This window comes from Mycolicibacter acidiphilus (assembly GCF_018455725.1).
Lineage (GTDB): Bacteria > Actinomycetota > Actinomycetes > Mycobacteriales > Mycobacteriaceae > Mycobacterium > Mycobacterium acidiphilum.
In genome coordinates this window covers 1-57,671 of sequence record NZ_JAHCLR010000039.1, presented here as the reverse complement: position 1 = coordinate 57,671, position 57,671 = coordinate 1, and the positions used below count along the sequence as shown (strand labels likewise).

General features: G+C 68.8%; 43 protein-coding genes and 2 pseudogenes (1 of these 45 running past the window's edge). 17 read left to right on the top strand and 28 right to left on the bottom strand.

The window, feature by feature from the left end; translation table 11 throughout:
* A protein-coding gene (locus KIH27_RS16965; protein ID WP_214094133.1) for a vWA domain-containing protein crosses the window boundary here: on the top strand, positions 1 to 32 show its end. Its footprint begins 622 nt before the window's first position; 32 of the gene's 654 nt are visible here — the last part of the coding sequence; the start codon falls outside the window, past its left edge; the stop codon is at positions 30 to 32.
* Positions 33 to 66: 34 nt separating this feature from the next.
* Positions 67 to 432 (top strand): RNA-binding S4 domain-containing protein, encoded by a 366-nt coding sequence (locus KIH27_RS16960; protein ID WP_214094132.1) that lies wholly within the window; start codon positions 67 to 69, stop codon positions 430 to 432.
* 1 nt (position 433) lies between these two features.
* Here the strand turns inward: KIH27_RS16960 and KIH27_RS16955 are convergent, their stop codons facing one another.
* Both KIH27_RS16955 and mug read right to left on the bottom strand, forming a co-directional pair.
* Complete coding sequence (locus tag KIH27_RS16955; protein WP_214094131.1) at positions 434 to 1,846, bottom strand: PE-PPE domain-containing protein; 1,413 nt, start codon at positions 1,844 to 1,846, stop codon at positions 434 to 436.
* Between the two features lie 111 nt (positions 1,847 to 1,957).
* The gene (gene mug, locus KIH27_RS16950) at positions 1,958 to 2,470 is read right to left on the bottom strand and encodes a G/U mismatch-specific DNA glycosylase (protein WP_214094130.1); all 513 of its coding nucleotides are present in this window, start codon (positions 2,468 to 2,470) and stop codon (positions 1,958 to 1,960) included.
* A 72-nt stretch (positions 2,471 to 2,542) separates the two neighbouring features.
* Here mug and KIH27_RS16945 point away from each other — a divergent pair, with 72 nt between their 5' ends.
* A complete protein-coding gene (locus tag KIH27_RS16945; RefSeq protein WP_372451407.1) occupies positions 2,543 to 3,157 on the top strand; it encodes an FKBP-type peptidyl-prolyl cis-trans isomerase in 615 nt (204 codons plus the stop codon).
* 84 nt (positions 3,158 to 3,241) lie between these two features.
* Here KIH27_RS16945 and tpx read toward each other — a convergent pair whose 3' ends face one another.
* Positions 3,242 to 3,739 carry a thiol peroxidase gene (gene tpx, locus KIH27_RS16940; protein WP_214094129.1) on the bottom strand — a complete coding sequence of 166 codons (498 nt, stop codon included), beginning with the start codon at positions 3,737 to 3,739 and terminating at the stop codon, positions 3,242 to 3,244.
* 122 nt (positions 3,740 to 3,861) lie between these two features.
* On the opposite strand from tpx, the gene KIH27_RS16935 reads away from it, so the two are divergent.
* Complete coding sequence (locus KIH27_RS16935; RefSeq protein WP_307856914.1) at positions 3,862 to 5,478, top strand: FAD-binding protein; 1,617 nt, start codon at positions 3,862 to 3,864, stop codon at positions 5,476 to 5,478.
* Positions 5,479 to 5,481: 3 nt separating this feature from the next.
* Here the strand turns inward: KIH27_RS16935 and KIH27_RS16930 are convergent, their stop codons facing one another.
* Together KIH27_RS16930 and KIH27_RS16925 are read right to left on the bottom strand one after the other, a co-directional pair.
* A complete protein-coding gene (locus KIH27_RS16930; RefSeq protein WP_307856913.1) occupies positions 5,482 to 6,771 on the bottom strand; it encodes a lipase family protein in 1,290 nt (429 codons plus the stop codon).
* Positions 6,768 to 7,157, bottom strand: coding sequence for an NYN domain-containing protein (locus KIH27_RS16925; RefSeq protein WP_214094128.1), 390 nt, complete (start codon positions 7,155 to 7,157; stop codon positions 6,768 to 6,770). Before KIH27_RS16925 ends, KIH27_RS16930 begins: the two co-directional genes overlap by 4 nt.
* A gap of 73 nt (positions 7,158 to 7,230) precedes the next feature.
* On the opposite strand from KIH27_RS16925, the gene KIH27_RS16920 reads away from it, so the two are divergent.
* On the top strand, positions 7,231 to 7,644 hold the full coding sequence (locus KIH27_RS16920) for a VOC family protein (protein WP_214094127.1): 414 nt from the start codon (positions 7,231 to 7,233) through the stop codon (positions 7,642 to 7,644).
* A gap of 15 nt (positions 7,645 to 7,659) precedes the next feature.
* On the opposite strand, the gene KIH27_RS16915 is transcribed toward KIH27_RS16920, so the two are convergent.
* Both KIH27_RS16915 and KIH27_RS16910 read right to left on the bottom strand, forming a co-directional pair.
* Complete coding sequence (locus KIH27_RS16915) at positions 7,660 to 8,817, bottom strand: hypothetical protein (RefSeq protein WP_214094126.1); 1,158 nt, start codon at positions 8,815 to 8,817, stop codon at positions 7,660 to 7,662.
* On the bottom strand, positions 8,810 to 9,748 hold the full coding sequence (locus tag KIH27_RS16910; protein ID WP_214094125.1) for a metal-dependent hydrolase: 939 nt from the start codon (positions 9,746 to 9,748) through the stop codon (positions 8,810 to 8,812). Before KIH27_RS16910 ends, KIH27_RS16915 begins: the two co-directional genes overlap by 8 nt.
* A gap of 83 nt (positions 9,749 to 9,831) precedes the next feature.
* On the opposite strand from KIH27_RS16910, the gene KIH27_RS16905 reads away from it, so the two are divergent.
* From KIH27_RS16905 to KIH27_RS16895, 3 genes are all read left to right on the top strand, one after another.
* On the top strand, positions 9,832 to 10,446 hold the full coding sequence (locus tag KIH27_RS16905) for a TetR/AcrR family transcriptional regulator (RefSeq protein WP_214094124.1): 615 nt from the start codon (positions 9,832 to 9,834) through the stop codon (positions 10,444 to 10,446).
* A gap of 107 nt (positions 10,447 to 10,553) precedes the next feature.
* Complete coding sequence (locus tag KIH27_RS16900; RefSeq protein WP_214094143.1) at positions 10,554 to 10,985, top strand: MmpS family transport accessory protein; 432 nt, start codon at positions 10,554 to 10,556, stop codon at positions 10,983 to 10,985.
* Entirely contained in the window at positions 10,982 to 13,858 is a 2,877-nt protein-coding gene (locus KIH27_RS16895; RefSeq protein WP_214094123.1) for an MMPL/RND family transporter, read from the top strand. The genes KIH27_RS16900 and KIH27_RS16895 overlap by 4 nt, the downstream gene beginning before the upstream one ends.
* On the opposite strand, the gene KIH27_RS16890 is transcribed toward KIH27_RS16895, so the two are convergent.
* Positions 13,799 to 14,983: a PPE family protein gene (locus KIH27_RS16890; RefSeq protein ID WP_307856912.1), complete on the bottom strand. Its 1,185-nt coding sequence runs from the start codon at positions 14,981 to 14,983 to the stop codon at positions 13,799 to 13,801. The genes KIH27_RS16895 and KIH27_RS16890 overlap by 60 nt on opposite strands.
* Before the next feature lie 79 nt (positions 14,984 to 15,062).
* On the bottom strand, positions 15,063 to 16,880 hold the full coding sequence (locus KIH27_RS16885; protein ID WP_214094122.1) for a fatty acyl-AMP ligase: 1,818 nt from the start codon (positions 16,878 to 16,880) through the stop codon (positions 15,063 to 15,065).
* A gap of 110 nt (positions 16,881 to 16,990) precedes the next feature.
* On the opposite strand from KIH27_RS16885, the gene KIH27_RS16880 reads away from it, so the two are divergent.
* Positions 16,991 to 17,869 carry an LLM class F420-dependent oxidoreductase gene (locus KIH27_RS16880; protein WP_214094121.1) on the top strand — a complete coding sequence of 293 codons (879 nt, stop codon included), beginning with the start codon at positions 16,991 to 16,993 and terminating at the stop codon, positions 17,867 to 17,869.
* A gap of 7 nt (positions 17,870 to 17,876) precedes the next feature.
* Here the strand turns inward: KIH27_RS16880 and KIH27_RS16875 are convergent, their stop codons facing one another.
* Entirely contained in the window at positions 17,877 to 18,197 is a 321-nt protein-coding gene (locus KIH27_RS16875) for a hypothetical protein (protein WP_214094120.1), read from the bottom strand.
* Between the two features lie 231 nt (positions 18,198 to 18,428).
* Here KIH27_RS16875 and aceA point away from each other — a divergent pair, with 231 nt between their 5' ends.
* Both aceA and KIH27_RS16865 read left to right on the top strand, forming a co-directional pair.
* Positions 18,429 to 20,705: an isocitrate lyase ICL2 gene (aceA, locus tag KIH27_RS16870; RefSeq protein WP_214094119.1), complete on the top strand. Its 2,277-nt coding sequence runs from the start codon at positions 18,429 to 18,431 to the stop codon at positions 20,703 to 20,705.
* Between the two features lie 6 nt (positions 20,706 to 20,711).
* On the top strand, positions 20,712 to 21,470 hold the full coding sequence (locus KIH27_RS16865) for a lipase family protein (protein WP_307856911.1): 759 nt from the start codon (positions 20,712 to 20,714) through the stop codon (positions 21,468 to 21,470).
* A gap of 6 nt (positions 21,471 to 21,476) precedes the next feature.
* On the opposite strand, the gene KIH27_RS16860 is transcribed toward KIH27_RS16865, so the two are convergent.
* The 6 genes from KIH27_RS16860 to KIH27_RS16835 form a co-directional block, all read right to left on the bottom strand.
* Positions 21,477 to 21,986, bottom strand: a complete 510-nt coding sequence (locus KIH27_RS16860; RefSeq protein WP_250150278.1) for a hemerythrin domain-containing protein — start codon at positions 21,984 to 21,986, stop codon at positions 21,477 to 21,479.
* Positions 21,959 to 22,420 carry a hemerythrin domain-containing protein gene (locus KIH27_RS16855; RefSeq protein ID WP_214094118.1) on the bottom strand — a complete coding sequence of 154 codons (462 nt, stop codon included), beginning with the start codon at positions 22,418 to 22,420 and terminating at the stop codon, positions 21,959 to 21,961. The genes KIH27_RS16860 and KIH27_RS16855 overlap by 28 nt, the downstream gene beginning before the upstream one ends.
* Positions 22,421 to 22,487: 67 nt before the next feature.
* Positions 22,488 to 22,961 (bottom strand): hemerythrin domain-containing protein, encoded by a 474-nt coding sequence (locus KIH27_RS16850; protein WP_214094117.1) that lies wholly within the window; start codon positions 22,959 to 22,961, stop codon positions 22,488 to 22,490.
* Between the two features lie 18 nt (positions 22,962 to 22,979).
* Positions 22,980 to 23,420 (bottom strand): OsmC family peroxiredoxin, encoded by a 441-nt coding sequence (locus tag KIH27_RS16845; protein WP_214094116.1) that lies wholly within the window; start codon positions 23,418 to 23,420, stop codon positions 22,980 to 22,982.
* A 136-nt stretch (positions 23,421 to 23,556) separates the two neighbouring features.
* Positions 23,557 to 26,625 carry an MMPL/RND family transporter gene (locus KIH27_RS16840; protein WP_214094115.1) on the bottom strand — a complete coding sequence of 1,023 codons (3,069 nt, stop codon included), beginning with the start codon at positions 26,623 to 26,625 and terminating at the stop codon, positions 23,557 to 23,559.
* 67 nt (positions 26,626 to 26,692) lie between these two features.
* On the bottom strand, positions 26,693 to 28,180 hold the full coding sequence (locus tag KIH27_RS16835; protein WP_214094114.1) for a flavin-containing monooxygenase: 1,488 nt from the start codon (positions 28,178 to 28,180) through the stop codon (positions 26,693 to 26,695).
* 95 nt (positions 28,181 to 28,275) lie between these two features.
* Between KIH27_RS16835 and KIH27_RS16830 the strand changes: the two genes are divergently transcribed.
* The 4 genes from KIH27_RS16830 to KIH27_RS16815 all read left to right on the top strand — a co-directional run bounded on the left by KIH27_RS16830 (position 28,276) and on the right by KIH27_RS16815 (position 32,335).
* On the top strand, positions 28,276 to 29,112 hold the full coding sequence (locus KIH27_RS16830; protein ID WP_214094113.1) for a phthiotriol/phenolphthiotriol dimycocerosates methyltransferase: 837 nt from the start codon (positions 28,276 to 28,278) through the stop codon (positions 29,110 to 29,112).
* Between the two features lie 167 nt (positions 29,113 to 29,279).
* Positions 29,280 to 30,635: a cytochrome P450 gene (locus tag KIH27_RS16825; protein ID WP_214094112.1), complete on the top strand. Its 1,356-nt coding sequence runs from the start codon at positions 29,280 to 29,282 to the stop codon at positions 30,633 to 30,635.
* On the top strand, positions 30,635 to 31,471 hold the full coding sequence (locus KIH27_RS16820) for an SDR family oxidoreductase (RefSeq protein WP_214094111.1): 837 nt from the start codon (positions 30,635 to 30,637) through the stop codon (positions 31,469 to 31,471). Before KIH27_RS16825 ends, KIH27_RS16820 begins: the two co-directional genes overlap by 1 nt.
* A gap of 51 nt (positions 31,472 to 31,522) precedes the next feature.
* The gene (locus KIH27_RS16815) at positions 31,523 to 32,335 is read left to right on the top strand and encodes a phthiotriol/phenolphthiotriol dimycocerosates methyltransferase (RefSeq protein ID WP_214094110.1); all 813 of its coding nucleotides are present in this window, start codon (positions 31,523 to 31,525) and stop codon (positions 32,333 to 32,335) included.
* Between the two features lie 21 nt (positions 32,336 to 32,356).
* Here KIH27_RS16815 and KIH27_RS16810 read toward each other — a convergent pair.
* Both KIH27_RS16810 and KIH27_RS16805 read right to left on the bottom strand, forming a co-directional pair.
* A pseudogene (locus tag KIH27_RS16810) lies at positions 32,357 to 33,082 on the bottom strand (alpha/beta hydrolase); the annotation flags it as partial.
* A gap of 120 nt (positions 33,083 to 33,202) precedes the next feature.
* A pseudogene (locus tag KIH27_RS16805) lies at positions 33,203 to 34,006 on the bottom strand (SDR family NAD(P)-dependent oxidoreductase); the annotation flags it as partial.
* Between the two features lie 96 nt (positions 34,007 to 34,102).
* Between KIH27_RS16805 and KIH27_RS16800 the strand changes: the two are divergent.
* Positions 34,103 to 35,197, top strand: coding sequence for a PE-PPE domain-containing protein (locus KIH27_RS16800; RefSeq protein ID WP_250150277.1), 1,095 nt, complete (start codon positions 34,103 to 34,105; stop codon positions 35,195 to 35,197).
* A 213-nt stretch (positions 35,198 to 35,410) separates the two neighbouring features.
* Here the strand turns inward: KIH27_RS16800 and KIH27_RS16795 are convergent, their stop codons facing one another.
* From KIH27_RS16795 to KIH27_RS16770, 6 genes are all read right to left on the bottom strand, one after another.
* The gene (locus tag KIH27_RS16795) at positions 35,411 to 36,802 is read right to left on the bottom strand and encodes a hypothetical protein (RefSeq protein WP_214094109.1); all 1,392 of its coding nucleotides are present in this window, start codon (positions 36,800 to 36,802) and stop codon (positions 35,411 to 35,413) included.
* A gap of 246 nt (positions 36,803 to 37,048) precedes the next feature.
* Positions 37,049 to 38,629, bottom strand: a complete 1,581-nt coding sequence (locus KIH27_RS16790; protein WP_214094108.1) for a hypothetical protein — start codon at positions 38,627 to 38,629, stop codon at positions 37,049 to 37,051.
* Positions 38,630 to 38,854: 225 nt separating this feature from the next.
* Positions 38,855 to 40,450, bottom strand: a complete 1,596-nt coding sequence (locus tag KIH27_RS16785) for a hypothetical protein (protein WP_214094107.1) — start codon at positions 40,448 to 40,450, stop codon at positions 38,855 to 38,857.
* Between the two features lie 147 nt (positions 40,451 to 40,597).
* Entirely contained in the window at positions 40,598 to 41,320 is a 723-nt protein-coding gene (locus KIH27_RS16780; RefSeq protein WP_214094106.1) for a nitroreductase family protein, read from the bottom strand.
* On the bottom strand, positions 41,313 to 41,819 hold the full coding sequence (locus tag KIH27_RS16775; RefSeq protein ID WP_214094105.1) for a DUF2505 domain-containing protein: 507 nt from the start codon (positions 41,817 to 41,819) through the stop codon (positions 41,313 to 41,315). The genes KIH27_RS16780 and KIH27_RS16775 overlap by 8 nt, the downstream gene beginning before the upstream one ends.
* A 15-nt stretch (positions 41,820 to 41,834) precedes the next feature.
* Positions 41,835 to 42,518 (bottom strand): flavodoxin family protein, encoded by a 684-nt coding sequence (locus KIH27_RS16770; RefSeq protein ID WP_214094104.1) that lies wholly within the window; start codon positions 42,516 to 42,518, stop codon positions 41,835 to 41,837.
* A gap of 65 nt (positions 42,519 to 42,583) precedes the next feature.
* Between KIH27_RS16770 and KIH27_RS16765 the strand changes: the two genes are divergently transcribed.
* Positions 42,584 to 43,414 (top strand): class I SAM-dependent methyltransferase, encoded by an 831-nt coding sequence (locus KIH27_RS16765; protein ID WP_214094103.1) that lies wholly within the window; start codon positions 42,584 to 42,586, stop codon positions 43,412 to 43,414.
* Positions 43,415 to 43,419: 5 nt separating this feature from the next.
* Here the strand turns inward: KIH27_RS16765 and KIH27_RS16760 are convergent, their stop codons facing one another.
* From KIH27_RS16760 to KIH27_RS16745, 4 genes are all read right to left on the bottom strand, one after another.
* The gene (locus tag KIH27_RS16760) at positions 43,420 to 44,667 is read right to left on the bottom strand and encodes a phthiocerol/phthiodiolone dimycocerosyl transferase family protein (protein ID WP_214094102.1); all 1,248 of its coding nucleotides are present in this window, start codon (positions 44,665 to 44,667) and stop codon (positions 43,420 to 43,422) included.
* Between the two features lie 15 nt (positions 44,668 to 44,682).
* Entirely contained in the window at positions 44,683 to 49,107 is a 4,425-nt protein-coding gene (locus KIH27_RS16755; protein ID WP_214094101.1) for a type I polyketide synthase, read from the bottom strand.
* A gap of 13 nt (positions 49,108 to 49,120) precedes the next feature.
* Positions 49,121 to 54,589 carry a type I polyketide synthase gene (locus KIH27_RS16750; RefSeq protein WP_214094100.1) on the bottom strand — a complete coding sequence of 1,823 codons (5,469 nt, stop codon included), beginning with the start codon at positions 54,587 to 54,589 and terminating at the stop codon, positions 49,121 to 49,123.
* The coding region (locus tag KIH27_RS16745) for a type I polyketide synthase (protein WP_214094099.1) at positions 54,589 to 57,671 on the bottom strand (3,083 nt) is incomplete at its 5' end. The genes KIH27_RS16745 and KIH27_RS16750, both read right to left, overlap by 1 nt.

Genomic DNA, 57,671 nt, shown 5'->3' with positions numbered 1-57,671 from the left:
CCGACCTGGCGGACGACGACGGCGCACACTGACCCCGTCGGTAGGCTGGCGGAAAACGGAGGCGCGGTGGAGTCGACGCGGGTGGACCGGTGGTTGTGGGCGGTGCGGGTCACCAAGACCCGGCCGGACGCGGCCGCGGCGTGCCGGGGCGGTCATGTGCGGGTCAACGACCGGCCCGCCAAACCCGCCACCACCGTCTCCCCCGGTGACGTCGTCACCGCCCGGGTCGGCGACCGGACCCGGATCGTGGAGGTGGTCCGGGTCATCCAGAAGCGGGTCGGCGCCGCGGACGCGGTGACCTGCTACCTGGATCGGACGCCTGCGCCGACGACGCACCCGGCGGCTGCGGTAGCCGCCCGGGATCGCGGCGCCGGCCGGCCCACGAAACGCGACCGCCGGGTCCTCGACAAGTGGCAGGCGCGGCAGCGGTGACTCACAGGGGCAGATCCAGCGCCCCGGCCAACGGTGCTGCTACCCCGTAGAAGAACGCGAATGGAACCAGTGCCGTGGCGGCGGCGACCGCCTCGCTGATGCCGCCCATCAGGTTGCCGTCCGCGGCCTGTTCGGTGATGTAGGTGCCGAGAGTGGCTGGGAGCGTGACCAGTAGCGCGTTCGCGGTATCGGCGTCGGGCAGCAGCGTCGCGTACAGCTTCGAGAGGCTGCCGCTGAAGTCGTTGACCAGATCCAGGAACGACGGGGCGGCGGCCGTCGGATCGGTGCTGTCCGGGGTCACCTGGTAGTTGTCCGGGTCCTGCAGTTGCGCGACCGCATCGGTGATGCCCTTTTGCAGGCCGTTGCCCAGCGCGGTCGCCAGATCCGTCGCGCTGATATTCGGCGGCAACCCGCCGGCGATCGTGGTGGGCACGTCGGCGTCGCCCTGATTCCAGCCCTCGGTGATGCTGCCGTAACCGAGGTTCACCAGGATTCGCGTATCGGGTTCGAGCAGATCATAGAGCGGTTGCCCGATCACCGGAATCGCCTGAAGGGGTTGCAGCAGTGGCAGTTCCGCGTTCGGGATCATGTAGTAGTTGGCCATGGTGTCGGCCACCGACGTCGGCAGTTGAATCGCCTGACCGCCGTCGGCCTGCGTCGTGAGTTGGTCCGCCGTGAGATTCTGGTACTGGCTGTGCGCGAAGACGATGCCGAAGATCGCGTTGAGGTCGGACAGCAGGTTGGTGCTGTACTTCGGGAAGTCGGCGAAACCGTCGTATTCGATCGTGTAATTGTCGGTCGGGTAGAGATCCGACGGCATCGCGCCACTGAATGTGATGCCCAGGCTGGGAACGGTGATGTGCTGGCCGTCGACGGGAATGTTGAAACTTTCCAGTGCCCCGCCGTTGGGGCTGCTTTCGTTGCCGACCAACACGAAGTGCACGTCGTCGACGGGCACACCCTGGGCTTTCAACTCCGGCATCAGCAGCGACGAGATCACCGAACTCTGCGACCACCCCCACACCACGATCGGGTTCTCGGCGCTGACACCGCCGCCCGTGATCTGGCGCAGGATCGATTCGTCCAGAATCTGCTGTCCCTGCGCCTCGGATGTGTCGAACGGCAGCGTCTTGACCCCGGTGGTCGGCTGCAGTCCCTCGGGGGTGAAGAACGCCTGCGCATCGCCGGTGAAACCGCGCGGCGCCAAATACAGGGTGTTGGCGGCGTCCACGTAGGCCTGCGACGGTACCGGCGTTCCGCTACCGCCGATGACGAAGGCGACACCATTGCCCAGCGGCGAATCGGCGGTGACCCCGGTGAGCTGCACCGCGTGCATGTGGCTTCGCATTGCGGGCGGCGCCATCGGTGCGATGGTGACGATGCCGGTACCGATGAGAAGCGCGCCGATGGTCACGTAGCAATCAAGGGTAGTTTGCATTTGCCTACCTCGCTTTAAGTGCGATATCAGGGTGCATATAGACAATAATTGAGAACGGTCGTTGTCGACAAGGCTTTCCGACCGGATTTATGCGCCGTCCAACGCAACCCGCAGTTCGGCGTACGCGCCGATCAGCGCATCGAGGGTGAAGTTCCGGTTGAGCCCACTGGGGTTAGGTAGCACCCATGCTTCGGTGCCTGCGAACCCGCCCGGGTACCGACCCCAGTCGATGTCCGACCTGCCCAGCATGGCCGTCAGCGCACGCTTGCCGAGGAACCCGATCGCACGCGGCCGGTACTTCCGGATCTTCGCCTCGAAACCGGGTCGTGCGGAACGGAATTCGTCGGTCGAGACGTCGTCGGCTTTGCGGGTGGCCCGCTCGACCACGGTGGTGATACCGCAGCCGTACTCGAGTAGGCGCCGCTCGTCGCACGGCTGCAGGCAGACGTCGGTGAAACCGGCGCCGTGCAGCGCCCGCCAGAAACGGTTGCTGCGGCTGGAGAAGTTGTGGCCGTCGGCGACGGCGGTGGTGGCCGGGTTCAGGCCGCAGAACACCACGTCGAGACCGGGCGCCAGGATGTCCGGGTGGTAGCCGGTCACCTCGACTCCCCCGCTGCCACCCCAGGTGACGCCGCTGTGCCGATCATGGGGCAAATGTAGTGGCGCGGTAGCGTGGCGGCCGTGAAGCCCACTCGTATCCTCGCCTCCGCAACGTTCGTGGCCTGTGCCCTGACCCTGGTGGCGTGCGGCACCAGCAGCGACACCTCATCGGCGACGACGTCCTCGATCGCCGATGTGTTCCTGCCGCCCAAGGCTCCGGCCGCGACCGGGTGCCCGATGACCGCGCCGCCGAAGGGCGGTGCCCCGGAGTGGACACTGGCCGGCGCGACCGGCACCCTCTCGGTGATCGGCTCCACCGACACCACCGCGCCGGAGATCATCGTGGGCACCCCGTTCAGCGTCAAGGAGACCCAGGTGCACACGCTGCGCGCCGGGGACGGACCCGTCGTCGCCGACAACGCGTCGGTGTCGGTCTGCTACATGGGCGTCAACGGGCGCGACGGATCGGTGTTCGACAGCAGCTACGAGCGCGGCGCCCCGGTCGACTTCCCGCTCACCGGTGTGGTCCCGGGCTTCCAGAAGGCGATCGCCGGACAGAAGGTCGGGTCCACGGTCGCGGTGGCGATGACCTCCGCCGACGGCTACCCCGACGGCCAGCCGGCCGCGGGTATCCGACCCGGCGACACCCTGGTCTTCTCGATCAAGGTGCTCAGCGCGTCGCGCTGACCCCCGACCGAGCTATGAGATAGTGCCGCCCGGCACCCCGATGCGCGGGGTGCCGGGCGGGCTCAGTTCTGTTGAGGACGAGGTTCAGGCGGTCAGTGCCGCGAGCGCCGCGTCGTAGTTGGGCTCCTGGCCGATCTCCGGCACCAGTTCGGTGTAGGCGACGTTGCCGTCGGCGCCGATGACCACGATGGCCCGGCCCAGCAGGCCGGCCAGCGGACCGTCGGTGATCGTGATGCCGTAGTCCTTGCCGAAGCTGTCCCGGAAGCCCGAAGCGCTGCTGACGTTCTCGATGCCCTCGGCGCCGCAGAACCGCTTCTGCGCGAACGGCAGGTCGTTGGAGACGCACAGCACGGCACCGCCGGCCGCCGCGGCCCGCTCGTTGAAGGTCCGCACGCTGGTAGCGCAGACCGGGGTGTCGATCGACGGGAAGATGTTCAGCAGCACCGGCTTACCGGCGAACTGACCACTGTCGACCGCGCTGAGGTCGGTGCCGGTCAGGCTGAAGGCGGGTGCCTTCGAGCCGACGGCCGGCAGCTCGCCAGCGGTGTTGATCGGGTTTCCATGCAACGTTATCTGCGCCATGGCCACAGTCTGCCAAGCCGGACGTCCGTCGTCGAGAGCAGGTGGTCGGCAACGGCCGCTGCGACAAAACTAGAACGTGTTACATTCTCCCCCGCCAGCCAGCTCACCGGGAGGACAGACGCGTGATTGGGCAGACTCCGGACATCAGCACCGAGACCACCGACATCGTCATCGTGGGGTTCGGCGCCGCGGGCACCACCGCGGCCATCACCGCCCGGGAAGCCGGCGCGGAGGTGATCGCCCTGGACCGCGGCAACGGCGGCGGTGCCACCGCGATCTCCGGCGGCATCATCTACGCGGGCGGCGGCACCAGCGTGCAGCGGAGCGCCGGTGTCTCCGACACCCCTGCGCAGATGCTGGAGTACCTGCGTCTGGAGGTCGGCGCGACCACCGATCCCGAGACACTGAAGCGCTTCGTGGATGGCAGCCCGGAGATGATCGACTGGCTGACCAAGCACGGCGTGCCGTTCGACTCGTCGCTGTGCCCGTACAAGACGTCGTATCCGAACAACCGCTACTACCTGTACTTCTCCGGCAGTGAGAACGCCGGGGCGTTCCGCGCGCACACCCCGCCGGTGCAACGCGGGCACCGGGCCAAGGGCCGGGGTACCTCCGGCAAGAAGATCTACGCCCCGCTGGCTAACTCGGCGCAGCAACTCGGCACGCAGTTCCGCCCGCACACCACCGTCACCAAGCTGCTGCAGGACGACGACGGGCGGGTGACCGGCGTCGAGGCGATGACGATGGCGCAGGCGCCGCGATCGGTGCAGCGCCGTTACGCCGCGCTGACCGCGATCTCGGTGAAGCCCGGCGTGTACTACCCACCGCTGCGCAAGGTGATGGACCGGCGGATCGCGAAGCTGGAGAAGCGCTACGCCACACCGATACGGATCATGGCCCGCCGCGGCGTGATCGTCTGCGCCGGCGGTTTTTTCGCGAACCCACAGTGGCGGGAGCGGTACGCGCCGGAGTTCACCCACGGGTTGCCACTGGGCACCAGCGGCGACGACGGCAGCGGCATCGCGCTGGCCGAGAGTGTCGGTGCGGTGACCGATCACATGGACGACGTCTCGGTGTGGCGGTTCATCACCCCGCCGAGTGCGTTCATCTCCTCGCTGGTTGTCGACGATCACGGGCAACGGGTCCTCGACGAGAGCCGTTACGGCGCAGCGCTGGGGCAGGCGATGGTGAAGAACCACGGCGGCAAGGGCTGGATGCTGGTCGACGCTACGCTGATGTCGCAGGCAAGGGCGCAGTTGTTCACCCAGACGCTGTGGTTCCAGCGTGCCCAGGCCGCGGCACTGATGTTCGCCGGCGCCAAACGCGGACAGACCCTGGAGGAAGCCGCCCGTAAAGCCGGCATCGACCCGATCGGACTAGCGGCTACCGTCAAAGCGCACAACGATGCAATCGACTCCGGCACAGCCGATCCCGTCGGCAAGCCCGCGGAGTTGCGGCACCGGATCGACACGGCGCCGTTCACGCTGATGGACATCTCAGTGAAACCGAACGTGCTCTACCCGACGCCGATGCTCACCCTGGGTGGTGTCAAGGTTGCCCAGGACACCGGGGCGGTGCTCGACTCCGACGGCGCGCCGATTCCCGGCCTGTACGGCGCGGGACGCACCGCACTCGGGATCTGCTCGCGGTCCTATGTCAGTGGGCTGTCGATCTCGGACTGCGTCTTCGCCGGCCGGCGTGCCGGGGCTGCGGCAGCCGCAGTGACGCAGCCGAACTGAGCGCTACGGCTGCGGGATCGGGTCGAGCGGGTTGCCCGGCTTGATCGACGCGCAGTTGCCGGTGGCCGGCAGGCCCGCGTACCGGCGGTGGATCCAGCCGATCGCCTCGGGTAGCCAGACCGGAACGCTCCAGATGTGGCTCAGCGCGTCGTACTGCTCGTAGTGCACCGATACACCGCGGGAGCAGTATTCGCGAGCCAGGGTGCGCACGTCACCGGCGATCATCACCCCGTCGCCCGGACCGATGCCCGGCTTGTTCCCCGGCGTCAACTCCAGATCCCCGTTGGCGCCCTGGCCGATGAACAGTGGGATCGTCGGTGTGCCACCGGTTCCCATGATCAACTGGTTGGCGCTGCGGACGTAGACCGGCAGGCTCTCCGGGGTCGGATAGTCAGGGCTGACCAGATCGCTCCACTTGAGCCCGGGGTATTGGCCGAGCACGTTGATGATCGACGCCGTCTGCATCTCGCCGAAGATCTTCTTCCCCGACGGCGTCAGATACGGGCTCAGGTCGATCTCGAAGGCCCGGGCGATCCCGACCAGCGCCATCGGCAGCACCCCGGACCAGAACGGGGTGCCCTCGATGTAGTGCAGGTTGTGCGCCGGGTCGACGAGCACGCCGCCCATCGCCGCGCAGAGCAACCGCTCATCGACCTCCGGTGCGTAGGTCGGCGCCAGTTCGGCGGCCCACTCGGTGGCCAGCGCCCCACCGGAGTAGCCCAGCAGTGCGATCTTGGCATCGGCGGGGATCGCCGATGAGTTCAGTGCTGCGCGAAGCGAATCCAGGGTGTACATGCCGTACTCGGGGCCGGCGGCGAACGCCGCCTGCTGCCCCTCGGTGTCTGGGACGACGATGGTGGCGCCGGCCGCGAGGAACGCCCCGAACACCGCCACCTCCACATTGGGGATCAGCCCGCCGAGCCGCAGCCCGCCCGAGATCGCGTACGACGGCTCGTCATTGGGGTTCAGCGAGTCATAGGCGGACTGATACGAGACCACCCTGCGCTTGTCGAACCGGATCGGCGGTTCGATGATCGACGTGACGTTGACGGCTGGCCGGCTGAGCTGAGTCGTCGACCGGTACAGCAGTTGGGTGGTTTTGAGCAGCGTCGGGAACCCGAAGATGTGGTAGCGGAAGCTGCGTGTCTTCAGCACGGTGCCCGGGGTGATGTCGGCCAGCGGGGTGCTGCCGTCGTAGCGGTAGAACGGATCGTCGCGCGGGGGTGGGGCCGCGACACCGACGCCGCCGGCGCCACGTTCCGGGAACGAACTCGGTTGTGGCGGTGTGATCACGACTGCTCCCCTGTCTGCGCGTCGATGAGTCTGCGGAATCCGCCGGCTGAATAGACGGACGCACCGGCGATGCGGACCCGTTCGGCCAGTGTGGCATCCGAGGTCACCACGGTGACGTCCTGTGGGCTGGTGTCGGCGTACACAAGGCGCACGATCTCGTCGTCGGCGGAGTTCGCCGCGGCCCGGGGTGCCGCCGCGATCTCCACCGTCACCGTCGGCAGCGGCTGTGCCGGCGGCTGCTCCAGAACTACGGTCACCCGCTGCTCCCCCGCCGCCGCCCAGCGCTCCAGATCGTCGATCAGGCGCATGATCGCGCCGTGGCGGTCCTTCCACCAACCGTCCGGACGTGAGCCGATCACGTTCATCGCGTCGACGATCCACCGCACCCTTGCGACGGTACGGCACGGCCGGCCGGAAACCGCCTTCCCCAGCAACGTTCAGCGCGGTAGTTTTTCTCCTATGACCGTTGCCGCAAAATCGATTTCACATGTCCGCCTTACCGTCACCGACATCGACCGATCCCGCCGCTTCTACGACAGCGTGTTCGGCTGGCCGGTCGCCATCCAGGTCCCTGACGACGCCGACGAGGCCACCCGCCGCCAGTTCGACTTCCTCTACGGCGGCGTCATCTACGCGGTCGGCGACCAGCTGATCGGGCTGCGCCCGGTTGCGACCGACGCGTTCGACGAGAACCGGGTCGGCCTGGACCACCTTGCGCTCAACGTCGCCGGCAAGAGCGACCTGGACTCAGCGGCATCCCACCTGGACGCGCTCGGGGTACCGCACGAGCCGGTCAAGGACATCGGCGCGATGTACATCCTGGAGTTCCGCGACCCGGACAACATCGCACTGGAACTCGTCGCACCCAAGTAGCGCAGCCCCAAGCGGCTACGACGCCACGTCGGCGAGCGGCGCGTCCGCGGGCGCAGCAGCGTCCGGCAGGATCGGCGGGACGGTCGCAGCCGACGCGACGCAGAGATACCCGATCGTGAAGCACAGGATCGTGTACCAGAGGCTGCCGATCGGGTCGCCACCGGCGGTGACGCCGTCATGGGCGCCGAGGTACGCCGGAAGCGCCGTGAACCACAGCACCGTGAATACCGTCAGATACCCGGCGGCGTAGCGGACGATCAGCGGATTGTCGTAGCGCCCGGTGGCGAACAGGTTGTTGCCCAGGCGACGCCGCTGCAGGTACAGCACCGGAATGGCGACCGCGAAGATCACGAAAAGCTCCGCGAAATAGACGATTCCGGTCAGCCGGCCGTTCGACAGGGCGCCGGCGACGGTGGCCGGCAGCGGCAGGATCCCGGTGCCCAGCGATGCGAGCACACCGATGACGACGGTCCGCCAGATCAACTGCAGGCCGGAAAAGCGCCGGCCGTGGTCGGCGTGCCGGCCGACGAACAGCTGGACGAAGAACGCCAGCGACACCGGCCACAGCGCGGCGAACACCACCACGCTGCCGACCGGAACCGAAGCGAACATCGGCTGGTTCAGCGGGTTGTCCACCGACCACTCCCACCAGCGCAGCTGCGGACCGAGGTGATCGAAGATCTCGTAGAACGCATGGTGCACGAAGCCCACGCAGATCGCGCCGACGAGAACGCCGTAGCGCCGGAACACCCCGAGGATGCGGACGAGTTCGAAGGCGACCGTCGCCATCATCGGGTAGATCGCCACGATGTAGAGCGGCAGTCGTCCCCACAGGAAGTCCACGGTGAACAGGTCGTGGGCGAACATGGTGTCCACGTGCTCGGCGATCCCGAATGCGCCGGGGAAGTACAGCGGCGGTTCGATGATGAACAGGTAGGCGGTCGCACCGAACCACAGCGCCAGGTTGGTGGCGTCACCGTGGCGGCGCCACCGGATGATCGCGTACACCAGCGCCAGCACCGCGCCGGTGATCACGGTGAGCTCCAGCACCGGCAGCGTCCAGTTCGCCAGCGCGAACGGGCTGCGCACCGACACCAGGCCGCCGATGTCACTGCAGGAGAAGCCCATCGAGCCCGCGAGTTGCTCGAAAGTGGGTGCGCACAGGTCAGACATCGGCGGTCAACTTCGCGTCGCCGGCGGTGTACCACTTGGTCACGTCGTAGCCCTCGTCGTAGCGGGCGAACCATTCGTTGGCCAGCGCCGGGATCTGCTCGTGCGCCGGCTTGTGGTTGGGCAGCTGGGAGCGCACGATGCCGCGCAGCGCGGCGATCATGTCGCGTGCGGGCAGTTCGTTGAACGCGTAGTACACCGGACCTTCCTTGGCCGGCCAGCCGAACGGGATCCGGCTGCGCCAGGCCTGCTTGGCCCGGTAGGTGGTGAACAGCGACAGTGCGTCGGCCTGACGTTCGGCCAGCGGCACGTGCCGGTTGAAGCCCTCGCAGGCCACCTTGATCACGCTCATCACATGCTTGAACACCGAGGGCGCCATCCGCGCCCGATACCACGGGTTGTCCACCACGGCGTCGTAGATGATCAGCGCCGAGCTGCGGTGTTCGACCTCTTCGACGAAGTGCCACAGGAACAGTGACGCCACCCGGTCATCGCCCGGGGCGAACAGGGTGTCGTCGTGGTCGAGCATCAACTTGAACACCGGGGTGAACGTCGCCTCCAGCGCGGCGGTGTAGGCCAGCCGGTAGTTCAGCGACGTCTCGGCGACCAGCTTCTCGAACATGGCGTTGCACTCGTTCAGGGTCTCCTTGAGCCCCGGATAGGCCTTGATCAACGCCTTGACGTGCCCGCGGTGGGCCATCGAATGCTGACCCTCCTGGCGGGTGAAGGCGTCGGCCTCCTCGGCGGTCTCGGGGTCGGTGATCATCGGCATCACCTCGGCCATCGTGGAGACGATCATCCGCTCGAAACCGATCGCGAGGAACGACACCGCGTTGGCCATCGACGAGAACGCCGGGTTGGCTTCGTTCCACAGGAACGGGACGTGGTGGTCGGCGAAGGCGAACCGCAGCTTGCGCACGATCAGATCGGTCATAGATACCTCGGCTTTGTCAACATACAACTAGACGTATCAGTGTATGGTTGTTCGATGCATGTCGGTTGTCAAGCGGGGCGCTGATGGCGCGCCGGCGCGGCTGGGGCGGTGATCCGCCACAGAGCGACGAGGAGGCGACCAAGCGGATCGTCGCCGCCGCGGTCGACCTGGTCGCCGCGACCGGGTCGGCGGTGTCACTGGCCGACGTCGCCGGCAGCTTGGGCGTCATCCGGCAGACCGTCTACCGCTACTTCCCCACCGCCGACGCGCTGATGCGGGCGGTGGCCATCGCCTCCGTCGACGGCTTCCTGGACCGGCTCACCGAACATGTACGGGGTATCCACGACCCGGCCGACGCGCTCACCGAGGGCGTCCTCTACACCCTCGACGCGGTGGCGCGCAGCCCGCAGTTGGGCGTGATGCTGTCATCGTCGCCGCACAACCACAGCCGTGAGGTGACCTCGGCGGAGTCGCAGGCCTTCGGCATGCGGATGATCGAGCGCTTTGAAGTCGACTGGGCCGGCTACGGCTACGACGAGTCGAGCCTGCGCGGACTCGTCGAGTTCGCTCTGCGGATCATGCTGTCGTTCTTCCTCGCCCCCAACGACCCGGCCCGCTCTCCCGACGAGCTGCGGCGGTTCCTGCGCCGCTGGCTCGGCGAAGCGATCCTGGCCCAGCGACCACACCCCTCCGGTTAGCCACGCCACACCCCGCCTGGGCGTCCGACCAGGAATATTTTGATACCCTACGGGGTATCGTATTCATGACCGGCGAGGGGCGCCGGGTGACGCAGGAGGTGATCGGCATGTTCGCGATCTTCAAGCGGGCGTGGGTGCCACTGGTCGTGGTGCTGGCCGGGATCGCGGGCAGTGTCGCCGTCGTCAACCTGCGCGGTGCGTTCGGCTCCGACGAGATCTTCCGCTGGAGCGGCAGCGGCTCCGAGATCATCGAGTCGATCAACGAAAAGCACATCACCTACGAGGTGTTCGGCCCCGCCGACAGCGCCGGCGGCGTGAGCTTCCTGAACCGGGACACCCTCGCCGACCAGGCCCGGTTCACCGGGCTGCCGTGGACCCACGAGATCACCACCACCAGCCCGGCCGTCATCGGCAACCTGGTGGCGCAGGGCGACGGCGATGAGATCGGTTGCCGGATCACGGTCAACGGCGTCGTCAAGGACGAACACGTCGCCACCGGGCGTCACGCCCAGGTCTTCTGTCTGGTGAAGGCAGCATGAGCGCGCACGAGGGGAACCCCCGCCCGCTCTACATGCGCGTGGTCCGCAAGCTGGCCTGGCCGCTGATCATCTTCTGGCTGCTGCTCACTGCCGGGCTGAACCTGCTGGTGCCGCCGATCGAGGTCGTCGCCCGCACCCATGCCGTGACGATGTCGCCACAGGACGCACCGGCGATGATCGCCGCCAAGCACATCGGGGCGAAATTCGAGGAATTCGACTCCGATTCGATGGTGATGCTGGTGCTGGAGGGCGAGGAGAAGCTCGGCCCCGAGGCGCACCACTACTACGACGGCCTGATCGCCCGGCTGAGCGAAGACCACACCCACATCCAGCACATTCAGAACCTGTGGGGTGACCCGATCACCGCCGCCGGGGTGCAGAGCACCGACGGTAAGGCCGCCTACGCGCAGATCCACACCGCCGGCGACCAAGGCTCCACGCTGGGCAACGAATCGGTCGACGCGGTCCGCAAGATCGTCGCTGCTGACCCGCCGCCGCCGGGGCTGCAGGTCTACGTCACCGGTCAGGCCGCGCTGACCACCGACATGACCGAGGCCGCCGACCACTCCATGCTGACCATGATGGGCGTGACCGGGCTGGTCATCATCATCATGCTGGCGATCGTCTACCGGTCGGCGGCGACGGTGGCGCTGGCGCTGGTGATGGTCGGCTTCGAAATGGGCACGGCGCGTGGACTTGTCGCACTGCTGGGCAACCTGGGCCTGCTGGGATTCTCGACGTTCGTCGTCGCGATGCTGTCGTCGCTGGCGATCGCCGCCGGCACCGACTACGCGATCTTCCTGATCGGGCGCTACCACGAGGCCCGCAACAACGGTGAGGACCGGGATACCGCCTGGTACTCAATGTTCCGCGGCACCTGGCACGTCATCCTGGGGTCGGGCCTGACCATCGCCGGGGCGTCGCTGTGCCTGCACTTCGCCCGGCTGTCCTACTTCAAGGCGCTCGGCATCCCGTCGGCGCTGGGCCTGCTGGTGGTGATCGCCGGCGCACTGACCGTCGCCCCGGCCGTCGTCGCCGTCGCCGCACCCGCCCTGGACCCGAAACGGGTGGAGGGTCGCGGCTGGCGGCGGATCGGCACCGCCAACGTCCGCTGGCCCGGAGCGGTGTTCGTCGGCGCCCTGCTCGTCACGCTGGCCGGCATGCTCGCGGTGCCCGGGATGAAGATCAGCTTCAACGACCGCTACTACATCCCCAAGGACCTGCCGTCCAACGTCGGATACGACGCCGCCGAACGGCATTTCAGCGCCGCCCGGATGAACCCGGACATCCTGATGGTCGAAGCCGATCACGACATGCGCAACCCGGCCGACATGATCATCCTGGACCGGATCGCCAAGAACATGTTCCGCACCCGCGGTATCGAGCGGGTGCAGAGCATCACCCGCCCGCTGGGCAGCCCGATCGACCACACCTCGATCCCGTTCCAGATCAGCATGCAGGCCGTCCCGATCCAGGAGAACCTGCAGTTCATGGACGACCGGCTGGCCGACATGCTCTCGATGAGCGACGATTTGGGCGGCACGATCGAGTCGATGACCCGGCTGCGCGACCTGGTCGCCCGGATGGGCACCACCACCGGTGCGATGGCGACCGACATGGCCGACATCACCACCACCGTCGACGAGATCCGTGACCACATCGCTGATTTCGACGACGTGGTCCGGCCGATCCGCAACTACTTCTACTGGGAGCAGCACTGCCTGAACATCCCGGTCTGTGATGCGATCCGGTCGGTGTTCGACGCCTACGACGGCATGGACACGTTCAGCGAGAAGATGCGGCCGCTGCTCGGCGACGTCAACGACATGAACGCGCTGCTACCGCAGATGACCGCGCAGTTCGACCCGATGATCGCGATCGCCAAATCCATGCGAGACAGCCTGCTTTCGATGCATTCCAGCTTCTCCGGTCTGGTCACCCAGATGTCGCGGATGACCGACACCGCCGGGGCGATGGGGCAGGCGTTCGACGCGGCGAAGTCCGACGACTACTTCTACCTGCCGCCGGAGGCGTTCGAGAACCCCGACTTCCAGAAGGGCCTGCAACTGTTCCTGTCCCCCGACGGCACGGCTGCCCGGTTCATCGTCACCTACGACGCGGATCCGGCCACCCCGGAGGGGATCGCGTTCGTCGAGCCGCTGCTGGCGGCGGCACACGACGCGGTGAAGGGCACCCCGCTGACCGGCGCGAAGTTCTACCTGACCGGAACCGCCGCGGTGTACAACGACATTCAGGCCGGCTCGACGTACGACATCCTGATCGTGGGGACGGCGGCGGTGACGCTGATCTTCATCGTGATGCTGCTGCTGACCCGGGCGCTGGTGGCCTCGGCGGTGATCGTCGGGACCGTGCTGCTGTCGCTGAGCGCGGCGTTCGGGTTGAGTGTGCTGGTGTGGCAGCACATCATCGGGCTGCCGTTGAACTGGATCGCGCCGGTGTTCGGGGTGATCATCCTGCTCGCGGTCGGCTCGGACTACAACCTGCTGCTGGTGTCCCGCTTCCAGGAGGAGATCGGGTTGGGCACCAAGGTCGGCATCAAGACCGGCATCATCCGCTCGATCGGCGGCACCGGTTCGGTGGTGACCGCAGCCGGTCTGGTGTTCGCGTTCACGATGATGTCGATGGCCGCCAGTGACCTGTACTCGATCGGCCAGGCGGGCAGCACCATTGGACTCGGGTTGCTGTTCGACACACTGATCGTGCGGTCGTTCCTGACCCCGTCGATCGCCGCGTTGCTGGGACGGTGGTTCTGGTGGCCGCTGAAGGTCCGCAACCGGCCGGTGCCGGCTGCGTCAGCCGGCGGCCGGGGAGCGCGGGATCAGGTTGGGGCGGAAGTCATAGGAACTCGCTGACCCACCGACGCCGCGGCCGGCCGCACCGCCCATCGGCATCATCGGCGGGATGATCGGATGACCCATCCCCGCGGCGGCGGGAGCGGCAGCGACGCCCGGCAGGGCCGCCGTGCTCGGACCGGCGCCGACGCCCATGCCGGTCCAGGCCGGCGGCACCGACAGGGCGCCGATGGAGGCGGCGCGGCCCAGGCCGGCCGTCGCCGTCGACCCGCCCGCGGTGAACCCGGTCAGCGTTACCGTGCTGGCGGTGCCGGCCAGCGCCGGGGCGGCGGCCGCGACACCGCTTGTGGCACCGGCGAGTCCGGCGGTGGCGCCCTTGGCGCCGTTGGTCCCGCCCATCATCAGCATCCGCATCAGCATGCTCATCGGCATCATCGCCATCCGGGCGGGCATCGCCAGCATGCTCAGACTCGACATCGATGACAGGCCCGAGGCCGAACCGCCGGCCGAGGCATCACCTGCCGGCGCCGCCAGTGACTGCAGCGCCGCCGGGGTGGTCGAGATCAGTTGCGGCCCTGCCGACATCAGCGTCTCGGTGTCGACACCGGCGGCGCTGCCCGCGGCCTGCGCGATGGCCGGGGCCGTCGACTGGGTCGGGTCGGTGGTCTGCGGTGGCTGGGTGAACGGGGTAACCGTGCTGGCCACCGACGAGGCCGCGGCGTAGCCGTACATGGCGGCGGCGTCCTGCGCCCACATCTCCAGGTAGGCGGCTTCGGCGGCGGCGATCGCCGCGCTGTTCTGGCCCAGGATGTTGGTCGCGATCAGCATGGCCTGCAGGCTGCGGTTTGCGGCGATCACCGGCGGTGGAACCGTTGCGGCGTAGGCGGTCTCGTAGGCGCCGATCGCCGCCGTCAACTGGGCTCCGGTCTGCTCGGCCTGCGCCCCGGTCGCGCTGAGCCACGTTACGTACGGGCTGGCGGCGGCCGCCATCGCCCACGCCGACGGCCCCGCCCACGGTCCACTGGTCAGATCCGAGATCACCGAACTGTAGGCCGCCGCAGCGGAGTTCACCTCCCCCGCCGTCTGCTGCCAGGCCGTAGCGGCCGCCAGCAGCGACCCCGGTCCGGGTCCGGCGTACATCCGCGCCGAGTTGATCTCCGGCGGTAGCACCCCGTAATCCAGCACCGGTCATCCCCTTAGTTCGCTTTCTTTCGAAAGCTAACCGGGTAGTTTCGGCGCCCCGCAGGTCCTAGCTGTGCGCCAGCTATGTCCGGGTGTCGGCGTCGGCCAGGTACTGGGCGCGGCAGGCCTGCCGGCCCAGTTTGCCGCTGGTGGTGCGCGGCAGCGCCCCCGCCGGCACGAACCGGATGTCGGCCGCGGTCAACCCGTGGCGTTGCACCACCGCCGCACCGATCGCCTCGATCGCCGGCGCGGGATCGGCCCGGCCGGTGCCGGTGGCACGCTCGGCCAGGATCACCAGCTTCTCGCCGGGCACCGTGAACGCCACCGCATACCCGCTGCGCACCAGCGGCGACGCCTGGGCGACAGTGGCTTCCACGTCCTGCGGGTAGTGGCTGCGGCCGTCGATCGTCATCAGATCCACGGTCCGCCCTGTCACGAACAGTTCACCGTCCAGGTAGAACCCCAGATCGCCGGTGCGCAGCCAGGAACCGTCTTCGGCTACCCCGGCGGCGTGACTGCCCTCGGGCAGCCGCTCGGCGAGCTGGGCGCCGTATGTTCGCGCGGTCTCCTCGGGCCGGCCGAAGTAACCGCGGGTGACGTTGTCGCCGTGCAGCCAGATCTCCCCCACCCTTGCGTCGGGCAGTTCTGCACCCGTATCAGCGTCGACGATCACCGCCCACTGACTGCGGGCGACCCGACCGCACGAAACCTGCTGCAGCGCATCGGGATCGGCGGCGTCGACAAGCACTACCCGACCCGCGCCGAGCTCCCGGCGGCTGACCGGCACGGCGGCGGCCACCGCATCCGGGGTGATCGTGGAGACGAACAGGGTGGCCTCGGCGATCCCGTATGACGGCTTGATCGCGTTGCGTGGCAAGCCATGTGGTGCGAACACCTCGTTGAAGGCGGTGATCGCGGCCATCTCCACCGGTTCCGAGCCGATGATCATCACCACGTTGCTCAGGTCGATGTTCGCACCCGGCGCCGGCCGGCCGCGCTGCGCGGTGAGCTCGTAGGCGAAGTTCGGTGCGGCGGTCACCACCCGGCCCACCGCCGAGGCGTCCGACAGCGCCTGGATCCAGCGCCCCGGGCGGCGGATGAACGCCGTCGGCGACATCAGCGTGGAGTGACCGCCGTACACCGCGGGAAAACCGATCATCGACAGGCCCATGTCGTGATACAGCGGTAACCAGCTCAGCCCGTGGGTGTTTCGGTCCAGCATGTCAATCGACAGGATCATCTGCAGCAGATTGGTGCCCACCGACCGGTGGGTGACCTCCACGCCGACCGGCGGCCGTGTGGTGCCGGAGGTGTACTGCAGGTGCGACACGTCGTCCAGGCCGAACCGAACCGGGGTGAACGCCGCCCCGGCCGAGTCCGGTATCCGGTCCACAGCGACCACGTGCGGCCGGATCTCCTCGGGCAGCCGCAGCAGGAACTCATCGACGGTCCTGCGCACCGCCGAGGTCGTCAGCACCACCGCGGGCTGGGCGTCGCGCAGGGCGACGTCGAGCCGTTCGGCGTGGCCGGGCAGCTCCGGTGCGAACAGCGGCACCGCGACCGCCCCGATCTTGACGACCGCATAGAACGCGGCGACGTAGTCCAACCCCTGCGGCGCCAGGATCGCGACGCGGTCACCGCGAACGGTGAAGTGCTGCAGGCGCGCTCCGATCGCTGCCATCCGCACGCCGAGTTGGGCCCAGGTCAGCTCGGTGACCTGCCCCTCGACGGGGCCGGCGTAGTCCAGGTAGCGGAACGCCACGGTGTCACCGAGGTGGGCGATGTTGCGTTCGATCAACGAGATCAGGGTGTCGCCCGGCGGCAGGACGATACCGCCGTTCGCGTCCAGGCATTCCTCGATCTGCACCAGCCCACTGGGTGCCGTGAACCGCGGGGTCATGCCCGGCAGTCTAGGGCCGCGAAACATCGGTCTCACGCCATGGAAGCATCCGAGCCGGTGCCCGGTTGCACCTGACTGGTTCATCCGTCGATGTAAAGGACACCCGCCACATGGACTTAGGCGTACATTTCGTCGATTTTCTGCCCGGTGACCCGGCAAAGCTCGGCCCGACACTGGCCGGTGCGGCCAAGGCCGCGGAGGACGCCGGTGCCGCGATGTTCACCATGCAGGACCATTTCTTCCAGATGGAGGCGCTCGGCGACGCCCGCGATCCATTCCTGGAGTGTTACACCGCACTGGGTTTCGTCGCCGGCCAGACCCGGAGCATTCCGCTCGGGGTGCTGGTCACCGGGGTCACCTACCGTCACCCCGGCATCCTGGCCAAGACCGCCGCAACCCTGGACGTGCTGTCCGGCGGCCGGTTGATCTTCGGAATCGGGGCCGGTTGGTATGAGCGCGAGCATCGCGGTCTGGGGGTGCCACTGCCACCGCTGGCCGACCGGTTCGCGATGCTCGAGGAGGCGCTGCAGGTTTGTCTGCAGATGTGGGGCGACGACGACGGTCCGTACACCGGGCGGCACTACCAGTTGGCCGAGACCATCTGCGAGCCGCGACCGATCCACCCGCCCCGGATACTGCTCGGCGGCGGCGGCGAGAAGAAGACACTGCGATTGGCAGCCCAATACGCCGACATCTGGAACCGCAACGGCACCGTGCTGCAACCCGAGGACCTGGAGCGCAAGATCGAGGTGCTGCGTCGGCACTGCGAAGAACTGGGCCGCGACCCCGCCGAGATCCGCAAAACCGTGGGACTGTTCGCACCCGACCTGTTCGCCGACCTCGACGGGTTCCTGAAAAAGGCGGAGTACTGCGCCGGCCTCGGCTACGACCTGGTGCACACCGGGCCGCTGCCCGGGCATCCCGACCCGGTCGGCTTCGTGCACCGCCTCGGCGACGAAGTGCTGCCGAGGCTGGCGGAGATGGGCTGACCGGGCCTCACAGCGGGGAGTCGTGCAGCGCCAGCGCGATGATCACGTAGCCCAGGCAGACCAGCATGTTAAGCGCCGCGAGGATCAGCCCGGACACCACCAGCAGGTGTGTCATCCGGCGCCTTGCCCGTTTGGCCCGGGCCGCCCGCTGCTCGCGTTTGAGTTCGGTGGCGGCGAACGCGAACGTCACGTCGATCGACTCATCGGATGCCAGCGGCGCCCCGGCGATCATCTCCCGCAACCGGGCCGGTGGGATCCGCACCCCGACACTGGCGAACCGCCGGCTGGTGCGATGCGCCCACCAGCGGTGCAGCACCCGATCCGGCATGACGGCACGATGCGGCGGCCCCTGCCCAGGGGCCGGAAACTGCTCGCTCCACCGGTGTGACCGGGCCGTCATAACCGCTTACCTTAGAGCGAGCGAAGCCGCCGCGGAAGGTATCTGATGGCCTCACCTTGACGCGGGCCCCGGTTATCGGCGAAACCCCCGGCGGTGCACCGCACCCCGGAATAGACTCGCCGGATCGAGGGGAATCACGCTGGATAGGAGCGCCGGTCCATGGGCAGAGATGGCTTCACGGAAGATTTCGACAAGGCATTAGCCGCCACCCAGCAGTATTTCGACAGTCCCCGATTCAAGGGCATCACCCGGCTGTACACCGCCCGCCAGGTCGTCGAGCAGCGCGGCACCATCCCCTCGGACTACCCGGTGGCCCGCGAGGCGGCCGCCGCGTTCTACACCCGGCTGCGCGAGTTGTACGCCGCCAAGAAGAGCATCACCACGTTCGGCCCGTACTCGCCCGGCCAGGCGGTGGTGATGAAACGGGTCGGCATCGAGGGCATCTACCTCGGCGGCTGGGCGACGTCGGCGAAGGGCTCGATCAGCGAAGATCCCGGCCCCGACCTGGCCAGCTACCCGCTCAGCCAGGTTCCCGACGAGGCGGCCGGCCTGGTGCGCGCGCTGCTCACCGCGGACCGCAACCAGCAGTACCTGCGGCTGAAGATGACCGAGGAGCAGCGGGCCGCGACCCCTGCGGTGGACTACCGGCCGTTCATCATCGCCGACGCCGACACCGGCCACGGCGGTGATCCGCACGTACGCAACCTGATTCGCCGATTCGTTGAGGCCGGCGTCCCCGGCTACCACATCGAGGACCAGCGGCCCGGCACCAAGAAGTGCGGCCATCAGGGTGGCAAGGTGCTGGTGCCCTCCGACGAGCAGATCAAACGGCTGAACACCGCCCGATTCCAGCTGGACATGATGGGGGTGCCGGGCATCGTCGTCGCCCGCACCGACGCCGAGGCGGCCAACCTGATCGATGGGCGGAGCGACGAGCGCGACCAGCCGTTCGTCCTGGGCACGACCAACCTGACGATCCCGTCATACAAATCCTGCTTCCTGGCGATGACCCGGCGCTTCCACACCGCGGGCATCAAAGAAATCAACGGGCATCTGCTCTACGCGCTGCCCGAAGGCGAGTACGACGCCGCCGATGCCTGGCTGGAGCAGCACGGCATCACCGCGCTGATCACCGAGGCGGCCGCCGGCTGGAAGGGCGGCGGGCAGCAGTCGGTGGACGCGGTCTTCGACGGCGTGGAGTCGAAGTTCGTCGAGGCCTGGCAGGACGACGCGGGGCTGATGACGTTCGGTGAGGCCGTCGCCGAACTGCTCGAGTTCGCCGAGCGCGAGGGCGAGGCACGGGAGATGTCGGCGGCGCAGTGGCGGGAGTTCGCGGCGCGGGCGCCGCTGTACACCGCGGCGGCCAAGGCGCACGAACTCAACGCCGACCCCGGCTGGGACTGCGAGCGGGCGAAAACCCCGGAGGGCTACTTCCAGGTGCGCGGCGGCATCCCGTACGCGATCGCGAAATCACTGGCTGCCGCACCGTTCGCCGACATCCTGTGGATGGAGACCAAGACCGCCGACCTGGCCGACGCCCGCGAGTTCGCCGAGGCGATCCACGCGGTGTACCCGGATCAGATGCTCGCCTACAACCTGTCCCCGTCGTTCAACTGGGATTCGACCGGCATGTCCGAGGACGAGATGCGGGACTTCCCCGCCGAGATCGGCAAGCTGGGCTTCGTCTTCAACTTCATCACCTACGGCGGTCACCAGGTCGACGGCGTGGCCTCCGAGGAGTTCGCCACCGCCCTGCTGCAGGACGGCGCGCTGGCGCTGGCCCGGCTGCAGCGCAAGATGCGGCTGGTCGAATCGCCGTACCGCACCCCGCAGACCCTGGTCGGCGGCCCGCGCAGTGACGCCGCGCTCGCCGCCTCGTCGGGCCGCACCGCCACCACCAAGGCGATGGGCAAGGGCTCCACCCAGGTGCAGCACCTGATGCAGATCGAGGTTCCCAAGAAGCTGCTGGAGGAGTGGCTGGCGCTCTGGGCCGACTACTACAAGATTCCTGAGAAGCTCACCGTCCAGCTGCGGCCGCGGCGGGCCGGCTCCGACATCCTCGAACTGGGGATCTATGGCAGCGGCGCGGACCCGCTGGCCAACGTCGTCGTCGACCCGATCAAGGACCGGCACGGCCGCAGCATCCTGACCGTGCGGGACCAGAACACCTTCGCCGAGAACCTCCGGCAGAAGCGGCTGATGGATCTGACGCATCTGTGGCTGATCCATCGGTTCAAGGCCCAGGCGGTGCACTACGTCACGCCCACCCAGGACAACCTGTATCAGACCGAGAAGATGAAGGAGCACGGCATCTTCCGCAACGTGCACCAGGAGGTCGGCGAGATCATCGTCGCCGATGTCAACAAGGATCGGATCATCGAGTTGCTGTCGTCCGACCGGGTCGCGCTGGGCAAGCTGATCCGCAAGGAGGACTAGCGGCCGGTGGCGTTCGACGCACAGACCACGCTCGATACCGTCCTTCCGCTCGCGGAGGCGGCGTACGCCGTGATGAACGGCGGCGTCCCGAAACTCCCGCCCGGGTTCGAGCAGACCGCACTGATCGAAGCCGACCCGGCCGAGTTGTCCTCGCCGCCCACCGCCCAGCCGGCCGCGGCGATGATGAAGGACACCAACATCTTCGGGCTGGTCGGGCGCAACACCGCGACCCGCACCGCGTTCGCGGCGTTTCGCGGCAGCTCGGATGCGGCGGACTGGATCGCAGACTTCGACTTCATCCCCACCGACTACACACCGGTCGCCGGGTTCGGCCAGGTGCATCGAGGGTTCCAGGACGTCTACCGCTGCGCCCGGGAAAGCCTGGCCACCGGCCTGCTCGACGCGGTGCAGGATTGCGACCACATCCTGGTCACCGGCCACAGTCTGGGCGCCGCGCTGGCCGTGCTCGCGGCGCCAGACATCGCGCGGGCGATGCCGCCGAACACCATCGAGCCGCGGCTGGTGACGTTCGCCGGGCCGAAGGCGGGGCTGACCGATTTCGCGGCAGCGTTCGGCGCCGCGATCGAATGCTGCTACCGGGTGGTGAACTTCCTCGACATCGTGCCGCTGCTACCGCCGGACCCGTATGTGCATGTGGGAGTCGGGATCTCGGTGGACAGCGGTGGGAAGATCGACTTCGGCTGGCGGCACGGCCTGGCCGCGTACCGCATCGGGCTCACCAAGCTCATCGCCGAGCAGGCCTGACTCGGCTCACGCCTCCTGGCAGTACCAGCCGTCGGGGGCCAACCCGGTCGCGAGGAAATCGGCCAGTTCTGCCGATTGCTCCGAAGTCAGCGTCGTGTCGGCGGCGGGATAGACCACCGACTCCTCCTTGCCGTTGTGTTCGTGGAGTTGCCGCAGCAGCTGCTCGCCGAGACTGCGGATCCGCTCGGTGTCGCTGCCGTTGAGCACCGACTCGGTCAGCGCATCCATCGTTCGCCAGATTTCACCGTGCTCGCTCATCATCACCGTCAGTGGCATGACCATCCCACCGTGCCGGATCAGCGGGAACAGAATCCGCTCCTCCAGATAGATATGCCGCTGCAGCGCCTCCAACGTCGCCTCCAGCGCTACGCCGTCCGAGACACCGCCATCGAGTCCGCGGAGAAACGCTGCGGGGCCCGCGTCCACTGCGATATGTTCACGCTCCAGCGCAACCGCCAGGCCATCATCGGGCACGTCGCTCCCCCGACTCAGCCGGCGGCCTTCGCGCAGACCCAACCGGCCGGCATCACCCCGTCGGCGAGGAAATCGGCTAGTTGCGCAGCGGTCTGTGGGTCCAGGCCGGTGTCGGCGGCCGGATAGATCACCGGCTCCTCCACCTTGTTGTGGTCGGCCAGCAACCGCAGCAGCGTGTCGCAGCTGTCCCGCAGCGCTGCGGAATCCGCCTGTGTCTCAAGCACATCCAGTGTCCGCCAGATCTCGCCGTGCCCACGGATCATGCCGAACACCGACATCATCTGGGCGCCTTTGCTGATCGGCGGGAACAGGATCTGCTCCTCCAGATAGATGTGCCGCCGCAACGCCGTCACCGTCGCAGAAAGCAGGTCGGTATCGACCGTCCCGCCGTCCAGCTTCGCCAGGAACGCCGCGATCCCCGCGTCGATCTCCTGGTGCTCGTGTTCCAGCGCCGCCGACAGGGGCTGCTCAGCCATCGTGGTCTCCGCTCCGCTCGGGTGGGCCGCCCGCGGTGTGCGGGCGGCCCGGAGACCCCAGGCTATTTCAGCCGGCGGCTTTCTCGCAGACCCACCCGTCCGGCATGGTGCCGCCGTCGATGAACGCGGCCCATTCGGCGGCCTTCGCCGGTTCGAGGTCGACGTCAGCACCCGCGTAGACCACCGCCTCCTCCACCTTGTTGTGCTGGGCGAGCTGCGCCAGCAGCTGCTCGCAGGTCGCCCGGATCTTGTCGTGGTCGGAGCCGTCGGCGGCCAGCTGCTCGGCGACGTCCATCGTCCGCCAGATCTCGCCGTGACCGCGCAGCATCCCGAAGATCGACATCATCAGATGCCCCTGCCGCAGCGGCGGGAAGATGAAGTTCTCCTCCATGTAGGCGTGCCGGCGCAGGATGTTCAGCGTGCTGTGCAGGCCATCGGCGTCCACCACTCCACCGTCCAGCTTCGCGACGAACGCCTCAATGCCTTCGTCCACCTCGTGGTGCTCGTGCTTCATCGCCACCGAGAGGGTCTCGTCAGCCATTCCGTGTCTCCAATCTGCTCAGGCGAGCTGAGCGTCGATGCTGATCTTGGCGCCGGCGAACAGCCGGGACACCGGGCAGAGGGCGGCCGCCGCGTCGACGACCGCGACGAAGTCGGCCGCGCTGAGGTCGGCGACCTGGGCGCGGACCGTCAGTTCGGACGTGGTGATGGTGGGCAGGCCACCGACCTCGGCCAGCGTGACGGTGGCGGTGACGTCGAGGTGCTGCGGCGGGGTCTGGTTCTCGCCGAGCTTGAGCGACAGCGCCATCGCGAAGCACGACGAATGCGCGGCGGCGGCCAGTTCCTCGGGGCTGGTCTTGCCACCGGGGGTCTCGGTGCGCGCGGCCCAGGTCACCGGCAGTCCGTCGAGTGCGCCGCTGCTCCCGTGGCCGAGGGTGCCCGCGCCGGTCGCCAGTGCTCCGGCCCAGCTGGTCTGTACGGTCCGTTCCGCGATGCTCATCGGTGCCTCCTCGGCTATTTCTTACAAGCGCGACTTGTTGAAACCCTAGACGGCGGTGCCGACCCAAAAAAGGGCACAAAGGCACACCGCGCCCCGCTCGGTGAGCGGGGCGCGGTGATCGCATGGGCCGACGGAACTACCGGTCGGGTTCATCCTCCGGCGGCTGGATCGCAGCAAGCACCTCGGTCGGCCGGTCTTCCGGTGGGGTCGCGGCATCCCGCGGGGCGGACAGTTCCGGGAACGCGGTGGCCACGATGTCCTCGAACTCCGGGTCGTGCTCGACGGTCCGGGTGGGGCCGGTCGCCGGCGGGTCGGCTTCGTCGGACTCCTCGACCTCGTCGACGGCGCCGCCGCCGGTCGTGGCGCCTACCGCCGCCAACTGCCGCGACTCGGCGCGCGGTGCGTGGACCCGGACGTTCAGCGGCCACCAGAACCACCGGCCCAGCAGCGCCGCCACCGACGGCATCATGAATGAGCGCACCACCAGGGTGTCGAACAGCAGGCCCAGCCCGATCGTGGTGCCCACCTGGCCGACCACCCGCAGGTCGCTGACCAGCATGGATGACATCGTGAAGGCGAACACCAGACCGGCCGCGGTGACCACCTTGCCAGTGCCGCCCATCGCCCGGATGATGCCTGTCTTCAGGCCGGCGCCCATCTCGTCCTTGAACCGCGCGACCAGCAGCAGGTTGTAGTCGCAGCCGACCGCCAGCAGGATGATCACCGACATCACCATCACCAGCCAGTGCAGGTTGATGCCGAAGATGTACTGCCAGATCAGCACCGACAGTCCGACCGACGCGCCGAGCGAGGCCAGCACGGTTCCGACGATCACCACCGATGCGACGAAACTGCGAGTGATCAGCAGCATGATGATGAAAATGATTGCCAGCGAAGTGATCCCGGCGATCAGCAGGTCGTAGTCCGCGGTGCCCTGCAGGTCCTTGAACAGCGCCGCAGTGCCCGCCACGTACACCTTGGCGCTGGACAGCGGCGTCCCCTTCAGGGACTCCGTGGCGGCCTTCTGGATTGCCTGGACCCGCGCCATACCGGCCGGGGTGGCCGGGTAACCATCGTGGGTGATGAACATCCGCGCGGCCTTGCCGTCCGGAGACAGGAACAGCGCGACTACCCGCTGGAAGTCGGGGTTGTCGAACACCTCCCGGGGCAGGTAGAACGACTCGTCACTCTTAGCGGCGTCGAAGTCCTGGCCCATCGCGACACTGCCGCCGCCGGCCTCCTCGACCTGGGAGATGATCCCCGACATCGTGCTGTTCAGCGTCAGCATCATCGTCTGCAGGCTCTTCAGCGCGGCGATCTGCGCCGGCATCATCGCCACCACCTGCGGTGAGATCGTGTCCATGTTGCTCATGTCCGGTGCCAGCTCGTTGAGCTTGTCGCTGAGCAGGTTGGCGCCGTCCAGCGCCGCGTACGCCGAACGCATCGACCAGCAGGTCGGGTCTGCGCGGCAATCCTGTTGCGAGTCAAGGGTGTCACGCAGCGGCTTGGAGGACTGGTCGAACTCGCTCATGTGCTGGCGCATCTGCTGCGCGATGTCCATCGCCTCCTGCGAGACACCGTTCGCATGGTGGGTGTTGGTGCCCATCTGCTGCATCAGCGCGTACATCCGCTGCAGCGAGACGATGGTCCCCTCCAGATCGTCGGCCTGCTTGCGCATGTCGCCGATCCGGCTCTTCACGAAGTCCAGGTTCTGCATCTGACCGGCGTTCTGCATGCTCAGCAGGAACGGGATCGAGGTGTGCTCCAGCGGGGTGCCCGCCGGCCGGGTGACGCTTTGCACGGAGGCGACGCCCTCGACCCCGAAGACGGCCTTGGCCACCTTGTTGAGTACCAGGAAGTCCGCCGAGTTGCGCATGTCGTGATCGGCTTCGAGCAGCAGCACCTCCGGCATCAGCCGGGACTCCGGGAAGTGCCGCGTCGCCGCTGCCCAGCCGAGGTTCGCCGGGGTGTCCTGCGGGATGAACGACGGGTCCTTGTAGCTGACCTTGTAGCCGGGCAGCGCCAGCAGCCCGATCAGGGCGACCGCACAGGCCGCCACGAAGATCGGGCCGGGCCAGCGCACGATCGCCGTCCCCACCTTGCGCCAGCCGCGCACCGACATCTTGCGTCGCGGTTCCAGCAGTCCGTACTTGCCCGCGACCGTCATCGCCGCCGGCACCAGCGTCAGCGCGATCGCCACCGCGACCAGCATCCCGACCGCGCACGGGACACCCATAGTCTGGAACACCGGCAGCCGGGTGAAGCTCAGGCACAGGGTGGCGCCGGCGATCGTCAGCCCCGACGCCAGCACCACATGCGCGACACCGTGGTACGCGGTGTAGTAGGCGGCCTCCCGGCTCTGGCCGTCGTGGCGGGCCTCGTGATACCGGCCGATGAAGAAGATGCAGTAGTCGGTGCCGGCCGCGATCGCCAGTGTCACCAGAATGTTGATCGCGAACGTGGACAGCCCGATCAGCCCGAAATGGCCGAGGGCGGCCACGACCCCGCGCACCGCGGCCAGCTCCACGCCGACCAGCGCCAGCACCACCGCGACCGTGCTCAGTGACCGGTAGATCACCAGCAGCATCAGGAAGATCACCGAGATCGTCGCGACCAGGATCTTCAGCACCGCCCGGTCACCGCTGGTGTTCATGTCGGTGACCATCGGCGCCGGGCCGGTCACATACGCCCGCACCCCCGCTGGCGGCGGGGTGTGCGCAACGATGTTGCGGACCGCCTCGACGGAGTCGTTGGCCAGCGCCTCACCCTGGTTGCCGGCCAGGTTCAGCTGCACCAGCACCGCTTTGCCGTCGGTGCTCTGCGCCGCGCCCGAGGTCAGCGGGTCACCCCAGAAGTCCTGTACGTGCTGGATGTGGACGGTGTCGCCCTTGAGCCTGTCGACCAGCGTCCGGTAGTACTGGTGGGCGGCCTCGCCGAGCGGGGCATCGCCCTCGAGCACGACCATCGCCGCGCTGTCGGTGTTCGACTCCTGGAAATCGTGGCCCAGCCGTGCCATGGCCTGGATCGCCGGCGCCTCTTTGGCGCTCAGGGAGATCGCGTTCTCCTTGGCGACCTGCTCCAGCGGCGGCACCGCGATGTTCACCAGTGCGGTGAGCGCAACCCAGCCGATGATGATCGGCAGCGCGAAACGCCGGACCACCGCTGCAGCCGACGGCCGGCTGCCCCCCAGATGATGCGTACTCATCGGCTCCCTCGCCAGGCGATTTACGTAAGCCAACACTGTAACCCGGATCACCGACCCGGGCATCTGCTCACGAAATGAGGTAATCGCTCAGCGGGAACCGATCCTGCTCCTTGACCGCACTGCGCACCGACGTCGGCCGGAACAACGCCGCCTCCCCGGTGTGCGAGTTGAACCAGTACGACCGCGACGTCACGCAGTCACCCAGGTGGAACACCGAATCGTCGAGCAACTCGGTCATCCGCGCGTAGAAGCGGTTGTTCGCCTCCTCGGTGACCTCGAAGGTGCTCGCGTGCCGGCGCTGCAGTTCGCCGAAGAGCCGGTTCATGTGCCGCATCTGGTATTCGACGGTGTTGAACCAGGACAGTCCCACCCAGGCGAACGGGCTGGCCATTGTCAGGAAGTTCGGGAAATGCGGCACCGTGATGCCCTGGTAGGCCTGGAACCGGGTCTCCCGCCACCATTTGCCCAGGTTGCGACCGCCCCGGCCGATGATCTCGATCGCCGGCAGGTTGGCGTCCCACACGTCGTAGCCGGTGGCCAGCACCAGGGTGTCGACCACCCGCTTGGTGCCGTCCTTGGAGACGATGCCGTCCGGTTCGATCCGCTCGATGCCGGCGGTGTCGAGGTTGACGTGCGGCAGCGTGAACGTCGGGTAGTAGTCGTTGGAGATCGTCGGGCGCTTGCAGCCGAAGTCGAAGTCCGGGGTGAGCTGGCGGTCCAGTTCCGGGTCGCGCACCGCCTTGCGCCGGTGCATCGCCGACTGCAGCGCCATCGCCTTGTTGACCAGCTTGAACCGCCGGTAGCGCCACATCGTCAGCACCATCATGAAGTCGGTGACGTTGTCGGTGAGCCAGCGCACGATCCGCTGGGTGAACGGCACCCGGGCGAACAGCCGCTGCACCACCGGCGGGAAGACGACGTCCGACTTGGGGGTCACCAGGATCGGGGTGCGCTGGTACACGGTGAGTTCGCCGACGTGTTTGGCCAGCTCTGGGATCACCTGGATGCCGGTGGAGCCGGTGCCGATGATCGCGGCGCGGCGTCCGGCCAGCTCGTGGTCGTGGTCCCAGGCCGCGGTGTGGATGACGTGGCCCTCAAACGACTCGATGCCGGGAATGTCCGGCATCTTCGGCTGGCACAGGAAGCCGGTCGCCGCGATCAGGAACTGCGCGGTCAGGGTCTCGCCGCCGGCCAGCGCCACCCGCCAGGCCTTGGCGTCCTCGTCCCACTGGGCGCCGTCGACGGTGGTGTTGAACCGCATGAAGCGGCGCACGTCGTACTTGTCGGCGACGTGCTCGGCGTAGGCCTGGATCTCGTGGCCCGGCGGGAAGAGCCGCGACCAGTACGGGTTCGGCTCGAACCAGTAGGAGTAGGTGGTGGCCGGCTGGTCGACGGAGAGCCCCGGGTAGTGGTTGACCCGCCATGTCCCGCCCAGGCCGTCTTCGCGGTCCACGATCAGGATGTTGTCGTAGCCCAGCCGGTTGAGCTGGATCGCGGCGCCGATTCCGCCGAATCCCGCCCCCACGATGACGGCGTCATATTGCTGGGTCCCCATAAGCTAGACAGGCTACCGCGGTGGGTCGGCCGATAGCCACCGGCCGACTGCCACCGACGTCCGGCATGCCCAGCGAGCTGTGCCATACTTCGCGAATGGTTCTTTCTGCTGCGTCTGAGACCCTCGAAAAAGTCGGCGCCGATCTGGTCTACCGGATCTCCGGCCTGCCGGTTTACAAGAAGGTCTTCAAATACTGGTACCCGTTCATGACCAAGCGGATGGGGCACGACGACGTCGTCTTCCTCAACTGGGGTTACGAGCAGGACCCGCCGCTGGGCCTGAAGCTCGACGAGGCCGACGAGCCGAACCGGTACTCGATCCAGCTTTACCACCAGACCGCCACCCAGATCGACCTCAAGGGCAAGAAGGTGCTGGAGGTCAGTTCCGGCCACGGCGGCGGCGCCTCCTTCCTGGCCCGCACGCTCAAGCCCGCCTCCTACACCGGGCTGGACTTCAACCCGGACGGTGTCGCGTTCTGCAAGAAGCGGCACCAGGTTCCCGGGCTCGACTTCGTGCAGGGCGACGCCCAGAACATGCCGTTCCCGGACGAGTCGTTCGACGCGGTGGTCAACGTCGAGGCCTCGCACATCTACCCGGACTTCGCGAAGTTCGTCAGCGAGGTCGGCCGGGTGCTGAAGCCGGGCGGGCACTTCCTGCACACCGACTTCCGCGAGAAGAAGGACATCCCGGCCTGGCAGCAGACGCTGGCCAAGCCGCCGCTGCGCCTGCTCAACGAGCGCGACATCAGCCAGGAGGTCGTGCGCGGCCTGAAGCTGAACTCGCCGCGTTCCAACGAGCTGATCAACGAGCGGATGCCGTTCTACCTGCGCCGCTTCGCCCGGGAGTTCGCGGTGGTCGAGGGGTCGCTGTTCTACAAGGACCTGGACCGCGGCGAGATCACCTACCGGATCTTCGACCTCGTCAAGGACTGACGTCACCCAGCCGTCGTCGTGAACCGGCCGGAACCCAGCCCCCCCGGGGCTTGAGTTCCGGCCGGTTTTCACGATGACGGAAGTCCCTTCAGCCGCCGGCTGGTACGGGGTTAGGGTGACTGCGGCCATCCCACTGTGACCGTGGACCGTGAGGGAGTTCGTCTTCGATGGAGTTGACCCGCAAGCTTCGATTCCGCGCCAGCCTGCTGAAGATCGGCGCCGACGGCATGTTCGGGGTGGCGCGTGACCGGGCCACCGCCTACCGGTACATCCTCACCGGCCGCAAGACCGCACCGGTCACCGATTTCGACCCGTTCGCGCCGGAGACCATGCGCGACCCCTACCCCGGCTACAAGACGCTGTTCGGCGGGCCGAAGGTCTGGTACAGCCGCAAGCGGGGTATCTGGATCATCCCCGGCTACGACGAGGTCTGGCAGGCCCTGCGCGACGACGAGGCGCTGTCCTCGGCGGAGAGCCAGGCCCGGTTCCGGGTGCACCTGCAGACGATGAACGCCACCGACGCCCCGGTGCACACCCGGCTGCGCCGGTCGGTCTCCCGGGCTTTCACCCCCCGCGCGATGAAGGCCTGGGAGGCCAACATCAACCGGGTCGCCGACGAACTCGTCGACGCGATGGTCACCCGGGGCCGCACCGAGCTGATGGAGGAGCTCGCCCGGCCGCTGCCGAACCGGCTGATCGTGCAGATGCTCGGGATCCCGCAGGAGGACCGCGAGCAGTTCCTGGCATGGGCCGACACCATCAACGAAGCCGCTTTCGCGCCGCTGAACCTGCACGGTATGCGGCTGAACATGCGGTCCAGCCAGGCGGTCACCGCGATGCACCGCAGCCTGGACCCGATGATCCAGGAGCGCCGCGGCACCAAGGGCGATGACCTGATCTCGATGCTGGCCGCGCCCAGCGGTGACGACACCCTCTCCGACGACGAGGTGTTCTGGAGTGCGTCGATGCTGGTCGGCGCCGGCAGTGAGACCACCACGAACCTGCTGACGGGACTGTTCCTGACGCTGGCGCAGCGCCCGGACGTCTACACCCGGCTGCGTGCGCAGCCGGACCTGATCCCGGCGGCCATCGAGGAGCAACTGCGGCTGGTCTCACCGGTGCAGGGCTTCTACCGGACCGCGACCCGCGACTACCGGGTCGGCGACGAGACGATCCCCGCCGGCGCCCGGGTGCTGCTGCTGTTCGCCGCCGCCAACCGCGACCCGCGGCACTTCGAGAATCCTGACGTCTTCGACCTCGATCGCAGCCCCAACGATCACGTTGCGTTCGGCGGCGGCGCCCACTACTGCCTCGGCACCCACCTGACCCGGATGGAGGTGGCCCGGGTGCTCACCCAGCTGATCCCGCGGGTCAAGGAGATCCGGCTGGCCGGCCAGCACCGCTACCTGGTCAACGCGACGATGCGCGGGCTGGAGTACCTGCCCCTGGAGTTCGTCGCCGCCGACGACGCCGGGGTCGCCGGTGCTGCTACCGGCGCCGCGGCCGGGGCCGCCGAGAACTGATGGCGACCGCACCGACCGCGCTGGTCACCGGCGCGACCAGTGGGATCGGCGCGGCCACCGCGCACCGGTTGCACGACCGCGGCTACCGGGTGTTCGCCGTGGGCCGCAACCCGGCGGCGCTCGACGACCTCCGTTCCCGGGGTCTGCAGGCCCGCGCCCTGGACATCACCGACGAGCCGGGCGTGACCGCACTGGTCGCCGAGATCGAAGCCGAGACCGGCGCCGGCGCCATCGATGTGCTCGTCAACTGCGCGGGATTCCCGCTGACCTGTCCGCTCGAACAGGTCGCCCTGGCCGACCTGCGGGACCTGTTCGAGGCGAACATCGTTGCGACGCTGCACCTGTCGCAGGCCGTACTGCCGGCGATGCGCAGGCGGGGCAGCGGGACGATCGTCAACATCGGCAGCACCGGCGGCCGGTTCGCCAGCCCCGGCGCGGGCGGCTATCACGTCGTCAAATACGGCCTGGAGGCGCTGTCGCTGTCGCTGCGGGCCGAGGTGGCGCCGTTCGGCGTGCGGGTGACGCTGCTCGACCCGACCGGGGTGCGGACACCGTTCGTCACCAATCAGCTCGAGGCGGCGCCGGTCTACGCCGACGACGACCCGTACGCCGGGTTCAAGCGCCGGTACCGGGAGAGCACCCGTCGGCTCACCGAGACAACCGGGGTGATGATCGGCCCGGACACCGTCGCCCGCGCGGTGCTGAAGGCGGTGGAGTCCCGGAATCCCAAGCCGCGCTACATCGTCGGCGCCTCCGGCAAGGCCACACTGCTGGCGCGGGCGCTGCTGACCGATCGGATGTGGGAACGGGTCCTGATGCGGGATCTGCGCGGCTGACCCGGCTTCGTCTCAGCTGGGCCGCCCTGAAATACTGCCCCGATGCTCACGATGAACCGTCTGATCTTCAACCCGGTCGCCCACCGCGTGATGACGAATCCGCTCGTCTACCACCTGCTGTTCACCTCGTTCGTCACCAAGCGCTTCGCCACCCAGACCAAGATGCTCAGCGGCGACGACTGGCTGTTCCTGAACTACGGGTACGAAGAGGACCCGCCGATGGGGATCTCGCTGGAGGCGTCCGACGAGCCCAACCGGTTCTTCATCCAGCAGTATCACCGCACCGCCGCCCAGGTGGACCTCAAGGGCAAGAAGGTGCTGGAGGTCAGCTGCGGCCACGGCGGCGGTGCGTCCTATGTGACCCGCACGTTCAAGCCGGCCTCGTACACCGGCCTGGACCTCAACGAGACCGCCATCGAGTTCTGCCGGGCGCGACACACACTGCCCGGAATGGACTTCGTCCAGGGCGATGCCGAGAACCTGCCGTTCGCCGAGGGCTCCTACGACGTGGTGCTGCACGTGGAGGCCTCGCACCTGTACCCGCACCCGGCGAAGTTCTTCGACGGCGCGGCCCGGGTGCTGGCCAAGGGTGGGCACTTCGTCTACACCGACTTCCGCCGCCGCAGCGAACTGGACCAGTGGGACGCCGAGCTGGCCGCCACCGGGCTGCGGCTGGTGGCGCAGGAGGACATCAGCCTGGCGGTGCTGCGCGGCAACGAGAAGAACCTGGCCCGCAAGCAGGACATGATCGCCCACCACGGCAGCCTGGCGAAGTTCGCCAGCGCGGCGACCGACTGGACGTTCAACGGTGCGCTCAAGAACGGTGAGTTCGTCTACCGGCTGTACCACTTCACCAAGGACTGACCGGCAGCCGGCCGGGGGCTGCTACAACCCCCGGCCGACCAGCCAGTCGTCGATCTCCCCGGCGACCGCCTCCCAGCCGGGCTCGAGCATCATGTCGTGCCCCATGTCGGGGAAGAATCGGGCTTCGGTGCCGTAGGCGTGCGCCGTCGCCTCGATCTCCGCGCGGGTATGGATGCTGTCCTGCTCCGCGCCGAGCACCAGCAGCGGTGTCGTGACACGCTCCGGGCGCGGCCGGCGGAACAGCATGCAGTCCAGGCTCACCCGGGCGCTGTCTTCCTGCAGCCGGGCCGCGCACTCCAGCACCCGCTCCTCGGGGGTGTGCGCGGAGAAGAACTTCTCGCGCGCCAGGGCGGGAGTGTTGAGGAACGGCAGCGAGTTGCCGGTGACGATCATCTTGGCGAACTGACCGGGCCGGCGCCGCAGCCAGCGGAGGTTCGATCCGTAGCTGCCCTGCGGGGGGATCGCCGTCATCAGCACCCCGGCGGGCGCGGTGTGGGCCTCCAGATACTTCTGCACGATCAGGCCGCCCATCGAGTGGCCGATCACCACCGGCGGCACCGGCAGGCTCGCGGCGACCGCGGCGACGTCGGCGACGTAGTCGTCGGCGCTGCAGGTGCGCAGCGGCTTATCGGTTGCGCTGTTGCCGTGGCCGCGGAAGCTCAGCGCCATCGCCTGGTAGCCGCGGTCGGCGAAATAGCTCAGAAAATGCTCGTCCCAGCACCATGCGGCGTGCCAGGCACCGTGAACGAACAGCAGCGGGACCGGATGTTCCGGACTCACGCAACCTTTGTCGATCACCTCGAGCACTGGGCCGCTCCCTCTGTCCCCGGCCACGGTCGAAGACTGGGCCTCCCCCTCGCCCGGACCGCGCGTCAGCAGCGGGGTCCGGCGTGCCAGTAACGGTAGCAGCGGTTCGTGGGGCATCAACCGGTACGTCGTCACCAGCAGCCGGTTCATCCACCCGGGCGTCACCCGGCCGCGGCCGGCGGCGAGCCCGTCGATCGCCGCCCGGGCCACCTGGTCGGCGGACCGCCACATCGCCCGGGGCAGCACCTTCTCCCGCTCCCCCGTGCGGAAGCCGGCGACCACGTCCAGGTCGGTCGGGACCGGACCGGGGCACAGCGTCGTCGCAGTGACGCCGGTGCCGCGCAGTTCGGCGCGCAGACTCTCGGTGTAGGACAAGATGAACGCCTTCGCGGCGCCGTAGGTGGCCTGTCCCGGTAGCGGCCCGAATCCAGCCACCGACGACACGTTGAGCACCGCCCCGCGGCCGCGCTGCACCATGCCGGGCAGGAACCGGCCGCACAGGTCGACCACAGCCGCGACGTCGACCTCGATCAGCTGGAGTTGCCGCTCCGGTGCGGATCGCGCCGCCAGACCGACGATCGCCAGTCCGGCGTTGTTGATCAGGATGTCGGGTGTCAGGCCCAGTGCCGCAACACGATCCGGCAGCGCCGCGCGATCGGCACGGCAGGACAGGTCGGCGGGCAGCACGTGCGCCCGATCTAAGCCCAGGTCTGCGGCCACCACGCGCAACCGGTCTTCGCGCCGGGCCACCAGCACCACCTGATAGCCGCGGCGGCACAGTTCACGGGCGATGGCCGCACCGATGCCCGACGACGCACCGGTGACGATCGCCGTCCGATTCTCACCGGGCGCGGGAAGGGACACGTCCACACCTTAATCTTTTGGCCCGCCCGAGAGGCGCTGGGTGGTGGACTTGTGTACGCTGATGCCGTCTTAGGCGTGACATGAACGGGGGGTTCGATGACGCACGCTAAATACCGGTGGATGACCGTCGGTGCACTGGCCGGGGGTTGCGCCGGTCTGATGGGTATGACCGCGATGCTCAACGCGGGGTTCGCGCTCGGCGAGAACAGCGCACTGATCATGGGGTCGGCGTTCAATCCGACCCCGGATGACACCTACATGCAGAAGATCATGGATGGCTTCATCACCCCGGAGCACCCGTTCGAGGGGCAGCCGACGTTCGACGGCTACACGCCGGTGAGCGTGTTCACGCCGGAGACCGACTACGGTGCCGGGCTCACCCAGGGTGTGGCCGACCTGAACACCGCGATCACCAAGGCCCTCGCCGACGGCGGCAACGCCGTGGTGTTCGGCTACTCGATGAGCGCGTCGGTGGCCACCCAGGAATTGATCGACCTGGCGAAGTTGCCGCCCGGCGAGGCGCCGAGCCCGGACCACCTGCGGTTCGTGCTGCTGGAGGACCTGAACGGCCCCAACGGTGGGTTCTTCACCCGGATTCCTGGGTCGGGCATGCCGGCGATGCCGGATGACTCGCCCTATCACACCGACATCTACAACATCGAGTACAGCGGCGGCAGTGACCTGCCGCAGTACCTGTGGAACCCGTTCGCGGTGGCGAACGCGATGGCCGGCTACCTCGACCTGCACACCGCCTACCTGGCGAACTTTCCGACGACGACGTTCGATCCGGCCGCGATCCAGGATGCGGTGCAACTGCCGACGTCGGCGGCTGACATCAACACCGACTACTTCCTGATCCCGACCCAGGATCTGCCACTGCTGGCGGGATGGCGCACGATCCCAGGGATCGGCAACGCGATGGCAGACCTGATCCAGCCGGATCTGCGGGTGCTGGTGGATCTGGGCTACGACCGCTCCGGTGACGCCGACGTGGTCACCCCAGGCACCTTCACGGTGCCGAACATCGACTGGGACACCGTCATGCACAACCTCGAACTCGGGGCGCAGCAGGGCTACACCGCGTTCCTGATCGACCTGGGCATGTCGAAGGCGGAGATGCCGGACATCTACCCGTTCGTGCCGGACCTGGCGGGCCAGATCGCCGACCCGGGGATGATCGGGCTGTCGTAGTCGCCCGGGCGGGTCCGTTTCCCGGCGGATCCGCCCACCGGTCGGGTTGGTTCGGCGGCCCAGCTTCGGCTCTCCTGCGTCGAGCCTCGCTGACCGCTCGGGTTGATTCGGCGGCCCAGCTTCGGCTCTCCTCCGTCGAGCCTCGCTGACCGCTCGGGTTGATTCGGCGGCCCAGCTTCGGCTCTCCTCCGTCGAGCCTCGCTGGCCGCCGGGCTACGCCGCGGGCGTGATGTTGAAGATGGCGTCCCACAGGCCCTGGGCGTCGAACGGCCCGAGTATCCCGCTGTTGTCGACGATGTTGTACCAGTAGTCGCCGAGCGCGTCGTGGATCTGGGCGGCCGTCGGCAGGAAGTCGCTGGTGTCGATCGCCGGGTTCGGCGGCAGCGGGTTCTTCAGGTCCAGCAGGGTCTGGCCCAGCCGCCACAGCAAGCCCTCATAGTCGATGATCTCCGGCGTGGAGACGTTGGCCGTGCCGGCGTCATGGGCGGTCAGCCATTCGTCGATGATCTTGTTACCGGGCCACATTGCGTCGATCGCCTGGACGGCCAGCACGTAGCTCGGCGTGTTCCAGTCACCGGCATCGAAGATGTTGCCGCCGGGCTCGGGAAGCAGGCACTCACCGGGGCAGAACGGGCTGCCGGGGATGAACGGGTTGAACGCGACGATCATCGCCGCGAGGTCGGCCTGCAGCACCCGCAGGAACTCGGTCGGGTCCGGCATCTCGAACTTGCTGGCGTCGAACGGCGCCATCAGGCTGTTGAAGAAGTTCGTGAACGGCTGCTGGAAGTCCATCGCGTAGGACGTGCCGGTCCACGGCATCATCGGCGTGTCGGGGTCCATCTTCTCCAGCGCCGCCCACGCGTCCGGATGCTCGGTCTCCATCTCCGGGTGGGCCGCCATGATCTGCGCCGCGGTGCGGGTGCCCTCCCAGAGGAAGCCGTCGTGGCCGACACCGCTGTCCTGCAGGCCGGCCTGGGTGGCCGGATCGAAGTAGTAGGAGTTGCCGTTCGTCATGGCCGAGAACGGAATCTGGAACCAGTTGTCGATGATCGGCATCTTCTGCAGACCGGTGACGATCAGCAGACTCCAGATGGCCTGGTCGATCCAGGTGAACCCGGTGATCGGGCTGGTCGGCATCGCCGGCAGGCAGTCCAGGCTCTCACAGCTGGGGTCGGCGGGGATCTCCACCGCGGCGAGCATCGCCAGTTGCTGGGCCAGGCCGTCGTAGGCAAAGTCACCCTCATGGCCGGCGCCGGACAGCTCCGGGAACGGCACCATCATCTCGATCACCGACTCGAAGTGGCCGAGATCGCCGGGGTCCTCCCCCCAGACGTTCGTCGGGCTGCCGACCCACCACGGCCCGCTGTAGAACAGCGACTGAGCCAACGTGCTCATGGCGTGGATCTCATTGGCCGGGATGTTCAGGATGGCCTGGAACAGGTTCAGCGGGACGTTCAGCAGCGAGTCACCGGCGGTGAGACTGATGGATGGCTGAGTGAGTGACGGCGCCTGGACAGCCGGTACCGGGGTGACGGCGATGACGCCCGCGGTGGTGAGTGCCAGCCCGGCGGTGATGTACGGGCGCAGCGCGGCCGAGAGCGCCATGATCCTCCAGCTAAGGGTGCGGTGGTATGCGCCACGGTGTGTGGCCTAAGGCAATGTACCAAAGCAGGACTTATGCGCAAACCGTGAGTTTGCCAACCCAGGATCATGTGAATCTGGGAAATAAGTCAATTCAGTTCGAATCCATGTTCACTCATGCCGGTGTAGTGTTCTGAGCTCCACCGAAGCGGCCGGAAATGACCGTGACCCGGTCGCATGGTGCGGCCGGGTCACGAATCGTCGAACGTTTCAGAAGGTGAACGCGCTCGAGAGTTGGCTCCAGAAGTCGGCGAGGTCGTTGTACAGCCCGCCGGTCGGGTCGAGAACGTGCAGCCAGTCGCCCCACAGCAGCGAGGTGTCCAGGCCGCCGAAGTCGCCGAGGGTCTGCTGGTCCAGCGGCAGGTTCGGGTCGTAGCCGGGGATGATGAAACCCCCGTGCCCGTCCGACTCCCAGGGGCCCAGGAATCCCGGGTCGGTCATCCAGCCGGAGTTGACGAGCAGCTTCGACCACTCCGGGCCGAGGAACGCGACGATCTCGGCTTCTTGCTCCGGGCTGAAGGTGAAGTTCCCGGTCTGCAGGCCCATGATCCCGGCGTAGACCTGCTCATCGGTGGCGCCGTTGGCATCGCCGATGGCGTTCTTGGCGTCGGCAGCCTCGGTCAGGTCGATCCACTGCTGGATCACCGGGTTCGGCGTGCCGATGGCCTGAATCTGCTTCACCAGATCCAGGGTGGTGTTGCCCATCGGCGGCGAGAACGGCGGGTTGTCGCAGAGCCCCGGGCACTGCGGGCTGCCGGCGACATACGGGTTGAAGTCGATGATGAACCCGGCCCACAGCGCCTTGAGCGTCTGGAAGAACTCGGTGAACTCCGGGAAGTGGAACCCGGTGGTCAGGTTGTCACCGTTGACGCTCCAGTCGACCGGCGCCATCAAGCTGTCGAACCACTTCTGGAACGGCGCGGACGGGTCCAGTTTGAAGTCGATCCCCGCCCACGGCATCAGGTTCTCACCGTTCGGGCCTTCCACCGTGCCGGGGAAGCCGAAGCCCGGCTGCGGGGCGGCGGACCACGGCTCTCCGCCGTGGGTGGGTGCACCGGGCACCGAGCCGCCTTCGCCGACGCCGACATCCGGGTCGACGATGCCGCCCGCGGTGGGGTTGCCCACGTCACCCGGGCCGTCGGCGAAGTGGTACCCGTTGAGCATGTCGCTGATCGGAACCTTGAACCAGTTGGCGAACATCGGCAGCTGGTGGTCGCTGGGTCCGATGGAGTCGAAGAACTGCAGCATCCGGTCGAGTCCGGTGATCCCGGTGATCGGTTCGGTCGGCACCATCGGCGCACACTGCATCGCACCGCACGACAGGCTGACCGGCAGCATCGCAGCGGCGAACATCGCGAACTGCTGGCCGATGCCGGCGGTGCCGTTGGCCAGCGCGTCCGGGTCGATCTCGGGCTGGTAGACGCCGGAGATCTCGGGGGCGAACGGGAACATCATGTCCATGATCGCCATGAAGTGGCCGGGGTCGCCCGGGTCCTCACCCCAGATGTTGGTGGCGCTCGGCGTCCACCAGTTGCCGGTCCAGAAGAACGAGTTCGCCAGGACGTTCATCGCCGACATCTCGTTGAACGGGATGTTGACGAAGTCTTGGAACAGGTTGAACGGGATGTTGAGGATGGATTCCCCCGCAACCAGTTCCACCGTCCGCTCGACGGCAGACAGGCCCTGCTGCCACGGCGCGACGGGCAGAACCGGCGCGACGGCGACGGCTCCCGCAGCGGCGAGTGCAGCACCCATCTTCACGTACGGGTACTGGCGCTCGGCGTACTGCATTGAAATCCCCCTCCGTAATCCCCTTGAGACCACGTCACCATATAGGCAAGTTGATCTTGTTCCTAACCGAACCACACTATTGACGGCTGTAAAGTTAATAATGTGCACTAAATCACAGCGTCTTCGATGATGTTGTCGATTCGTGATTCGCGAGGGTATCGCCTGCACGCAGAAAAAGACCGGTTCCGCCACCGATGGTGGCGGAACCGGTCCAGGTTGGTCGGGTTAGAGCAGCCCCCCCAGGCTGCCCAGGCCCAGACCGTCGAGCAGGTTCGTGAACCCGTCGGAGGCGCCGAATGCGGCGCTGCCGGCGTCGGTGGGATCGGGCGCGGAGGCGCCGAGCACCGGGGTGAGGTCGTCGAAGTTCACCGGCTGGTAGCCGGCCAGCTTCGCCCAGTCGGCGAAGAACTGCTGCACGCCGGACTCCTTCATGAAGTCGGTGAGTTGCTGCATCATCGGCGACGTCGGGAACGAGATCGGGGTGTCCACGTTGGTCGGCGGGTTGTCCGTCGACGGGTTGCCGATGTCGAACCACTGCTGCAGCGACTGTGACACGGCGTTGTTGACGTCGACCTGGTGCGGGGTCGGGCCGTTGGCCATCCCGTAGAAGGCGTCCATCGGATTCTCGGTGTTGGCCTGCGTCAGCCAGTCCTCCAGCGAGGCGTTGCCCGGCCACATCTTGTTCAGCTCGCTCACCAGCGCCAGGGGCGTCGCCGACGGGTTGTCCAGGCAGGTCGTCCCGCAGAACGGGTCGCCGGGCGACGACGGGTCGAAGGCGATGATCTCGCCCGCGGTCAGCGTCTGCAGTGCCCGGCCGATCTCCTCGAAGGTCGGGATCTGGAAGCCGTCGGCGTAGGTGGTCGGGTCCACCGGCGCCTGCAGGTCATTGAAGAAGTGCTGGAACGGGTACATCAGATCCAGCTTGAACGTCTCGTTGGACCACGGCATCAGGTTCACCGGGTTGCCGTTGCCGTTGACGACGTCATCGGTGCCGGGGACGACGTGAATCCCCTCCGACTGAGTCGCGGCGTCCTGGGGCAGATCCTTGATGTCGGCCGGGGTCGCCGGATGGGTGCCGGCGAAGCCCAGGGTGGTGTCGCCGGGCACCGAGCCGTCGGGCTGCCCGGCGGCGTTGGTGCCGATGCCCATCGAGGGGTCGACCGCGGTGGGGAACGTGTAGCCGTTCTGCAGATCCGACAGCGGCACCTTGAACCAGTTGTCGAACAGCGGGTAGGACTGGGCGCCGAAGAGCGAGGCGAAGAACCAGGCGTTGTGGTCAAAGAAGCTGGAGCCGGTGATCTCACTGGACGGCAGCAGCGGTGCGCTGTAGTCGGCGTCGCTGGACGGGCTGACCGGGATCTCGGCATCGGCGAGCAGGGTGAACTGCTGGCCCAGGCCCAGGTGGCCGGCCGCGGCGTCGTCCCAGCTGAACCCCGGAGCGCCGGGCTCCGGGGTGCCCTGCCCGGAGATCGCAGCGAACGGGAACATCATGTCGAAGATGCCCAGGAAGTGGCCCGGGTCGCCCGGGTCCTCGCCCCAGATGTTGGTGGCGCTCGGCGACCACCAGTTGCCGCTGTAGATCAGCGCGTTGCCCAGTTCGGTCATCCCGCCGAGTTCGGTGCTGGGCACGTTGACCAGCGCCTGGAACAGGTTCAGCGGCACGTTCATCAGCGAATCCGCACCGTTGACCAGCTGCAGCTCCCGTTCGACGGCGGTGAGCCACGGTGACATGGGCACCGGCGTGACCAGCGCGGCGGCGACCACGCCCGCCGCAGCCAGCGCAGTGACCTTCGCGTCCGGAACGCGTTTGGCGGCGTCCATGAATCCCCCTCAATCACGGTGTGACACAAGCTCGCTGAACCTACACCTGATCGGTACGTTCAGGCTAGCCAAACCGGTCATTCAGAAGTATTCACAGCGAACTGGCAACTTCACATCTCTGACAAGGGATTTTCCATCCAAAAGGTATCAATTAGCCGGCCAGGCGCGGTTGCCGTACCCATCCAGGTGGATTACCTCCTCGACCGGTTTGCGGGTGGTGGACCCGTACCGGCCGCGCGGCCAGCCCAGCGGGACGATGCAGCAGGGCGTCACATCCCGGGGCAGCCCCAGCGCCCGCCGCACCGCACGCTGATTCCACAGCGGCAATGTGATCAGGGAGGCGCCGAGTCCCATCGCCCGCGCGGCCAGCAGCAGATTCTGCACGCTGGGATAGATCGATCCCCAGTAGGCGGATTCGGCGATGTGCGGCATCCGCACCACCGGCAGCCGCCCTTCCCGCGCGCCGAGCCGCAGGCAGGCCACCACCAGCACCGGGATCTCGGCGAAGTGGTCGATCTGCCACTGCATCGCCTTGGCGATCCCGGCGATCGCCGGATCCCGCTTGATCTTGCGCCGCAGCACCACGTCGCGCTGGATCTTCCAGGCCTGCCGGTAGCGGTTGGCCAGCTCCTCCTTGACCGCTCGGTCCCGTACGACGATGAACTCCCAGTTCTGCCCGTCGTTGCCGGTCGGCGCCCGCAGCGCCAGTTCGATACAGCGCCGTACCACCGCATCGTCGACCGGGTCGGAGTACACCCGGCGGATCGCCCGCTGGGTCATCATCGCCTCGGCCAGCGGCATGTCCAGCCGGGCCAGCGCGTCCTCGACGGTCGGGACGTGCGTCGGGGAGAACCGCGGCGCGTCAGGCATTCTCGCCCAGCCACTCGGCGGTGAACCGCTGGATGTCGGGGATGCCCTGGGCGAACTCCTTGGCCAGGAAGCTCTCGATGGGCCCGCCGACCAGCGGCATCTTGAACTCAATGGTCCCGGTGAGGTCCATCCGCGACCCGGTGCCGGCGGGCGCCAGCAGCGCGGTGCCGCCGCCCCGGCCCGGCGCACCGACCACCGCCACGTCGATCACGCCGGTGACCGTGCCGTCACCGGCAGGCGTCCACACCTCGGTGGTGACGATGTTGAGGTCACCCCGGTAGATCTTGGTCAGCATCCCGGGCAGTGCGCCGTGCGTCAGGTCCTCTTTGACGACCACCCGCACGGTGCCGTCGGGTTCGACGGTCAGCGACTCCAGGGTCTTCTCACCGCCGGTGAAGGCGGCGTTCCGGGCATGCCAGTAGGACTCGTTGCCGAACGCGGCGTGCACCTGCTCGACGGTGGCCGGCGACTCGAAGACGATGTCGAAGGAACGGGGCATGGTGAAAGCCTTCCTCTACTTCCCGAACAGCCGGCCGGCCAGACCGGCGGCGAACTTGCGGACTGAGTCCAACTGCTCCGGCTGCACATTGGTCGGCGGCAGCCGCAGCCCGAGGAACCGCTCCCGATAGGTCCCGGTACCCAGATAGCTGGTCAGCGCCAGCATCGACCGGGCCGAATCACCGGGGTAGGTCAGGTGGATCTCGTCGGTGTACCGGCCGCCGCACTGCTCACCGAGCCGGCACACCTCGGCGTAGTTCTCCTGCCAGAAGCTGCGGCAGACGGTGAACACCGCGAACGGCTTGTCGGCCAACAGCTTTCGCGCCTCGTCGGTCTGCAGGAAGGACCGGATGGGCATCGCCGGCGCCTTCCACCAGGTCGGCGACCCGATGCAGATCAGGTCGTAGTCGCCGTCGCGCACCGCATCCGGGGTGCGGATCTCCCCCGTCTCACCGTTCTGCTGCGCCTTGAGCACGCTGAGCATGTCCGGCCAGACCCGGTGCAGCGGGAACTGCGCAAACCGGGGCGAGTACTGCGGATCGGTGAACTCGATGGGCGCCTCGACCACCTCACAGCCGCGCTCGGCGAACACCTCACCGGCCGCCTGCAGCATCTTGCGGGACTGCCCGGAGTAGCTGTAGTACAGCAGCAGGATCCGCGGCGGTCTCCCGTCGGGCTGGGTACCGGTGTCATCCGCCATCTGCGCCTCCATCATTCGACCGTGCGGTGCGTTGCATTGACCTCGAGCGTATTAGGCTCGCCGACGTGTCCGACAAGATCCCCGTCGACCTGCACGGTGCAGCGCAGACGATGCTGACGACGCTGTACCTCAAGGCACTCGACGCCGACCTCGACCGGCCGGTGCTCGGCGACCGCTACGCCAAGCAGGCCGTCGAGCGCATCGAGTTCGACTTTGCCGGGCTCAAGGCGCCGGTGAAGTGGGCGCCACTGGTAACGGTGCGCACCGCGCAGTACGACATCTGGGCGGGCCAGTTCCTGGCGGCCAACCCGAATGCCGTCGTCATCCACCTGGGCTGCGGACTGGACGCACGGGTGTTCCGGCTCGACCCCGGCCCGGACGTCTCCTGGTACGACGTCGACCAGCCGCCGGTGATCGCATTGCGCGAGAAGATCTTTCCGGCCCGGCCCGGCTACCGGCTGATCGCCACGTCGGCGACCGACCCGTCCTGGCTCGATGACATCCCGACCGACCGGCCGGTGCTGCTGCTGGCCGAGGGCATCAGCATGTACCTGACCGAGGCCGACGGTGTGGCGCTGCTGCAGAGCATCGTCGACCGGTTCGGGTCCGGTGAACTGCAGATCGACTTCTACAACTGGCTGGGCATCAAAACCCAGAAGATGCAACGGCTTCAGCGGCAGTCCGGCTCGACGCTGCACTGGGCCGTCAACGGCCCCGAGGACATCCTGAGTCGGGTCACCGGGATCCGGTTGCTGGCCGCCACCAACCTCTTCGACGCGGAGACCTTCGCCCGCGTGCCGGCCGGGTTCGCCCGCACCGGCCGGCTGATCGGCGCGCTGCGGCCGGTGCACGGCCTGCTGCAGTACCACCGCTACGCCTTCGGCCCCACCGGCTGACCGGTCTAGCCGGCGGTCTGCCGTTCGGCGATACCGGCCAGCAGTGCCCGGATCGCCTCCACCGACCGCTCCGGAGCCGGCCCGTGCGAGTGGTATTCGATGTTGAGCTGCCCGGCGAAGATCTGGGTGAAGTAGATGTCGATCCCGGCGCTGACGGCGAAGTACAGCTCACCGTGCGTGGTGGTGACCTCCACCCCCGCTGGGGTGCGCACCGGCGGAACCAGACCGTTGTTGCTCAATACGACGACGTCCGGCATTCCCGGCGGGTTCCCGACGTACTGCGGGCTGAAATGCAGCCGGGACTGCTGGATGACGCCTTCGTCGAGGTCCTTCTGGAAGGTTTGGGCGATGTCGCGGGCGACGTCGACCAAGTCGGTCTTGGCGTCGATCTCCGCCAGGTAGGTGGCCAGCCCGATCGGGTTGGTGCAGCCGGTCGCCGAAACCGGCGGTGACAGAAAGTATCTCAGGTCGACGGTGTAGACGTAGGGCACCGGGATGCTGAGCTTGCCGCGCAGCTGCCACTCCGCGGTCAGCACTGCCGCCGACAGCACCGCGTGCAGGCTCAGGTCGTGAGCCTTGCCGAATGCGACGACGGCGTCGGTCTCCGCTTCGCTGAGCCGGCAGGACGCCATCGGGACCAGCATCGGCGAGTCCGGCTTGGCGTCGGTGACGGCGCGGCGGGTGGGTGGCAGGTCGTAGGCGAACAGCGCCGGCATGAATCGCTCGATGCCGGAACGCTTCTGCTTCTCCACCCCGCGGTCGGCGAGCACCGCCTCGATCGACTCCGGCGCCGGTTCGACGGTGATCGCACCGAGCCGCCCGGTGGTGACCAGGTCGGTGTAGAAGGAGAGCATCTCCTCGATCAGCGCGTACATGTGGTGCCCGTCGGCGACCGCGTGGTGCACGTACAGCGTCGGCTGGGCCCGCCCGTCCCGGATCAGCAGCCGCAGGTGCACCAGCGACTCGGTCTGGTCGAAGTGCAGCGGCGGAGCCGGTGTGTCGCCCTCGAGCTCCACCACCTCGATCGGCTCGGGCAGCAGGTCGTCGGTGACGAACTGATGCCGGCCGTCGGGCAGCTGCTCGATCCGGCCGGTGAGGATCGGATGCGACTCCAGCAGCGCCTCGTACGCCTCGGAGAGCAGGTCGACGTCGACCGGGCCCGTCACGTGCGCGGCGAGGCCCACGAAGTTCTGGGTCTCGGCGAGCATCTCCTCGCTGAGCGCCAACTTGCGGATGACCGAGGTGGCAAACACTGTCGCGACTCTCCCCTATGCGCTGTCCGAGGACAGGTCCACCAGCACCAGTTCCTCTTCGTCGTCTTCTGCCGCATCCGCCAGATCGGCTTCGGCGACCGCGGCCCGGACCAGTTCAAGCACCGTCGGGCCGAACCCGGTCGCGATCGCCTGCACCGTGCTCTCGGACAGCCGGCGGGTGTCGTACCACCAATCCAGGTGCAGCACACCGCCGGTCCGATAGGCCCGAAGCTCCAGTGCGTGGCCCAGGCCGGGCACGGCCTCGCGCACCGGCAGCGCGGTATCAGGGTCGAACTGCACCGGGGCGTCCTCGCCGACAAGAGCGGCGACGTCGGGAATCGTTCCGGCGTAGGTGAAGTGGACGTCGGCGGGGCGAACCGCGCCGAGCAGCCGAGCGGTCGGTGCGTACAGGTAGCGCAGCAGCCCGTACCCGATCCCGTAGTGCGGGACGGCGCCGAGCTTGTCGTGAACCTCGTCCAGCGCGGCCCGGGCGCCGTCGTCACCGCCGGCCGAGCAGGTCAGCGTCACCGGGTACACCGTGCTGAACCAGCCGACGGTGCGGCGCAGGTCGACGTCCGGTTTGAGCACCGAGCGGCCGGTGCCCTCCACGTCGACGGCGACGGTGCCCTCGCCGACGACAGCGCCCACCGCGCGGCCCAGTGCGGCCAGCAGGATCTCGTTGACCGGCAGCCGTAGCCGGCGCCGGGCGTCGTCGATCTCGCTGGTGTCCAGCGCGGTCAGCGACGACTCCACCTTCGCCAGATCGGCGGCCGCCGGCGGTTCGGCGACCTCCGAGCCGACCCGCAGCGTCGGCGCCGACGTGGCCTGCAGCCAGAACTCCCGGCTGGCCAGCACCGCCGGATGGGTGGCCAGACCGGCACAGCGCTGCGACCATTCGGCCCAGCCGACACTCACCGGCTGCAACTCGATGTCGTTACCCGCCAGCCGCTGACCGAACGCGGTGAAGATGTCGGTGAGCAGGATGTCGCGGGACGCCTCGTCGCCGACCATTGCGTGCAGGCTCAACGCCAGGTAGCTCGGCGCACCCGGGTGGCTGGCGACGTACGTCGCGCTCAGCGGCGGGCTGGCCAGGTCCTGGTCGCGGATCTGCTCGCCGAGGATGGTCAGCACGGCGTCGTGCTCACGGGTGACGCCCTCGGGCAGCGTCCAGGTGGCGAGTTCGGTGAACTCGGCCGGCTCGGCGATGCGCTGCTCCCAGGTGCCGGCGTGCTCGCTCAGCCGCAGCCGCAGCGCGTCGTGGTGGTTGACCACCGCGGTCAGCACCGCCCGGACGTCGTCGGCGGAGACGTCGGAGCGCAGCCGCAGGATCAGCGGGATGCGCCACCGGCCGTGCTCACGCACCCCGTGGTCGAGGAAGTACGCGATGTTCGGCGGCACCGGCGGGCTGGTCACCTCGCCGGGGACCTGACGGGCCAGGCCGCCGGCGGCGTACCGGGCGGTCAGCGCCCGGGCCAGCCCGGAGACGGTCGGGTTGTCGTAGAGGTCCTGCGGGGTGAGGTCCAGCCCCTCGTGGGAGGCGGCCATCGCGACGCTGATCGCCACCAGCGAGTCGCCGCCCACGTCGAAGAAGTTCGCGTTGCGGTCGACCGAGCCGACACCCAGGCAGATCCCCCAGATGCGGCGCAACGTCGCCTCCAGCGTCTCACCGCCGCCCGCCTGGCCTGCGGATCCGGAGCCGCCACCCGATGCGCTCGCCGCGCCGTTGCTGACCCCGCCGCCGGTCCAGGTCGCCCCGGCGTTGTGCTCCAGCCAGTGCCGCTGCCGCTCGAAGCCGTACCCCGGCAGGAGGATGCGTTTAGGCTGGTAGCCGCCGCGCAACGGCGAGAAGTCCACCTCGACGCCGGCGGCCCAGAGCTGACCGAGCGCCAGCAGGAAGGTGTCGCGGTCGTTGCGGTTCTGCGCGTGGTGGCGCATCAGCCGGACCGCCCGGTGCCCAGCACCCCACTTGGGGTGGCGGGCGGCCGAGGCGGTCAACGTGGCGCCCGGGCCGACCTCCACCAGGACGCGGTTCGGGTCGTCGAGCAGGGTGCTGATCTCATCGGCGAACCGGACCGTCGCCCGCACGCTGCGTGCCCACGTCGCCGGGTTCGTCGCCTCGCTCGGCGCCATCCAAGTGCCGGTGAGGTTGGACAGCAACGGGATCTGCGGCTCCCGCAGCGTCTGCCGCGACAGGAACGCGGTGAACTCCGAGGTCATCGACTCCATAAGCCGGGAGTGGAAGGCGTGCGAGGTGCGAACCCGCCGCGCCGTGATCCCGGCCTGCTTGAGGCGCCCGGTGAAGTCCCGGATCGCCTCGTCGGATCCGGCCACCACACAACTGTCCGGGTCATTGACCGCGGCCAGGTCAACGTCCCCGCCCAGGTACTGCTGCACGGCGTCGGGGCTCAGCGGCACCGCGACCATCACGCCGCGCGGGGCGGCGTGCATCAGCCGAGCCCGCATCGCCACCACCTTGATCGCGGTGTCCAGGTCGAACACCCCGGCGATGGTGGCCGCGGCGTACTCGCCGATGCTGTGCCCGACCAGCGCGGCCGGGCGCACCCCGTAGCTCTCGATCAGCTTCGCCAGCGAGTACTCGACCGTGAACAGCGCCGGCTGCGTCCGGTCGGTGCGCTCCAGGTCGCGGGCGGCGCCGTCGAAGATCTCCGCTTTCAGGTCGAACCCGAGCTCGGCGTTGAAACCGGCCACGCAGGCGTCGAAGTGCTCGGCGAACACCGGTTCGGTGTCGTAGAGACCGCGGGCCATCCCGATGTGCTGAGCGCCCTGGCCGGGGAACAGGAAGACCACCCGGTCGGTGGAGTCGACGCCGGTGACCCCGTCACCGATGAAGACGTTGTCGTGCTCGGCGGCGGTCAGCACCGCCGCGGCGTCGGCGCGGTCGGCGACCACCGCGGCCAGTCGCAGTGGCTCCGGGTGCCGGCCCGCCAGGGTGTGCGCGACGTCCGCCAGGTTCGGCGCGTCGTCGGCGTCACCCCGGGTGAGTTCGGCGGCCAGTTCCGAACGCGCCTGTGCCAATGCGGCTTCCGTGCGCGCCGACAGCAGCAGCACCTCCGGGCCGGGCCGCGGCGCGGCGGTGGACACGGCCTCGGGCCACTCCTCGACAATGACGTGGGCGTTGGTGCCGCCCACCCCGAATGCGCTGACCCCGGCGCGCCGGATGCCGTCGGACTCCCACGGCCCGTACTCGCTGCGAATCCGGAACGGCCCGGACTCCAGGTGCAGTTCCGGGTTAGGGCTGGTGTAGTGCAGGGTGGCCGGGATCGCCCGGTGCTTGAGGCACAGGATGGTCTTGATCAGGCTGGCGATACCGGAGGCGGACTCCAGGTGGCCGATATTGGATTTCACCGAGCCCACGAAACAAGGGGCGGCACGGGGCTTTTCGGAGAGCTCGAACGCCTGGCGCAGCCCGTCGATCTCGATCGGGTCGCCCAGCGGGGTACCGGTGCCGTGCGTCTCGATGTAGCTGATAGTGGAGGCGTCGATCTCGGCGATCGCGTGCGCCTCGGCGATGACGTCGGCCTGGCCGGCCGCGGTGGGCGCGGCATAGGTCATCTTGGTGGCGCCGTCGTTGTTCAGCGCCGACGCACGGATCACCGCGTGGATGCGGTCGCCGGCCTCGACCGCGGCCTCGAGCGACTTGAGCACCACGACACCGGCGCCGCTGCCGAAGATGGTGCCGTCGGCGCGCACGTCGAACGGGCGGCAGTGTCCGGTCGGCGAGACCATCGAACCCGGCTCGGCCCAGTACCCGACGTCGTGCGGGACCCGCAGCGACGAGCCGCCGGCCAGTGCCATGTCGCATTCGCCGTTGAGGATGCTCTGGCAGGCCAGGTGCACCGCCACCAGCGCCGACGAGCAGGCGGTCTGCACCGACAACGCCGGGCCGCGCAGGTTCAACTGGTAGGCCACCCGGGTGGCCAGGTAGTCCTTGTCGTTCTGCATCGACAGGTTGACCATGTCGAACGAGATGCCCTGCCCCAGAATCCGGTTCGGGTCGTAGTGCGACATCAGGTTGTGCAGCAGGTAGCCACTGGTGGTGCTGGTGCCGTAGACGCCGACCGCGCCGTCGATGTCACCAGGGTGATAGCCGGCGTCCTCCAGGGCGTGCCACGCGGTCTGCAGGAACAGCCGCTGCTGCGGGTCCAGCGTCCGGGCGGCCTGCGCGGTGATGCCGAAGAACTCCGCGTCGAACTCGTCGATGCCCTCGACCAGGGCGGCGCGTCGCACGTAGGTGTGGTTGGCCAGCGTCTTGTCCGGTACCCCGGCGGCGCGCAGGTCGTCGTCGCTGAGCGTGACGATGGACTCCCGGCCGTGGCGCAGGTTGTCCCAGAACGCCGACAACGTGCGGGCGCCCGGAAAACGCCCGGCCATGCCGACGACCGCGATCGCGTTGGGCGGCAATTCGTTGCTGGTGGTCACAGTTTCGGCTCTCCTACTTTCGCCGTGCCGCGGCCCGTTGCCGGGCGGCGGCACGCTGCTGGGCGCGGCTGCGGACGTCACCAGTGCCGCCGCCGTCGGTGCCGCTCTCCTGCTGCGCCAGTCCCAGCTGGCGGATCAGGTCGGCGGCCAGGTCGGTCAGGGAGGCGCCCTGCAGCAGCAGGGCGACCGGCGGCTCCGCGCCGAAGTCACCGCGGACGGTGTTGCGGATGCGGACCGCCATCAGCGAGTCCATCCCGAGTTCGGTCAGCGGGCGGGCGGTGTCCAGCACGCTGTCCTTCGGGTAGCCCATGATCGCCATGACGCGTGAACCCAGCCGGGCGGTGACGACCCGGAGGGCCTCGGCGGCATCGAGCGCGCGCAGCGCGTCCGGGCCGGCCCAGTCGTCGTCCTCGGCGTTGAGGTCGAGTTCCTCGGCGAGCGTCGCGAAGTAGCCGAGCTGCTGCAGTTCCGGGAAGGCCGCGGCCACCCGGTCCAGCCGCAGCCGTGCCACGCCGACCCGGTCCAGGTCGCCGGTGAGGATCGCCGCCAGCGCCTCCATGCCCTCGTCGGGGCTGATCGGGTCCAGTGCGCTGAACTTCAGCTCCTGCGCCACCCCGACCCCGGACCACTGGCCCCAGTTGATCGTGATCGCCGGCAGACCCGCGGCCCGCCGGTACGCCACCAGGCCGTCCAGCCAGGCGCTGGCGGCGGCGTAGGCGGCCTGCCCGGGCGCGCCGAGCAGCGACGACGTCGAGGAGAAGCCGACCCACCAGTCCAGGTCTTTGCCCGCGGTGGCCACGTGCAGCCGCAGCGCACCGGCCGCCTTCGGGGCCCACACCCGCGCCAGCGTCTCCGGGTCGATGCCGACCACGATCTGGTCGTCGATGACCGCGGCGCCGTGGATGATGCCGCGCAGAACACAGCCGGTCTCCTCGGCGGCGGTCACCAGGCTCTCGGCCACCCCCGGCGACGCCAGGTCACCGGAGACCACCGCGATCTGGGCGCGTTCACCCAGCTCGGCCAGGATCGCGCGCTGCTCGTCGGACGGCTGCGAGCGGCTGTTCAGCACGATCCGCGCCGCGCCCTGGTCGATCAGCCAGCGGGCCGTCACCAGGCCGATGCCACCGAGGCCGCCGGTGAGCACGTACGCGCCGTCGGAGCGGACGGCGGGGACACCGGTGTCGCGCAGCGTGGCCCGCTCCAGGCGTTCCACCCGGCGGTGCTGACCGCGCCAGGCGACGACGTCGTCGGTGCTGTCCAGGCCCAGTTCGGTGACCAGCGCCGCCGCGGGTTCGGCCGCGTCGTCGAGGTCGATCAGTCGGGTGTGCAGGTCCGGGTGCTCGTAGGCCAGCACCCGCACCAGGCCCTTGAGGCCGCAGATCGACGGGTCGCCGTGTTCAAGCGGCGGTCCCAGTTTCGGCTCTCCTCCGTCGTGCCTCGCTGAACCGCCGGCTTCAGTGTCAGCGACAGTGAGCCCGTTGCGGCTCACCAGCCACAGCCGCGGCGGGGTGCCGTGCCAGCCGCTGACGATCGTGCGGACCGTCGCGGCGACCGACCAGGCCAGGTCGCGGCCGCGCTCCGGTGCCGCGCCGGCGTCGGTGCCGTCGAATTCACTGCGGGCGGCGAACACCAGCACCCCGGCCGGCGGCAGCTGCGGGTCGGCGGCGGCGTCGGTGAACGCCGTGCGCACCGCGGACTCACTGCGCAGATCCGCGGTGACGACGCGGCGGGTGTCGGAGGCAAAGCGCGACACGAAATCGGTTGCGACGGCTTCGCTTTCGGTGCCGTCAGTCAGCAGCAGCCAGCTGCCGTCGACCGGCGCCGCAGGCTGGGCCGGCACCGGCGCGTCGATCCAGGCGGTGTCGAAGATCTTCTGCGTGAGCGGCAGCGGCACCGTCCGGCGTTGCACGCGCTGCAGGTAGATGCCGCCGAGTTCGGCGGTCGTCGCCCCGGTGTCGTCGGTCAGCACGACTCGGCCGAGGATGCCGCCGTCGTCGTGGCTGAGCAGTTCGGCGTAGCCGCGGGCCCGCCGGCCGACTTCGCCGAAGACCCGGATGGTCTCGACGGCCACCGGCAGATAGGTGGCCTCCCCCGAACCGGTCAGCGACTCCTCGGGCAGCGCCGCGGCCAGGCACTGCAGCGCGGCGTCGAGCATTACCGGGTGGATCCGGTAGCCGCGGTGCGCGGTCGCCTCGTCCGGCAGCACGATCTCGGTCTCCGACGCGCCACCGGGCTTGCGCACGATCCGGGTCAGCGCTGCGAACGCCGGTCCGTGCTGCAGCCCGGTGCCGCGTAGCGCCGCGTACAGGTCCGCCGGCGACAGCGTGGTGCCGGAGCCTGCGGCGGCGGGCCGCTCGCCCGGCACTCCGGCCGGTGCGGCGCCCACCCGGGCGACGGCGTGCCGGATCCAGGATCCGCCGGCCGCCCGCGAGTGCACCTCCACCCGCAGCCAGCCGGTGTCGGCACCGGCCGCATCGGTTTCGGTGAGCAGCTGGGTGGTCACCTCGGTGCGCTCGTCAAGCCGCAGCATCTGCTCGACCTCGACCCGGTCGACGGCCACCGCATCAGCCGGCAGGCTCAGCGCCTCGCCGGCCGCGGCCAGCGCCATCTCGGCGAATCCGGTTGCGGGCATGACGATCTGGCCGTGCACCTTGTGGTGCGCCAGCCACGGCACGATGTCGGTGCCGACGTCGGCCCGCCAGACGTGGCCGTGACCGGACGGCAGCTCCACATGCACGCCCAGCAGCGGGTGCGCGTCGGCGGTGTGCCGGTTCATGGCGGTCGGGGCGGCCCAGTACCGGACGTGCTGCCACGGGCGCGGCGGCAGGTCGGCGCGGCGGGCGTCCGACTGCGCCGGCGCCGCGGACGGCGGTGCGACGGTCGCCAGGTTGGTGTGGAAGACCAGTTCCTCGTCTTGCTCGCGCAGCAGCGTTCCGGTCACCAGCTGAACGCCGCGCGCCGACTCCAGCGTGCCGTTGATCGCGTGGCTGAGCAGCGGGTGCGGGCTGACCTCGATGAACGTGGCGTGACCGGCCGCCGCGGCGGTGACGGCCTGGCTGAACCGGACCGGGTTGCGCAGGTTGTCCACCCAGTAGGCGGCGTCGAATGCCGGGGTGCCGGTTCCACTCTGGCCGACGGTGCTGATCAGCGGGATCTTCGGTGTCATCGGGCTCAGGTCGGCCAGCGCGGCGCGCAGGTCGGCCAGGATCGGGTCGACGGTCGGGTGGTGCGACGCGACGTCCACCTCGACCCGGCGGGCCAGCTTGCCCTGGGCGTCCACGACCGCGACGACCTTGTCGACCTGCTCCGGCGGACCGGCGATGACGGTCTGCTCCGGTGCGGCGTACACCGCCACGGTGAGGTCGGGGTAGTCGGCGAGCAGCTTCTCGGCGGCCTCGGGAGCCAGTTCCAGCAGCGCCATCGCACCCTGGCCGGAGAGCCGGGCCATCAGCTTGGATCGGGTGGCGATCACCTTCAGGCCGTCGGCCGGGCTCAGTGCGCCGGCGACCACGGCGGCGGCGACCTCCCCCATCGAATGCCCGATGACGGCGTCCGGCTCCACCCCGTGTGCGCGCCAGAGCGCGGTCAGCGTCAGCTGCATGCCGGTCAGCACCGGCTGGATGCGGTCGATGCCGACCACCGGCTCACCGGATTCCAGCACGCCGCGCAGCGAGAAGCCGACCTGCGCCACGAAATCCGGCTCCAGTTCGTCGACGGCGGTGGCGAACGCCGGTTCGTCGGCCAGCAGCCGCCGGCCCATGCCCGCCCACTGCGAACCCTGACCGGAGTACAGGAAAACCCGACCGGATCCGCGCAGCGCCTCCCGCGGGCCGACCACGCCGGGCGCCGGGTAGCCGCCGGCGAGCGCCCGCAGCCCGGCCAGTGCCTGCTCGGTGTCGCGTGCGCTGACGGTGGCGAACTTCGCGTACCGGCTGCGGTGGTGGTTGAGGGTGTCGGCGACCTCGGTCAGCGGCACCTGCGCGCCGTCGCCGGCCAGCCAGTCGGCCAGGCTCAGCGCCCAGTCCGCCACCCGCTGGTCGGTCTTACCGGAGACGACCAGGGTGGTCACCGGGGTCGCGGATTCGCCGGCCGGCGCCGCGGCCGGGGCGTCGGGGCCCTGCTCGAGCACCACGTGGGCGTTGGTGCCGCCCAAGCCGAACGAGGACACCGCGGCCCGGCGCGGGCCCTCGGCCGCCGGCCACGAGGTCATCTCGGTGGGGACGAACAGCCGGGTCGGTGCCGGGTCGATCGACGGGTTCCACTTGGAGAAGTGCAGGTTCGGCGGGATCTGCCCGTGCTGCACCGCCAGGGTCGCCTTGATGAAGCCGGCGATGCCGGCGGCGGCCTCGAGGTGGCCGATGTTGGACTTCACCGCGCCCAGTGCGCAGCGGTCGGTGCCCTTGCCGTACACGTCGGCGAGCGCCTCGAATTCGATCGGGTCGCCTAAAGCGGTTCCGGTGCCGTGGGTTTCGATGAGGTTCACCGAACCCGGCGGGACGTTCGCGTTGCGCAGCGCCTGCCGGATCACCTCGCTCTGGGCGATGGTGTTCGGCGCGGTCAGGCCGTTGGACCGGCCGTCCTGGTTGATCGCCGAACCGCGGACCACGGCTAGCACCCGGTCACCGTCCCGGACGGCGTCGGTGAGCCGCTTGAGCACCACGATGCCGGCGCCCTCACCGCGGACGAATCCGTCGGCGCCGGCGTCGAAGCTGTGGCACCGGCCGCGCGGGGACAGCATGCCCCACTTGGCCATCGCGATCTGGGTCTCCGGGCGCAGGATCAGGCTGACCCCGCCGGCCAGCGCCAGGTCGCTCTCCCGCATCCGCAGACTCTGGCAGGCCTGGTGGATGGTGACCAGCGACGACGAACACGCCGAGTCCATCGCGACGGCCGGCCCGCGCAGGCCCAGCAGGTAGGCGATCCGGCCGACCGCGACGGCGTGCGCGGTTCCGGTGGCGGTGTAGCCGTCGATGGCGTCCGGGTTGGAGCCGGAAATGCCCTGGTACTCGGTGTAGTAGATGCCCATCATCACCGCGGCGCGGACACCGGCCAGCTTCTCCGGCGACATTCCGGCGTGCTCGAGCGCCTCCCAGGCCACCTCCAGCAGCAGCCGCTGCTGCGGGTCCATCGCCTCGGCTTCACGCGGCGAGATCCCGAAGAAGTCGGCGTCGAAGCCGGCGACGTCATTGGTGAGGAAGCCGCCCCATTTCGAGGCCATCTTTCCGGGCACCAGGGTGTCCGGGTCGTAGTACTCGTCGGCGTCCCAGCGATCCGCAGGCACCTCGACGATCGCATCGGTGCCGTCGGCGAGCATGCCCCAGTAGGCGTCGGGTCCGGTCGCGCCACCGGGCAGCCGGCAGCCGACGCCGACCACGGCGATCGGTTCGGCGGCCGCGGTCTGTGCGGCCTTCTCGAACTTGCCGTTGAGCTCGTCGCGTTTCTCGGCCGGCAGCGCCGCCATCCGGTCGAAGATCGTCGTCATCAGAAAACACCGTTCTCACTGCCGGCCGAAGCCGACTCCACGCTGCCGAACAGCTCGTCCAGCACCCCGCCCGCGGAATCGAACGCCAGGTCACCGTCGTCGGGACCCTGCTCGTCCTGCGGCGGCTGCTGCACTGCCAACAGCCCCACCAGATGTTTTGCCAGTGCCCCGACGCTGGGATGGTTCCACAGCATCGACGCCGACAAGTCCACCCCCACCAACTGCTGCGTCTCTTTCAGAACCGTCATCGCGACCATCGAGTCGAGCCCCATTTCGGGGAACGGCCGATCCACGTCGACCGCTGCCGCCGATGTCCGAAGTTCGCGGGCAAGGATAGCTTGCAGCCGCACCGTCAGCTCACCGAGTCGGCGCTCGGCGGGGATCTGCGACCAGTCCGGAATCCCGGCATCCGGCGACTCCGCCGGGTCCGCGGCGCCCGCACCGTCGCCGGCGGTCGCGGCGGCCGCGTCGGCTTCGCCCACCAGTTCGGCGAAGTAACCGAGGTCACGGAACTCCGGTGCGGTGGCGACGGCCCGGTCGATCCGCAGCCGGCCCACCCCGACCCGGGCTGCACCGGTGCCGAGCAACGTGTCCAGCGCCTCCACGCCCTCGTCGGGGCTGATCGGATCCAGCACGCTCAGCGTCATCGAACGGCCCAGGCCGACGTCGGACCACTGGCCCCAGTCGATCGCGGTCGCCGGCAGCCCGCTGGCGTGCCGGAACGCCACCAGGGCGTCCAGCCAGGCGTTGGAGGTGGCGTAGCCGAGCTGACCGGGCAGGCCCAGCAGCGCGGCCATCGAGGAGAAGCCCAGCCACCAGTCGAGCTCGCTGTTCAAGGTCGCGTTGTGCAACCGCAGCGCGCCGGTGGCCTTGGCCGACCACACACCGGCCAGGCTGTCCCGGGTCACCGCGGTCACCAGGCCGTCGCCGAGCACCCCGGCGGCGTGCACGACGCCGCGCAGGCCGCGTCCGGTCTCCTCGGCGGCCGTCACCAGACGGTCTGCCACGCCGGGTGCGCTGATGTCCCCGGCGACGAAGACCACCTCGGTGGCCGCCCCCAGCCCCGCGAGGACTGCGCGCTGCTCGGCGGACGGCTCGCTGCGGCCGTTGAGGACGATGCGCCCGGCGCCGCGACCGGCCAGCCAGCGGGCGACGACGATGCCCAGCCCGCCGAGTCCACCGGTGATCACGTAGGAGCCGTCGGCACGGACCCGGGTCTGCGCCGAGGCGTCCAGTTGCGCGCGGGTGAGCCGTTCGGCGTAGCGCTGCCCGGCCCGCCAGGCGACGGTGTCGTCGCGCACCGGCGCGACCAGCTCGGCCAGCAGCCGATCGACATCGTCGGTGCCGTCCAGGTCGACCAGGGTGGCGCCCAGGTCCGGCTCGTCGGCCAGCACCCGGGCCAGTTCGCCGGGGAACCGCCAGGTCCGGATCAGGCCCTTGAGCGCGCCGATCGCCGGGTCACCCGGCTGGTCGCCGAACGCCAGCCCGTTGCGGGTGACCAGCCACAGCCGCGGCCGGGTTGCTCCGGGCCAGGTTTCGATGGCGGTGCGGGCGGCGGTCGACGCCGTCCAGATCAGCTCCCGCGCCCGCTCCAGTCCGGCGTCGCCGGCACCGTCGAAGGCGCTGCCGAGGAACACGACGATGCCGGCGGGCGGCTGCGCCGGTTCGGCACCGGCTGCGGTGATCGCGTCGCGCAGCGCTGGTTCGTCGGCGAACGGTCCCGGCACGACGCGGCGGCCCGCGGCCCCGAGCCGGGCGGCGAATTCGCCGGCCAGTGTCGCGCTGCCGGTGTCGGCCGGCTCGGTCAGCACCAGCCAGCTGCCGACCGGGGCCGACTCCGCAGCGGCGGCCGGGCTGTCCGCCGGCGTCCACTCGGTGGCGAACACCTTCTGGTCCAGCGGCAACCGCAGCGTGCTCGGGTCGATCGGCTGCAGCCGGATGCCGGTGAGCTCGGCGACCAGCCGCCCGTCGAGATCGGTGAGCACGATCCGGCCCGTGTAGGCGCCGTCGTCTCCGCGGCCGGACAGCTCGGTGTGGCAGCGCAGCCGGTCGCCGGCCGGCCCGAACACCCGGACCGTGGCCGCCGACACCGGCAGGTAGCCGACATGATCGCCGTCGTCGTCGATGCCCGCGGCCAGTTGGCGCAGTGCCGCGTCGAGCAGCAGCGGGTGCAGGCTGTAGTGCGGGTGGTCGCCGGCGTCGGCCGGCAGGGTGAGGTCACTGCCGCCGGCCGGGGCGGTCGCCGTGTCTGCGGCCGATGTGGCCCGCACCTGGCCGACCGCGTACCGCGCCCAGGCGTCGTTTCCGGTCCGGGCGTGGATCTCGACCCGGTTCGTGTCGGGGGTGCCGGTGAACTGCGTGGTCACCTGCACCTGCCGGTCCAGCAGTAGCGGCTGTTCGATCGTGAGGTCGGTCAGTTCGACCGGTGCGCCGTGTGCGTGCCGGCCGGCGGCCAGCGCCATCTCGATCAGGGCGGCTGCGGGCAGCACCGCCTGCCCCTGGATCGGGTTCGCGGCCAGCCACGGCGCGGCCGCGGTGTCGAGTTCGGTCTGCCAGACGTGGTCGCCGCCGGTCAGCAACTCCACGTGCACGCCGAGCAGCGGATGGGTGTCCGCCGCAGCGCGGGTGGTCGCCGGGCCCGCCAGCCAGTGCAGTGTGTGCAGCCACGGGGTGGCCGGCAGGTCGGTGCGCTGCCCGGCGCCGGTGCCGGCGGCACCGAGCGCGGCGAGCCGGGTGTGCAGGTCGAGCGTTTCGTCGTCGCCGCGGCGCAGCGTCGAGGTCACCGTGGCGGGTTCGGCCGGTTGCGCTGCCGCGAGCGTCTCGTCGATGACGTGGGTGAGCAGCGGGTGGGGGCTGATTTCGATGAACGTGTCGTAGTCGTTCGCGGCCGCGGTGACGGCCTGCGCCACCCGCGCCGGCCGACGCACATTGGCCACCCAATACTGCGCATCCAGCACCGGAGTCGTCTCGAACACCGTGGAGATGAACGGAATCGCCGGCGACTGCGGCGTAATGCCAGCCAACGCCGCCCGCAGTTCATCAAGGATCGGATCCATATACGCCGTGTGCGAGGCGACCTCCA

Coding starts and splice junctions, on each gene's coding strand:
- KIH27_RS16780 (WP_214094106.1), bottom strand. CDS start 41,320: ATGCCTGACGCGCCGCGGTTCTCCCCGACGCACGTCCCGACCGTCGAG.
- KIH27_RS16830 (WP_214094113.1), top strand. CDS start 28,276: ATGGTTCTTTCTGCTGCGTCTGAGACCCTCGAAAAAGTCGGCGCCGAT.
- KIH27_RS16825 (WP_214094112.1), top strand. CDS start 29,280: ATGGAGTTGACCCGCAAGCTTCGATTCCGCGCCAGCCTGCTGAAGATC.
- KIH27_RS16920 (WP_214094127.1), top strand. CDS start 7,231: ATGACCGTTGCCGCAAAATCGATTTCACATGTCCGCCTTACCGTCACC.
- KIH27_RS16775 (WP_214094105.1), bottom strand. CDS start 41,819: ATGCCCCGTTCCTTCGACATCGTCTTCGAGTCGCCGGCCACCGTCGAG.
- KIH27_RS16900 (WP_214094143.1), top strand. CDS start 10,554: ATGTTCGCGATCTTCAAGCGGGCGTGGGTGCCACTGGTCGTGGTGCTG.
- KIH27_RS16820 (WP_214094111.1), top strand. CDS start 30,635: ATGGCGACCGCACCGACCGCGCTGGTCACCGGCGCGACCAGTGGGATC.
- KIH27_RS16850 (WP_214094117.1), bottom strand. CDS start 22,961: ATGGCTGACGAGACCCTCTCGGTGGCGATGAAGCACGAGCACCACGAG.
- KIH27_RS16875 (WP_214094120.1), bottom strand. CDS start 18,197: ATGCCGGATCGGGTGCTGCACCGCTGGTGGGCGCATCGCACCAGCCGG.
- KIH27_RS16845 (WP_214094116.1), bottom strand. CDS start 23,420: ATGAGCATCGCGGAACGGACCGTACAGACCAGCTGGGCCGGAGCACTG.
- KIH27_RS16895 (WP_214094123.1), top strand. CDS start 10,982: ATGAGCGCGCACGAGGGGAACCCCCGCCCGCTCTACATGCGCGTGGTC.
- KIH27_RS16815 (WP_214094110.1), top strand. CDS start 31,523: ATGAACCGTCTGATCTTCAACCCGGTCGCCCACCGCGTGATGACGAAT.
- KIH27_RS16785 (WP_214094107.1), bottom strand. CDS start 40,450: ATGGACGCCGCCAAACGCGTTCCGGACGCGAAGGTCACTGCGCTGGCT.
- KIH27_RS16885 (WP_214094122.1), bottom strand. CDS start 16,880: ATGACCCCGCGGTTCACGGCACCCAGTGGGCTGGTGCAGATCGAGGAA.
- KIH27_RS16910 (WP_214094125.1), bottom strand. CDS start 9,748: ATGACCGATCTGATCGTGCGCAAGCTGCGGTTCGCCTTCGCCGACCAC.
- tpx (WP_214094129.1), bottom strand. CDS start 3,739: ATGGCGCAGATAACGTTGCATGGAAACCCGATCAACACCGCTGGCGAG.
- aceA (WP_214094119.1), top strand. CDS start 18,429: ATGGGCAGAGATGGCTTCACGGAAGATTTCGACAAGGCATTAGCCGCC.
- KIH27_RS16750 (WP_214094100.1), bottom strand. CDS start 54,589: ATGACGACGATCTTCGACCGGATGGCGGCGCTGCCGGCCGAGAAACGC.
- KIH27_RS16790 (WP_214094108.1), bottom strand. CDS start 38,629: ATGCAGTACGCCGAGCGCCAGTACCCGTACGTGAAGATGGGTGCTGCA.
- KIH27_RS16800 (WP_250150277.1), top strand. CDS start 34,103: ATGACGCACGCTAAATACCGGTGGATGACCGTCGGTGCACTGGCCGGG.
- KIH27_RS16915 (WP_214094126.1), bottom strand. CDS start 8,817: ATGTCTGACCTGTGCGCACCCACTTTCGAGCAACTCGCGGGCTCGATG.
- KIH27_RS16840 (WP_214094115.1), bottom strand. CDS start 26,625: ATGAGTACGCATCATCTGGGGGGCAGCCGGCCGTCGGCTGCAGCGGTG.
- KIH27_RS16770 (WP_214094104.1), bottom strand. CDS start 42,518: ATGGCGGATGACACCGGTACCCAGCCCGACGGGAGACCGCCGCGGATC.
- KIH27_RS16795 (WP_214094109.1), bottom strand. CDS start 36,802: ATGGCGCTCTCGGCCGCGCTGCGCCCGTACATCACCGCCGGGCTGGCA.
- KIH27_RS16855 (WP_214094118.1), bottom strand. CDS start 22,420: ATGGCTGAGCAGCCCCTGTCGGCGGCGCTGGAACACGAGCACCAGGAG.
- KIH27_RS16835 (WP_214094114.1), bottom strand. CDS start 28,180: ATGGGGACCCAGCAATATGACGCCGTCATCGTGGGGGCGGGATTCGGC.
- KIH27_RS16880 (WP_214094121.1), top strand. CDS start 16,991: ATGGACTTAGGCGTACATTTCGTCGATTTTCTGCCCGGTGACCCGGCA.
- KIH27_RS16905 (WP_214094124.1), top strand. CDS start 9,832: ATGGCGCGCCGGCGCGGCTGGGGCGGTGATCCGCCACAGAGCGACGAG.